Below are 43,820 nucleotides of genomic sequence, written 5' to 3' on the forward strand. Positions count from 1 at the left end.
CCTGGTATGACTCGACGGCGCGCTTCCACGCGTCCGGTCGCGCCGGCGGTTCCCCGTCCCACATCGGCACCGTCTCCAGAATGCGCGCACCCAGTTCCGCGCCCCACGCCACGCTGTCCCTGATGCGGTCGAGCACGTCGCGGCGAACCTTTGGGTCGGCATCGGCGATCCCTGGGTGCCAGTCCATCATGGAGTGTATCTCCATGCCGCAGTCCGCGGCGATGTCGCGTAGCCGCGCGACGGGCAGCTCGACCTCCGTCTTGCGCCGCATCTCGACGCGGCGATACCCGATGTCGGCGAGCCTGGGCAAGCTTACGTCTTCACTGCCGAGGTAGTTGCTGAGGATGCTCAGTTTCATTGCTCTGCCCTCGTCTTCTTGGCCCCTGCTCTTCGCGTGGGCCTCGCCGAGCGTCGGCCGGAAGCCGTCCCTCTGAGCCGCGCTCTCGCCCCGGCCTCGCGCAGCTCCGTGACCAGCGCCGCCGCCTGCTCGACGGCGTAGTCCATCTGCTCCGGCTTGTGCAGCGGCGAGATGGGCAGGTTGACCTGCTCCTCGAACCACACCCGCTCGACGACCGGGCACTCGCCGAAGCGGTGCCCCTGCGCGCGCATGTACCCCGTGAGATGGCACGGGAAGAAACGGTTGTTGATGCGCACGCCGCGCGCCTCCAGACCGCGAATCAGGTCGTCGTGGTTGACGCCCGTCTCGGATTGGCTGATGAAGAACGGGTAGAGGTGATAGATCGAGAGGCGTTCCGGCGACACCGGCTGTACGCGAACGCCTTCGATCTGCGTCAGGCCTTCGGAGTACCGTCGGGCGAGCTCGCGCCGCATCCCGTTCATACGGTCGAGCTTGCGCAGTTGCACCCGGCCGACGGCCGCCTCCGCGCCGGTCATGGGGATGTTCATGCCGACGTAGTTGACCTCAGGCCAGTCGTGGGTGTACGCGTCGCCGGAATGGTCGCTGTACGTCGGCTCGGGCTGCGCATACCGCCCGATGCGGTTCGTCCGTCGCTTGACGCGCCTGCCCCCGAAGCCGCGCCCGCGCATGTCGCGCAGGCGTTCGGCGTATTTCCCGTCGCCGGTCGTGATCATTCCGCCGCGGCCCAGCGTGGTCATGTTCTTGAGCGAGCCGAAGGAGAAGCACGTCACGTCGGCGATGGAGCCGATCTTCCGCCCGTTGTATTCCGCCCCGGACGCATGCGCGGCGTCCTCTACGACCGGCAGCTTATGCCTGCGCGCGATCTTCATGATGGGATCCATGTCACACGGCAACCCGCCGTAGTGCATAACGTAGATCGCCTTTGTCTTCGCCGTGATCTGCGCCTCGATGGTTGCGGGGTCAATGCACAGCGTCTCGGGTTCAATGTCCCCGAAGCGCACCGTCACCTGGCGCGCGAGGAACGGGAGCATCGTCGCCTGGAACGTTTGAGGTGTGCACACGACCTCGTCGCCGCGGCCGATGTCGAGGGCCTCCGTCGCCATGTGCAAAGCAGTGGTCCCGGACACCGTCCCCACGGCGTGCTTGGCGCCGGTGTATTCGCAGAATTCCTTCTCGAACTCGCGCAGGATCCAGCCTCCCTCGTAGCTGTCCTGCTGAAGGGCCAAAGCGATCGCTTCCATCTCCTCGAAGTCGTAGAGCGCGCCCAGCCCGTACTCGGGTACGATCATCGCAATCCTAACCTCCGGGTGTTGCCGCCCGGCGCACAGCGGGGGCGGCGGACAGGACCAAGAAGTTACGCCAGACATGCCCGCTCACCTCTAGCCCACCGGCCGCGCGAGCGCCGCAGTGGAGGTGCCCGGTCCTCTCCCGAAGAAGACTAAGGGCGGCCATGCTCGATGATGGATGTTATAAGTGAATGCCCGACGCACAGAGCGCTGCGCCCGGCTGAGCCTGCGAGGACGGGCGCGCGGCCAGGTGCCGGTATGGCTGCCGGCGCTGATCGGGCTGGCGGCGGTGGCGGCGGTGCTTCTATGGATGGGGCTTGCGGCCGTGGGCGGTCCCGCCGGCCAGTCGAACGACGGGCGCATCGAGATCACCTACTGGGCACGCCACACCGGGCACGAGTACGAGGCCGACCGCGCGCTGGCTGAGGAGTACAACCGCAGCCAGGACAGAGTCCGCGTCCGCCCTCTCCCCATCGGCTACAACCTCGAGAAGATCGTCACCGGCATCGTCACCGGCACCCCGCCCGATGTCATGACGATCTCCGATGACATGCTGCTCGAACTCGCGTGGCAAGGGGCTTTCATGCCACTCGAGGAACTCCTTGCCGAGCGCGGGATACGGCAGCAGGACTACTTCGCCTCGTGCTGGCGGGCGGGACACGTCAACGGCCGTCTCTATGCTTTGGCCGTCACCTCAGATTCTTATCTCCTGCTCTATAACAAGGGCGCGTTTCGCGAAGCGGGGCTCGATCCGGAGCGCCCGCCGCGCACGCTCGCTGAACTCGACGACTATGCCGACCGGCTGACGAAGTACGGGCCCAACGGCGAAATCGAGCGCATGGGGTTCGTGCCGTGGATCATGTGGGACCACAGCACGATGTACGGTTGGCTGTTCGGCGGCGAGTGGTACGATGCCGCATCCCGCCGCGTCACTCCTACTCACCCCGCGATTCTTCGCTCCTTCGAGTGGCAGCGCAAGTACGCCCGCAAGTACGACATCAACAAGATCATGAGCTTTCAGCAGGGCTTCGGGTCGTACTTCAGCGCGATGAGCCCGTTCTACGCGGGCAAGGTAGCGATGATCGTGGAGGGCGAGTGGCAGGTCACCTTCACTAAGAAGTACGCGCCCAAGCTCGACTGGGGTGCAACGCCGGTGCCGCCTCCGCCCGGCGGCAGGATCGCCTCCAGCGGCGGCATGGTGCTGTTCGCGATTCCCGTCGGCTCGCGCCGTCCCGAGGCCGCCGCCGACTACATCGCCTGGTATCACACCGCGCGGCGTCGCGGCACGACTCCCCTGAGCGATTTCAACTACGCCATCCACAATATCCCGACGCGCCGCGAGGCCGCCGCCGAGCAGCGCTTCATGGGCGACCCCAAGTTCCGCCCGTTTGTGGAGCTGTTCCTCAACGACCAGGTGCACAACAATCCGCCGCTACCGAACATCATGCTCTACACCGACGAGATAGACGTGGCTCGCGAGCAGATCATCCGATTCCAGAAGGAGCCGCTGGATGCCATGCGCGACGTGCAGGCGAAAGTGCAGCGCGAACTCGACCGCGCGCTGACCTATCTGAGGAATCCATTGCGGTGACCGCACTCGCTCGACGCAATCTCAGAAACGGGCTTCTTTTCGCCTCGCCGTTTATCGTCGGCCTGGCAGTCTTTACCATCTACCCGGTGGTCGCGTCCATCTACCTCAGCTTCTGTCGCTACACCATCCTCCGTCCGCCGCAGTGGGTGGGCCTGGACAACTACGGCCTGCTGTTCACCGAGGACCCGCTGTTCTGGAAGTCACTCTACAACACGCTGTACTACACCGCGCTCGCGTTGCCGCTCGGGCTGGTGCTTGCCCTGGTGCTGGCGACGCTGCTCAACATGAAGCTCAGGGGCATGGCGCTCTATCGCACGCTCTACTTCCTGCCCACCATCGTGCCGACCGTCGCGGTGGCGATTCTCTGGCTGTGGGTCCTCAATCCCGAGTACGGCGTGCTTAAGGCGGGGCTGGCCGTGCTCCACGTCCCGAGCCCGGGGTGGCTGGCGGACCCGCAATGGAGCAAGCCCGGGCTCGTGGTGATGGGGCTGTGGGGCGTCGGCGGCACGATGGTCATCTTCCTCGCGGGGCTTGCCGGCATACCGCAGCAGTTCTACGAGGCTGCTGCGATTGACGGCGCCGGCAGGTGGTCCCAGTTCCGCCACGTCACCCTGCCCATGATCACGCCGACGATATACTTCAACCTCGTGATCGGCCTCATCGCCTCATTCCAGTACTTCACCCAGGTCTACATCATGACCAACGGCGGGCCGACGCATTCGACCCTGTTCTATGCGCTCTACCTCTACCAGAATGCGTTCCGCTACCTGCGCATGGGATACGCGTCGGCGATGGCGTGGCTGCTGTTCCTGGTCATCCTCGCGGCCACGCTGTTCATCCATCGCACCAGCGCGCGGTGGGTGTACTACGAGGGAGGGGAGGCGCTGTGAGCGCGGCGACTGCGATAGCCGCGCGGCGCTTGCGGCGCCTCGGGGGCCTGACCCTCGCGCACGCCGCGCTCATCGTGTGCAGCAGCGCCTTCCTCGTCCCGTTTGCCTGGCTCGTCTCCACTTCGCTCAAGTCGGACCCGCAGATCTTCGTGTTCCCTCCGCTGTGGATGCCCCGGCCGGCGCTGTGGCGCAATTACATCGAGGCCCTGCGATACATCCACTTCGTAACGTACCTGCGCAACACGACCTACGTCTGCACCCTGGTGGTCGTCGGTACCGCGCTGTCAAGCAGTCTCGTCGCGTACAGCTTCAGTCGGCTCCGCTGGCCAGGGCGGGACCTGCTGTTCCTGGTCGCGCTGGCGACGATGATGGTGCCATTCCAGGTGACGCTCATCCCGCTCGTCATTCTGTTCGAGAGGCTCGGGTGGATCGGGTCGTTCCGTCCCCTGTGGGTGCCGGCGTTTCTCGGCAGTGCCTTCTTCATCTTCTTGCTGCGCCAGTTCTTCCTGACCATCCCCCAGGAGCTTTCAGATGCCGCCCGCATTGACGGCGCCAGCGAATTCGACATCTACTGGCGCGTCATACTGCCGCTCGCCAAGCCGGCATTGGCTACCGTCGTCCTGTTCGCGTTTATCGGGAGTTGGAACGATTTCCTGGGCCCGCTGATCTACCTTAGCGACGAGTCGAACTACACGCTCGCGCTCGGCCTCCAGCAGTTCCAGAGCCAGCACGGGAGCGAATGGGCCTATCTCATGGCGGTCTCCACCGTCATCACCTTGCCTGTCATACTCCTGTTCTTCTTCACGCAGCGAACGTTCATTCGCGGTATCGCGCTCACTGGCCTCAAGGGATAAGTCCTCGGTGGCATGGGCAAGGCCGTTTACGCTCGTCGAGGGCCTCGGAGTGCGCTCCGGGCCTGGCACGTATCTTGCTGCATTTCCCCATACGCCGGCCCTTCTCAACGCTGACTGCCGCACAATCCAAGCCGCGAGGGGAACGAACGATGCTCCGAGGGCACACCAGGGCGGTCGTCTCACTCGCCGCGCTGGGGCTGGTGACGGCGGCAGTCTCGCACAGCGCTCTGACGCGGCGTGACACTCCCAGGAATATCATCCTCATCGGATGGGATGGCGTCCAGCGCGATCACCTCAAGCAGATGATCGCACGCCGCGAAGTGCCAAACCTGATGGCGCTTGTCGTCAACGGCAAACTCGTCGCCATTGACATTGCGCGGACGACGGACACCAAGGCCGGCTGGACGCAGATCCTCACCGGCTACGAGCCCGAAGTCACCGGCGTCTTCAACAACCGGCGCTTCCGGCCCATACCGCTGGGCTATACCGTATTCGAGCGCCTGGAAGAGTCCTTCGGCCCGGAGAATATCTACACGGCGGCCATCATCGGAAAGCTTCACAACCTCGGCGGCGCCGGCCCAAGCAAGGTGCCCGCCGACGAGCCAGAGCCCGAAGCCGGGCAGGAAGACCGCCGCTGGATGCGGCCGCGCCCGGGAACGCCGATCCCCGCCGAGCCGTTCTACCTCGTGAAGAAGAACCTCGACCTCTATCAGGAGGGACTGGGGGATGCCGACAGCGTTGGCGCTCGCGCGTTGCAGGTGCTCGACAAGCACGGCCGGGAGCGCTTCTTCCTGTTCGTGCACTTCGAGGAACCGGACAAGCAGGGGCACATCTACGGCGAGAACTCCCCGGAGTATACGGATGGAGTGAAGCAAGCCGACAAGTGGCTGGGCAAGATCCTCGCCAAGCTGCGCGGGCTGGGCATTCGCGACGAGACCATGGTGTACGTGACGTCGGATCACGGCTTCGACGAAGGATTCAGGTTCCACTTCGACGCCCCGTACACGTTTCTCGCCGCGGACGACCGGGCGGTGATGCGCCGCGGCCTCCGCGAAGATATCGCGCCGACTATCCTATGGCGCTTCGGCGTGGAGCCGTCGAGTATTGATCCACCGCTCGCCGGCCACCCCCTGCAGCAGCCCTACACTCCGCCGACCTGGTAGACTCCGCCGACTCCGAATCGGCCTCACACCGAACGGCGTTCTGCCCCAGCGCGTCGGGCGCGATCCATATCTTACGGGCGAAACGCTTCCCCTGGGGATCCCTTACGTTGATCGGTGTGCGAGTGCCTGTCCAACAAGCGCCCGAGACCGACGAGACGGGATGTCTGCGGGGCGCGGCGGCATAGACGCCCACTTTTTTCGGCGCGCGCGAAACCAATCACCCCGCTGCGGCGTCACTCCTTAAGCGAGTGACGCCAATCGAGTGCGCCGTCGGCCGCTTGCTTGGCACGCTCGCAGACGTCTTCACCTCAGGAGGTCGGCATGTCACGAAGGACTGCGGCTGTTCTAATCATCGCAACGGTGTTCGCGCTCCTGACGTTGTCCCCGTACGCCTTGCCCGCGGCGCAGCAGACACCCAAGAACATCATCCTCATCGGCTGGGACGGGCTCCAGCGAAATCACCTCAAGGAGATCATCGCGCGTGATGAGGTCCCCAATCTGATGGCGCTCGCCGAGAAGGGCAACCTGGTGGCAATAGATACCACCCGCCGGACGGATACCAAGGCGGGCTGGGCGCAGATCCTCACCGGTTACGAGCCCGAGGTCACCGGCGTCTTCGGCAACAACAGATTCCAGCCCATCCCCGTGGGCCTGACCGTATTCGAGCGTCTGGAGGACCACTTCGGTGCCGAGAACATCTACACCGCTGCGGCCATCGGCAAGCTGCATCACGTCGGCTCGGCGCCGCCGGGAGGACGGCCGGTCGGGCCGACCGGCGCGGCGCGGCCCAGGCAGCGCCAGCAGGCGCGGGCGGCGCAGCGCGCGCGACAACCCGGCGGCCGTCTGCCGGGTGAGCCGTACTACCTGACCAAGGACAACATGGACTTGTTTCAGGAGGGCCTCGGCCCCGCCGATAACGTCGGCGCGCGCGCGTTGGAGGAACTTGAAACACACGGCCGTGACCGCTGCTTCATGTTCATCCACTTCGCCGAGCCTGACCACCCCGGCCATGCGCACGGCGAGAACTCCCAGCAGTATACCGACTCCGTCAAGCACAACGACGAGTGGCTCGGCAGGATCGTCGCGAAGCTGGAGGAGTTGGGCGTGCGCGACGAAACGCTGATCTACGTTACCGCCGACCACGGGTTTGATGAGGATCGGTCGAGTCACAGCGACGCGCCGTACGTGTTCCTTGCCACCGACGACCCGCTGGTGATGCGGCGCGGCCTGCGCGAGGACATCACGCCTACGATCCTGTGGCGCTTCGGCGTGGACCTATCGGCTATCACCCCCGAACTCGACGGCCACCCGCTCCAGCAAGCGTATCAGCCGCCGATATGGTAAGGGCGCCGCGCGAAGCCATGTAGCGCGGCCGACCCCGCCGTGGTTCGCCTTGGACGCGCGGCGGCGGAGGAGTCCACCGCGCTCACGGGCAGAGTGTTGAATCGCATCAAAGGAATGATCGGGCCGCACCGCGTACTGCTTATAGAGCAGCCGGTGCGGCCTCGCTTCTGACGCTTCGCAGCGGCCGCGACTTCGTAGGAGGTGAGCGTTATGGATCTGTTCGAAGCCATCGAGAAGCGCGCTTCCGTCCGCAACTTGCAGCCGGTGGACATCACTGACGCCGACCTCAACCGCATCCTCGACGCAGGGCGCAGGGCGCCGTCGGGCTACAACCGCCAGCCCTTCGAGCTCATCGTCATCCGCGAGCCGGGGTCGCTCGCCAAGCTCGCGGAATCGCAGGCCTGCATCGGCGATGTGAATACGGCAATCGCGGTCGTCGCCGACCCGGACATGTCGAAATACTGGCTCGAGGACCTTTCCGCCGCGACCGAGAACATGCTGCTCGCCATTACCGCGCTCGGGTATGCCACAGTGTGGGTCGAGGGGCGCATCCTGCCCAACGAGCACGAACTCAAGCACATGCTCGGGGTGCCGGAGAAGCTTCGCCTCATGGTCGTCCTGCCCGTCGGCAAGGCGCTCGGCATGGCCAAGCAGGCCGACAAGCGCCCGCTCGAGGAGGTCGTCCACTACGAGCACTATGGCAGCCGCGGGTAGAGGCGCCGTGTCGGCATAAGGCAGGTGCCGGAGGCGGGGCCCGTCGGCGCAGCGGCGGAGCCCGGGCGTGTCATTCCAAGCGCAGCGAGGAATCTCGGTCGCGATCGGAGCTGAAAGGCGAGGCCCATATGCCACTCGCGGATGTGACGCAAATCGCTTTCGAGACTCTCGCCGATCCCGATACCGGCGTCGATGTCACCCGTGTGAGCGACGACCACGGCGACACCATATTCCCGTACTTCACGCAGGTGCTGTTCACCGACGACGGTGAGGACCTGCTCGTGAGCAGCAACCGTACGGGGACGTGGCAAGCTTACCTGCTCTGCGTATCTACCGGCGAGTTGCGGCAGCTCACGGACGAGCCCGAAGGCATCCGCGCGCACGGCTCCACGGTGCTCCCGACGAAAGGGGCGGTCGCGTTTCTCACCGGCAACGTGCTCAAGCGCGTCAACCTCGACGGCTCCGGCACGCGGACGCTCTACGAGGCGCCGCAAGGCTTCAGCCCCTCCATCCTCGCGCCGTCCGCCGATGGCGCGTCGGTGACTTTTGCGTACAGCGAGGGGCTCGCACTCTCCACCGAAACCGGCCGCATCTACTCCACGATGGCTGAGCGCCTCTACCGCCGCCCGGCGAGCGTCGTTATGCGCGTGGACACGGAATCGGGAGCGGCGGCGGCGCTGTGGGGCGAGCGCGAATGGATCAGCCACGTCAACGTCAGCCCGGCGGACGGCGATATCGTCGTCTTCTGCCACGAAGGCTCATGGCACCTCGTCCAGCGCATGTGGACACTGCGCGCGAGCACCGGCAAGGTGTGGCCGCTCGTCGAGCAGAGGAGGCTGCTCGAACGCTCCGGGCACGAGTTCTTCACGCGCAGCGGGCGCGTCGTGACGCAGTACTCCTGGCGTTTCCACGCGAGCGCCAAGGACTGGGTACCGCTCGATGTCTTCGTCAACCCCGATGGGAGCGCGCCGCAGGCGTTTCGCTACCTCCACGGCCGGCCTTCGCACGTCCAAGTTGCTGGCGACGAGGCCCTCGGCGTCGGCGACTGCGCGTTCCCGTCCGCGGGCTTCGCCGACGGTCGCAGCTACATGGGGCTCATCCGTTATGAGGACGAGCGGGCCGTCATGACCGCGCTGTGCCGCCACGACTCGTCATGGCTCACCCAGCATTCCCATCCACATCCGATCTTCAGCCCGGACGACCGCTGGGTCTACTTCAACACCGACCGCGGTGGGCGCTGCAACATCTACCGCGCGCCGGTGCCATCGCCCTGAATCTTTCGTTCACGGCGTCACGGTGAGCGGCAGGGCGACGCCTGTGCCGCGCCTCGGTCTGTGTTCCTAAGGGACTCTCGCGGCACTCCGGACGGCACGGAGCCGAGTTACCACCTGGAAGGGCGGGCGACCCGTGTGCAGTGTGAGAGGAGACCCCGTCTGGTAGCAGCACGGTCGGCGAATCCAGCGCCTTAGTCGAATGACCAGAAGAGCCAGCCCTGGGGCAGCAGGCAGATCGGATAGGTCGGCCGCTCGTCCGGGATGATCTCGTCAATCGGGCGCGCGCGGCCGTATTCGGAGTAGTCCTGGTTGCTGCGGTACAGCAGCTCCTGGAGCGCCGCGAACTCGATGCTCCTTACCCTCAGCTCGAAGCCGTCGTCGGACGTCGCGTACTCGACAACGCGGTATTCGGCGGTGCCTGTGTCGGGAATCCTCGCGAGATACTTCGGCACGAGCGCATCCATGGTCGCGGGGTATTCCCCCGTCGCCTCTCGGTACGCACCCAAGGCCGTGATGAGGGGCTGCATGCGCTGCGGGATCAGCGCAATACGGCGAAGATAGACGCGCTGCGTCCACTGGCCGAGATGGCCGAAGGTCACGTACAAGGCGGCTGTCACGGCGATCCAGACGACGAGCGACTGGAGACGGTGACCGCGCCAGGCAACTGCCGCGACGGCTACGATAACGAAAGCCGCAAGGTATCCTAGAAGGAGCGGCACCCCGAGCACCCAGATGTTGGCCTGGAAGGCGTCCAGGCCGCGTATCGGTCGCGACAGGGGCAGTAGAGCGCTCGACGTGACGGCAATTGGAAGTGCCAACAGGGCGGCCGCCGCTGCAGCGAACGCGATGATCCATCGGCGGCGAAGCATCGTCTCCAGCCTATGCGACAGTATCGCCGCTCCGCCCCCGTCCCGTCGGCAGCCAAGTGACGACCCATTGGTGCAGTGCCGCATCGCGGTTGTCTCCCTGCCGCCCGCTCGCCCCTGATAGAGTACCGCGAAGCACGACCCCTGACAAGCCCAGCGGGAGCGCCTACCGTTGCTCGGCCAGACGGAGCGCCCCTACCGCAGCCCTCCCGACGGGAACAGCGCATGCCCCCGCAGGCCGGTCATGGCGTCAACCACGAGCCACAATGCCACCCCCGCGAACTCGCCCACGACAAGCCCGATGAAAAACGGCCGGATGCGCCGGTACACGGACAGCGTCGAATACCGCGTGATGAGTGAACTCACCGCCCAGCCGATGAAGAACGACGCCGCGATCTGCTCCAGCGCCGGGCTCCACCCCATCAAGTATCCCACCGGGCTCAGCCGCCACCACAGGAACCTGCGATGCAGTTGCACCAGCGCCAGCATCACCGCCGCCCCGACGAAGTTCCACCACACGAAGTACCAGTTCGGGTCGCGCTGCGTCTCCCAGCGGTTCTTCAGGCGGTCGTAGTTCCACACCGGAATGTGCCGCGCGCTCATGTCCCACAGACTGATCGCTCCGTGACGATAGAAGATCGTAAGCCCCACTACATAAGAAACAACGACAGCCGCGACAACGCCGAGCATGATCGGCCCGCACAAACGAAGGATGGACATGCGCTCGCTGCCCGCGATCTTCAGGGCATCGGTGATGAAAGGCATGGTGATGGTGCGCCGGTCGTTGATGAAGATCGCCTGATGCAGGTAAATGACGAACGACGTCGGCGCGCCGAGCGCAGTCATCCCGAGCGGGTAAGCGAGCATATCTCCGGGCAGAAACTCCGCCGACCACGCGGCGAAGAAGACACCGGCCTGCGCCACGAGCCGCGCGATGACGAACGCGATCGTGAGGTAGAGCACGATCGCGGCCAGCGCGTAGCCCGATTTCATCCCCGCCGCCACACACCACACCCACATCAGCGCCAACCCGACGGCGAGGCCGTACACTCCCCAGCGCACCTCCCGCTGTTCCTGCGGCGTGTCCTCCTTCGTTTGCCTGTGCAGCAGCGCTGGGCCAACGCGCCGCCCGACCTCCCACAGCATCAGAAATGCCATGAGGTAGAACGCGCCGACCTGCTGCCCGCGGGAGAAAAGCTGCATGCTCCACATCTGGGTAACCGAGCCGGCCTCCACGCCGTAGGACCCGATGGCGTAGAGCTGAATCTTGCTGATGATCCAGAACAGCCAGATGCTCAACCCCACCTCGGCGCTGAGGAGAAAGCCGATGCCGACAGCGGAGGGATAGAAGTGCAGCCCGGTGCCTTCGAGGTTGAGCATCGGCAGGCGGGTGGCGCCGCGCACGAGAGGCACATCGGTGATATGGATCGTGGGCAGCGCGGGGAGATACTGCTGCCCGCCGAGGATGACATGGAATCCCAGCGCCGCGAAAAAGCCGATCCACAGCGTACGCGACTGAAGTGTCCGCGTCAGCCCGTGCGGTGTCTCCTCGCCGGCAACCAACTCCAGCGGCACCTGCGCGAGCGGATAGGTCAGGCGTTCATCCTGCACCCACCGCTTGCGGACGACGAGCGCCAGCGCCATGCTCGTGCCGACGAAGAGGATGAAGAACAGGCCCCACGCCACCATCGGCGCGAGCCACTCGCGCCACGGAATCCCGCGCCCCTCCGGCAGGCCCTCGAAGAAGTGCGTGACCGTCTCCGGATTGTGCGGCGCCAGCCACGGCTTCATGTACGGCATCAGCAGCAGGAGCCACTCGTTTTCCGGCGTCGCGTAGTAGTACCCTCCCGCCGGCACGGTGAGCACGTATGCCAGGAACGCACGCGCGGGGACCGCCGACGCGACGAGCATCATGACGTAAATGAGCAGCAGCTCGCCACGCGATAGGCCCCAGCGCTCGCGAAGACGAACCAGCGCGCGGTTGACGACGACTACGAGGAGCAGGAAGACCACCATCACCCCTGCCGGCAGGTGGTTGGCGGCGATCTCGCTGCCCTGCATCACGAGTAAGGTGTAGGGCGTGGCGATGCTGAGGAAGATCACGCAGCCCAGGCCGAGCAGGACGGCCCGCGCGGTGAGGATTCGCCTGGGGGCGGCACCCGAGCCGTCAATCGGCGCGTCGCCTGGTCCCACAGAAACCGCCTCTCGTTCTTGCTCCTGCTTCACCCTGACTGATGTCCGGCGAACACGCCGCGGTCATGCTGCTCGATACAGTCGCGCCGGGATGTCCCGCCGCCACTCTTCGGCATTCGCGTTCCCGCGACCTACACGGAACCGGCGCCGTTCATCCGTTTTTCGCCCGTCGCGATTGGCCAAATTGCGAGCGGAGGGTATAATATGATGCCGTTGACCCAGGCGTGGCGCGCGGCAATTCGGGCGTCGCGCCTGTCCGAGGCGAGCACGACATGACAGAACATCGCCGCCGCAGTGTGGTTAAGGCCGTTAGCTGGCGCATACTTGCGACCATTACAACCATGGGCGTCGTTTACGGGTTCACCGGACGCCTCGATCTGTCCCTCGGCGTGGGCGCCGTCGAAGTCGTAGTGAAGATGCTGCTGTACTATGCCCACGAGCGCCTGTGGGGACGTGTCACCTGGGGCCGGCCCAGTCACCCGCTGGCCGCGCTGCCGGTCACGAAGCAGTTGACCTCCGAGGATATGGACGAGATTCGTCGTCGGCTCGAAGAGTTGGGGTACTTGTAAGTCCTGGCCGCGAACCGGCCGGCCGGCGGGGCGCCTGCGGTGACGAGAAGCTCCGCCCGTGCGTGCGCTGTTGGCCTCACGCGCCGGCGCAGGTGTCGCGCGACGGGCTTTGACGTGTAACCATGAACGCAGACTTCAGGGCCGTAGAAGGAGGAACACCGATGCGTGAAGCGCCAACCGCGAAAGCTTCGGGATGCAGCCGCCGCCAATTCCTCAGACGCGCCTCCGCAGGTACGCTGGGGTTACTGCTCGGGCCTTCAGTCCTGAGTCGGTCGAGCCAGGCTTCCGCCGCCGGGAAGCCGGACGCGCCCTTCCTCGCCATTCAAACCCATGCCCACGACTACTTCCTTGAGGGCGCGGAAACGGTATGCCGGAACGTAGTGGAGCGCGGCGGCTTCAATCAAATGCTCTTCGCCGCGACGTACGTCCGGGAAGGCAAATGGACGAATCACCAGCCCGGCAATGACTACACCGTCGAGGCGGGCCTTTATTTCGCCCCGGACCCCAAGCTGTACCGGGACAGCGGAGTCGCTCCCCGCCGTGCGCCGAGTGCAGGCATGGAGAGCTACAACGCCCTGGCGGAAGTGTCCAAGGCCGCGCGCAAGGTCGGCGTCGGAGCCTATGCCTGGATATCCGACTACGACCAGCGGCTAGTCGCGGCGGATTACCCGGAGCTGCGGGTAGTCGGGCCCGACGGCAAGCCGGCCGATAGCGAGTGGTTCTGCCCGAACAACCCGCGGGCGCGCGCCTACGTCGTGGCACTGTACGAGGACGTCGCGCGCAACTACGACGTGGACGGCTTCTTCATGGACCGCATCCGCTACAGCTCTCCGACTGCCGTGTGCTACTGCAAGTGGTGCCGCGAGGCGATGGAGCGCAGCGGACTGGACGCGGAGCGCGTCATGAGCACCATGCGGCGCATCGCGGGTCAGCCGGCAGGAACGATGACGCTGATGATCGGCGCCAGCTTCGACAATATCTTCGAGAACGACGATGTCGTCGAAGTCGCGCAGTGGATGCGCTTCCGCCAGCAGACGGTTGCCGACCATGTGGCGCAGGTGCGTCGCCTGGTGGCCGACTTGCGGCCGGAATGGAAGGTCGGGCTCGACCTCATCGGCCCGATCGGGGCGCCTTCAATGGGGCAGGACTACAGCACGCTCGCCGCCCACTGCGAGTGGCTCAAGCCGATGCTGTACCATCACTCGACGGCGCGCGGCGTGCGGCAGTGGGTCGAGGGGATGGCGCAGATGCGCGGCATGACCCCCGACAAGGCCTACGACCAAGCGCGAGCGCTGTTCTTGCTGCAGGGCACTGAGATGCCGCAGACCTGGGACGAGTTCCGCGAAGCCGGCATGCCCGCAAGCTGGGTGTCAGCCCAGACCAAGTACTGCCAGGGCGTCGTCGGGGACAAGGCGGAGGTCTATCCCGGCATCCAGGGCTGGGAGCCCGCGACGACGGACGAGATTCGCGCCATGCTCAACGCGGCGTTCGACGCCGGCGCCCCCGGTATCACCACCTACTGCTACTCGAACATGGTGTGGGAGAAGTTCGACGTATTCCGCGAGGTGTTCAAGGAGCGCTTCGGCTAGGGCCCGCCGTCGAGCAGCGCGCAGTAGCGGTCGTACGCCTCGTCCCAGCCGTCGGGTGAGCCAGGCTCGTACGTTGTTGTCGGGAAGCTCGCCGCAACGATCGCGCGTGCCTCCGCCAGTGATCCGACCTCACCGACCGCGATGGCCTGAATCATGATGTTGCCGATGGCGGTCGCCTCCACCGGCCCCGTCATCACCGGCCGCTCCAGGGCGTCGGCGGCAAGCTGACTGAGCAGCGTGTTCTGTGTCCCGCCGCCGACGATATGCACGCGCGCGATGCGCCGCCCCAGCATTTCCTCCAGCCGCTCCAGCACCCAGCGGTACTTCAGCGCGAGGCTTTCGAGGATGCAGCGGATCACCGCCCCGACGTCGTCCGGTTCGGGCTGCCCGGTTTCGCGGCAGAACTCTCCGATCCGGGCCGGCATGTCGCCGGGGTGCAGGAACGAGGGGTGGTCCGGCTCGACGATGGAAACCAGGGATTCGGCGTCGGCCGCCAGGGACGTCAGTTCGTCGTAGCTCAGCGCCCGTCCCTCGCGCTCCCACGTGCGCCGGCTCTCCTGCACCAGCCACAGCCCGCCGATGTTCTTCAGGAACCTGTACGTCCCCGCGACGCCTCCCTCATTCGTGAAGTTGTACCGCAGCGCGGCGTCGTTGATGACCGGCGCGGCAACCTCTACGCCCATGAGCGACCACGTGCCCGAGCTGATGTAGCACCAGTCGTCGCCGTTCGCCGGCACGGCGGCCACCGCCGAGCCGGTATCGTGGCTTGCCGGGGCGATGACGGGCGCCTGTGTCTCCGTCTCTTCCGCGACGGACTTCGCGAGCGGACCCAGCACCGTGCCGGGCTGGATGAGCGGCGGGAGGATGTCCGTCGGGATGCCCATCTTCTCCAACATGCCGCGTGCCCAGTCGCCGGCCCGCGGATCGTAACACTGCGATGTTGTGGCGATGGTGAACTCGCCGACCGCCTCGCCCGTCAGCCAGTAATGGAACAAGTCGGGCATCATGAGCAGGCGGTGCGCGGCGCCCAGCGCCGGGGACTTCGCGCGCGCCGTCGCGAGCAACTGGTACAGCGTGTTGATCTCCATGAACTGAATGCCGGTACGTGCGAAGATCTCCTCACGCGGGACGAGCTTGAAGGCATGCTGAGACATTCCGGTGGTGCGGGCATCGCGGTAGTGATACGGGTTGCCGAGAAGCTCGCCGTCGCTGCCGATCAGGCCATAGTCAACGCCCCACGTATCAACGCCGATGCCGTCGAGCGCGCCGCCGGCCGCGCTCTGGGCGATGATATCCTTGGTGTGCTGATGGATGCTTGAGGCGTCCCAGTGGAGAGCGCCGAGGAGGTTCACCGGACCGTTGCGGAAACGACCGACTTGCTCCAACGCCAGCTTGCCGTTGGCGAGCGTACCGATGACGCCCCGGCCGCTTTCCGCGCCCAGGTCGAGGGCCAGGAAACGCTTGCCCGCGCCAGAGGATTCGCTCTGTCTCACCTTGCACCGACCTCGCTTCTCAGACACGCGCGCTAACCGGCGGCCCCGCCGGCCTAGGTTTCGGCACGCGGTGTGTCCGCGCCTGCAAGCGCATTCGGACGCCGGACGCTGCGACCACGGAGAAACGCGGCGGGGCGCTTCGAGATATCGAAGCGCCCCTATGGTAAAGCCCCGATGGGGCGTCACAGCGCGGCAGGTTGGGCAGATGCAGTGCGGCGCGACACAGCTCAGGCGCCAACCAGGCTTATCTTCTGCTGGTTGGTGCGCTTGTCCGCGTACATCGCGGCGTCAGCGGCGGCAATCAACGCGTGCAGGTCCTCCGCCTCGTCGGGGAACGTGGCGACGCCGATGCTGACTCGCAGCCGGACCGCTTGGTTGTTGCGGAAACGCGGCCGGTGATCGCGTACCGCGGCCTGAATACGGTCGGCAATGACGCGCGCTTGATCGTGCCCGGTCGCGGGAAGGACGACGAAGAACTCGTCGCCCGCGTGACGCGCTACGACGTCGTACTCGCGCACCGCGTGCTGGAATATGCGCCCCAACTCGCACAGCGTCTGATCGCCGGCCTGGTGGCCGAAGGTATCGTTGATGGACTTGAAATCATCTACGTCGAGGCCGAGCAGCGAGAGCGGCTGCTCCTGCCTGCGCGCGCGGCTCATCTCCTGCTCCAGCAGCATGTACAGGCAGCGCGCGTTGGGCAGACCCGTCAGATTATCGGTGAGCGCTGACTCCTTGGTACGCTCGAACTCGCGCGCGTTTTCAACCGCCAACGAGGCCTGGCGCGCGACAATGCTCAGCAAGCGCTGGTGGTCCTCGGTAAAGACCTGCTTCTGCGTGTGGTAGAGGCTGATAACGCCGATAATCTCGCGCTCGTGAGTCAGAGGCACCGCAAGCACGGACTCGAGATCCCCGCCGCTCGGCCCCGGGCGCGCCCACTCCAGGTCGGTCCCCGGATCGTCGCCGCGCATGGGCAGCCCGCTGCCGGCAACCTTGCCGCTGACGCCCTCACCGACAGGAATTGTCATGCCGACGAGTTCGTTCTCGCGCAAGCCTTGGGCGAACTCGGCGCGGATTGCCGTGCGCGCCTCGTCGAGCAGGAAAACGATGCACGTCGAGTAATCCACGACTTTCTTCGTCTTGCTCGCAATCAGGTTGAGCGTTTCCTGAACATTGAGCGTGGCGCTCATGGTCTGAGCGACATCGTAGAGCGCGAACAGCTCTTGCTGCGCGCTCGCGATGTCGTCATGGATCGAGTCCGGGGCGACCACCCGTGCTGCGCGCCGCGCGGCCTCGACGCCGATGTATATCGGTTCCAGGCCGCCGGCCCGGGCGATGCTGACGAAGGCGGCGACCACCTCGGGGTCGAACTCAGTGCCCGCGCGCGCCTCGACGTGGGCGAGCGCATCGTCCGGGGGCATCGCCTCGCGATAGGGCCGCGGGGACACCAAGGCGTCATACACGTTGGCGACGGACAGTATGCGCGCGCCAAGGGATATCTCCACGCCCTGCTGGCCGTCCGGATAACCGCTGCCGTCGAAGCACTCGTGGTGGTGCTCCACGATGGGCAACACGTTATGGGGGAACTTGATCGGCTCCAGAATGCGCTTGCCCACCCGGGTGTGACTCTGTACCTTGCGCTCTTCCTCTTCGGTCAAACGCTCGGGCTTGTTCAGGATGTGCTCGGGAACTGCGAGCTTGCCGATGTCGTGGAGCAGGGCGGCGATGCGGATCGCCTCGATCTCGGAGTCGTCCACTCCCATCTCCCGAGCGGTGGCAAGGGCAGCTTGCTGCACGCGCTCGAGATGGCCCTGGCTCATGCGATCCTTGGAGTTGATGGCAACGGCCAACGTGCGGATAATCGAATTACTGAGGTCCTCGATATTCCGCCTGCGGTCGAGCGCGCGCTCGATGCGCTCGACGTACAACTCGCGGAGGCAGTGAAGCAGGAACAACAGCGCGAGCAACGCCATCGCAGCGAAGAGGAGCAGCTCGGGAATGGTCAACTCCGGCATCACCAGCCAGGATGATGCCTGCAACACGAGCGTTGTAATGCAGGCGGCAAGTACAATAGCACGCACCACCCAGTCCGTGCGGTTGCGCCGGAAACTGAGCCACAAATCGTTGCCGCCTGCCGAAAGGCGCAGGGCATGGTCGTTCATATGTCACATGAATCTTCCATATTTGAGCGTGCATTCTCAGGGCCGCCGAGGCACAACGGGAGCCCACTCATCCCCTGCGGCGACCGGTGGCTACGACGTTTGACAGGCGCAGCAGGCCCGACTATAATTGCGCCGCGCGATATCGCGCGTAAGGAGTGCCATGTCACCCCACGGCGAGGCGAACGGTCTTCGGGTGAGCTACTCGGGTGTGCGCGGCATCTACGGGGAGTCGCTGACCACGCTCGTTGCCGCTCGTTTCGCCGAGGCGTTCGCACGACTGGCGACCAGATACCGCCCCAAACCGACCGTCATCATCGGCCGCGACACGCGGCCGTCAGGCGAAGAACTGCTGCCGGCGGTCATCGCGGGGCTCACGCGTCTGCCGTGTTCTCTGATAGACGTCGGCGTCGTGCCCAGCCCCACCGTGCAGGTCGCGATGGCCGAGTTGGGTGCGCAGGCAGCCATCATCGTCACCGCCAGCCACAACCCTCCGGAGTGGAATGGCTTCAAGTTCCTCATTGGGCCGCACAATATCGTTCTCAACGGGGAGCAGACGCGGGAGTTGTTCCAGTTGTCCCGGGATGCATCGCGCGAGATGGAGTCCCCCCAGTCGAGCGCGGCGCCCAGCAGGAACCGGGAGGCCCTCGATGCGCATCTGCGGCGCGTCCTCGACCAGGTTGACGTGGAGGCCATCAAGCGCCGCCGCTTCAAAGTAGCGGTTGATTCCTGTCTCGGCGCAGGGGAGGAAGTGACGGCCTCGCTGGCGGACGCGCTTGGTTGCACTGTCGTGCCCGTGCGCGTGGAGCGGAATTCGGAACCTGTCGCCGCTCACCTCGGCGCGCTGCGAGCGTACGTCGTCGAGAACGAGTGCGACATCGGCGTCGCGCAGGATCTCGATGCCGATCGCCTCGCACTCGTCACTGAGACAGGCGAGGCGATCGGTGAGGAGTGCACACTCGCCTTCGCGGTTGACCACCTGCTTCGGCGCTTCGGCGGGGCCGCACCTGTCGTGGTCAGAAACAGTTCGACCAGCCGTATGATTGATGACTTGTGTGCGGCCCACGGGGCGGAGCTGCGCGAAGTCAGGGTGGGGGAGGTCAACCTGTCGCAGGCCATGATCGAATTGACGGAGCAAGGGCGCACGGTATTCGGTGGGGAGGGCAACGGCGGCGTAATCTACCCGCCGGTGTGTTTTGGGCGAGACAGCCTCATCGGCATCGCGCTGATCCTCGAGTACGCCGCGCGAGCGGGCCGGCCCCTCTCCGAACTCCATGCGGCGCTCCCTCAATACCACATCATCAAGCGCAAGCTCGAAGGCCTGGACGGGCACCGCTTGGACGAGGCGCTGGCGCGAGTCAAGCGACTGTTTGCTGCGGAAACGCTCTCTGAGTTTGATGGCCTCAAGTTCACTTTCTCCGATGGCGCGTGGTGCCAGGTGCGCCCGTCGAATACCGAGCCTATAGTCCGAGTCATCGCCGAGGCGCGCTCGCCCGCGACCGCCGAGCAGTTGTACCGCCAGGTCGAGAGCGAGGTCGCCCCGTTGCTGCACAGATAGCCGGCTATCCTCATCACGCCGTGCGGTACACCCGCAGATGGGAAATCGAGCACCGCTAGTGGATCAGTCCGTAAGTGCAGCGCCCCGTGTTGACCCTGGTCGTCCCCCGGCAACCCCTGTACCGGACGGGCCGTGCGACGCGCAGCATCTGGATCCCGCCGCGCCGTGGCGCCGTTTCGCCGCGTCGGTCCTCGACACAGCGGTACTGCTCTTGTGGAGCGCCTTCATCTTCCTCGTTGCCGTCGCGCTTGCTCCTGAGTCTGCTGCCGGCCTGCCGCTGCCGTTCATCGGAATGGCGTCCGCTGTCCTCTATCTGACCATCGGATGGGCGATCTGGGGCATGACACTCGGCAAGTGGGCGCTCGGCATTCGTGTGGTCACCGCCGATGGAAGCCGCCTGTCGTGGGGACGCGCTGCCGCACGCACGGCCGCCTTCCTAGTGGCGTCGGCGCCGCTGAAAGCCGGGCTCGCCGCCATTCTGTGGGATCGCGGGCGGCGCGGGTGGCACGACCACATCGCGGCGACGATGGTGGTCGCAACTCGAACGGCGCATAACCGGCGTGCCGCGCGTGCCTTCCACCCCGAGGCCGACAGCCACCGCAGCGAAGCCGACGTCGCCGGACCTACGTCCGCGCTTCTCCCTGGCCGCCCGTCGCGGCACAGCCGCCTGCTTGCCTGCGGCATGGGCTTCGCCTACCTCCTGCTTGCGCTTGCGCTCACGATGCCCCTCGCATTGCACTTCTCGACGCACATTCCTGGCGCTCCAGTGGAGGGTCTCGAGCAAGACGGCTATATGTTCCTTTGGGACTACTGGTGGGTGAAGACGTCGCTCGGAGACCCCGATCTGCATGTGATGTCCACTCGCTACCTGTTCTGGCCGCAGGAAGTCAGCCTACGCTATCACACCCTCGTACTGCTGCACTCAACTGGCGCAGCAGCGCTGCAAAACGCATTGCACCTGGTGCAGACATACAATGTGTTGCTCATCCTCGCGCTTGGCGCGAGCGCGTGGAGCGCGTTTCTGTTGTGCCGCTATGTCACCGGCAGCACGGCGGCGGGCGCCATCGCCGGGCTCGCGTTCGGCTTCTGCCCATTCATGACGACGCACGCACTGGCACATCAGAACCTGATCGCCGCCGAATGGCTGGCGCCGTTCGCGTATTGCGCGCTGCGCGCCCTGGAAGAGCGTCGGGCGCGCTACCTCATCGGTGCAGGCATCTCGTGGGCGCTCATCGGACTGTGCGAGTGGTACTACTTCCTATACGCGGCCATGCTGCTCGCCATCTTGGTCGCAGCCGGGATCGCGCGTTATCCACGCCGTTGGGCGGGAGCGGCGGCCATCGCGCTCGGCGTAGTCACTCTGGGCGTGGCGTTGCTGTCCCCCCTGCTCGTGCCAATGCTGGTCGAGCGCGCGCAGGGGGCGTACATGCAGCAACCGCTGGGGCGCGGCGCGGCGCTCGGCGGGCAGCCGGGGCTGTACCTCACACCTGCCTTCACGCACCCGCTGCTCGGGCGGGCGGGCGGCCGCATACTGCGCGCGCTCGGATACAGCCGCGCCGAGGCCACTGTCTACCTTGGCCTCGTCGTGCTCGCGCTGGCGCTGACCGGACTTGCTTTCCGCAGCCGACGCCTAATGCCGTGGACTGCCGGTGCCGCATTCTTCCTCGTCCTCGCTCTTGGCCCCCACCTGCGCCTCGGCGACCGCACGCAGTTCAACGCCCTGACGCTCCTGTTGGTCGGCGGTGCACCGGGCAATGGGCTTGATCTCCCGGTCACCGCAGGGCTGTCCTCGCGACTGGCGATGGAACTCGTCGGCGGCGGCGGTTTCCTCACGGCCCAGGAGCGTATCGCTTTGCCGTACCTCTGGCTGTGGAAGTACGTGCCGATCACCAAGCTTGCGGCGGTTCCCACGCGGGCCGTCCTGCCCGCCATGCTGTGCCTCGCCGTGATGGCGGCGGCCGGGCTGGCGGCGGTGCTCGAGGGCCGCAAACCGCGGAGCCGCCTGCTCATCGCAGGCGCAGCGGGGGCGCTCGTGCTCTTCGAGTTCATGCCGGCGCCATATCCACTGAGAGACGTGCGGGCTCCGTCGTTCTATCAGAGACTCGCCCAGCACCGAGGCATGTTTGCCGTCGCCGAAGTACCGCTGTTCGGCGATTGCATGATCGCCATGTACTACCAGACCGTCCATCACAAGCCGATCCTCGCGGGTCATGTATCGCGTCTGCCGCCACACGCGCTGGATTTCGTACGCGGGAACGCCCTGCTCAGCGACCTGCAGCCGGAGCGCCCCGCACCACCCGGCGAGCCGGTGCTGCGGCTCACCCGCGCCGGGGTGCTCGCGGAGGACTTGGGAGAGCTGCGGGCGATATACGGTCCTGCGCTGGCGGAAGCGCGGGAAGCAGGCGTCGGCCTCATCGTGGCTCACGAGAACATGCTCACGCCGCGCGACGTCAGGGCGCTTGATCGTGTTCTTTGCGACGCGCTTGACGTCCAGCGCAGGCAGCATCCGGGCGAAATCATTGCATACCACGTCGGGACAGCGTCGCTGCCGCGCCGGCAATGACCAAACGACTCAACTGGCACCGCCGGTAGGGCGCCGTTCGGCTCGACTCGGTTCGGATCGCCTGCCGGGACCTCGTCGGAAATCCGGGCCGGTCGAGGCCCTCGACCGGTCCGGCTCACGGTGTCGTGGCAGCGCCGATCTACTGCGGCTGAAGGTTGAAATTCACGTACGTCGTCGCGCCGCCGGCGACGGGGATGTCCTTCCTGGTCTGCCCGAGATAACCGCTCTTGCTTGCCCCGACGACGTACGTCGCAGGCGGCAGGTCGCTGTCCATCTCGTAGATCCCCCACGGGGCGGTCGTCGTCGCCGTCGCCCACATGACGCCGCCGCTCCGCGCGACCACCGTCGCGCCCACAATCGGCGTCCCCGACACGCCATCCTTGACTTGCCCCCTGAGCTTGCCGGAGCGCTCGAGGCTGAAGTTGACGAACGTGGTGGACCCGGACGTGATGCCGACGCCGAACTTGTACTGGCGCACGTACCCCGTCTTGGATGCACGCACGAGATATGAGCCAGTTGCGAGATCCTGGTTGATCTCGTAGATCCCGTACGGCGGCTGGCTCGTGCCGCTCGTCCAGACGGCGCCGTAGTCGAACACGTCAACCGTCGCGCCCGCCAGCGGCGCATCCGCGGTCGCGTCGCGCACCTGGCCCTTCAACGTGCCCGAGACCTCGAGCGCGAAGTTGACGAACGTGGTCACGCCGGCGGTCACGGTGATGTTCCACTTGGTCTGGCGTACGTACCCCGACTTGGCGGCAGCCACCTTGTATAGGCCCGGCGGCAGGTTCGCCGCGATCTCGTATATGCCGCTGGCGTCTGTCGTCGCCACGCCCTTTACCTCGTCGTCCACGTAGGCCGTCACAGTGGCCCCCGCGATGGTGGTCGTCGTGCCCGCCACGCGCACCTGCCCTTTGAGCGCGCCGGATTGGTCGAGGAAGAAGTTGCAGTAGCTCGTGCTGCCCTCAGTGACGCCGATGCCGGCTTTGGTCTGGCTCACATACCCGGCCTTGCTCGCCTTGACGACGTAGCTCCCGGTCGGCAGGTCCCTGGCGAGCGTATAGACTCCGTTGGGACCCGTCCACGCGGTGGCCTTGAGCGCACCGCCGAGATACGCCTCGACCTGCGCGCCGTTTATCGGGGTACTCGCGGCCTTGGCCTTGACCTGGCCCATGAGCGTCCCCGACGCGCTCAGGTTGAAGTTGCAGTAACTGGTGGCACCCTCGGTAACGAAGATGCTGATCTTGGTCTGGCTTAGGAAACCGTCCCCGCTTGCGACGACTGTATAGTTGCCCTCCCGCAGCTTCTGCGTGATCTCGTAAATGCCGTTGGCGGCGGTCGTCCCCGAGGCGACCGGAGTCGTGCCGAGGTACGCCGTGACCTCCGCGCCGACGATGTTAGTCGTGGTGCCGGCAATGCGCACCTGGCCTTTCAGCTCACCCGTCGGGCTGAGGCCGAAGTTCTGTTCCACGGTCTCGCCGGGAGTAAGCGTCACGCCGTCGTAGGCGAACGTATCGTAGTAGCGCTTGCTCGCGACGATGGTGTAGCTGCCTGCCGGGAGGTTGGTGTCGATGCGGTAGGTCGCCCATTCGTCTGTATACGCACTGCCCCTGACAACGCCGCCCAACTTGGCTTCGACCAACGTGCCTGGCAAAGGCGTAACCAGAGCCCGGCCCTGCGCACTCATGATGCCATCAGGGTCAGCGATGACCCAGCCCGTGATGATCGCCGACTGGCTCAGCGCGAAGTTCTGCGTGTTTGTCTGGTCGGCGACCACGGTAACACTGCTGCGGGTCGTCTTGATATAGCCCGGCGCTGAGACAATCATTGAGTATGTGCCGGGCTGCAGCGCAACGCTGTAAGCGCCGGTCGCATCGGTCGTATCGGAGCCCAAAGCGATGGCGCCGGACATCGCTTCAACCAACGCGCCGGCCACCGGCGTGCCCGCGCCGGCGACGGTCACCGTACCGGCGATCGTGCCCCCGGGTTGGGCGGTGACGCTCAGCGTGCCCGATGTGGGCAGCCGCGCCTCCAGCATATTCCAGTCCAGCGCGCCGAAGTAGAACGAATGCCCGCCGCTGCTGAGCGTGGTTTCGTAGGAGTATGCGTTGCCGTCCGTGAAGTCCCCGTCACCTTCATCCGCAGGCGCCATGGGCCGCGGCCAGCCGTCGATCACCACGTACACGTCATTGGGACCTGTGTCGTCCGCCGACGTGTAGGTCACGCTGAACGTGAAGACCTGCCCGCCGATGCCGCCGCTTACCGGGTCCACTGCCGCGGCGCTGAGCGTCGGCGCCGAATGACTTGGTGTTAGCTCGATATCAACGCTGCTTTGGCCGGGCGGGAAGGGGATCATCACCGGCCCGGCGCCGGCCTCGTACATCCAGTTGTACGCGTAGCCGTTGAAAGTGCCGGCCGGCACGTGAACCGCGTAATAGCCCTGTCCGTCCGTCGTGGTGTAGAAACCGCCGACATACGTGCCGCCGGTTTCCTCGAGGTAGAGCTCGGTCCACGGCATGCCGGTGCTCGTTCCGGTGAAGGTCACGCGACCGCTTACAGTGTACGGGCACGACTGCATGCTGAAATCCCTGCGCTGGTCGCCGGGCACCGTGACTAGCGCGACATCCGTCATCAGCAGCGTATAGTGGCCACCCTCGTCAAAGGGTGCGACGTAGTACGTACCGCCCGGCAGCCAGAGTTCGTAGCGTCCCGCGCCGTTGACTGGAATCTCGAACTGCTCCGTGCCCTGGGTGGGAAGCTTCGCCCACACCCATGCATCGGGCGGGACGACCCCTCCGGGCCCCGTGACAATGCCGTAAACGCGGTTGGCATACCGCGGCAGGCTGAAATTCACCGTCACGTCGCTCGACCCGACGGTAACAAGCTTGCCCGTGGGCCTGCCATAGGGCCCATGCGCCTCCACCCACGTCCCCACATTCCAGTCTCCCGGGAAGACGCGCAGGCTGTAGTTGCCCGCGATGTCGGTGAAAGCCGCGACCTGCTCGCCGGTGGACGTGTCCCAGGTCTCCACGAGCGCGCCGGGGACGGGGCGGCTCGTATCGCCCTCCGTCACCGTGCCGGCGATGTCCGGCCCGGAGCCCACATGCATGGTGAAGTTCAGCCCCGTCTTCGCCTCGCCCGCGCTGAGGTCAATCCAGTCCAACACGGGCACCCCGCGCAGGCTGCGGGAGAACGCGCCCTCGATGTTGGGCAACGCGCCGATTGCGTGTTGCCCCGGTTGCAGGAAGAGCGCGTAGTTGCCCGCGGCGTTCGTGAAATACATCGCGGCTGGCTCGCCTTCCGTGATCGCCGCAACTGCGACCCCGGCGGCCGGCGTGCCGTCATCGTAGAGCACCGTACCCGAGACCGATTGGGCGGGATGGGTGTAGTTCAGCGAGAAGCCGTGGCCGACGGTGGTGCCGTCCTGATCCACGGCCTGCACGACCACCGATCCGCCGACCCGGATCGGAAGATACTCCGTGACTTGCAGGACACCGCTCGCGGGCTCTTCATCCGTCCAACTGCCGTCGCGGACGCTGCTGATGCCCACGAGCACAGGCTCCCCCGCCTCCAGTTGGCCGCTGGAGTCCAGGTCGGAGCCCAGCACAAAGCGCACGCGCGCCCCGGTGCTCGTGTCGCAGCGCATGGTGATGTTGCGCGGAGTGTTGATCGTTCCGCTGGTTGCGCCGTTGACCGTCATCCACGTTACCGCATTGGCGGGCAACGCGGCGACCGCCAGAGTGATGGCGACGACTGCGATGGCGGCTGATCTCATCTGAATCACTCCCGTGGACATGTGCTGACCGAACCGGCGAGCCGATACTTGGCCGCGCCAGGTTGATTCCACGCACGAGAGGGTGTTCCTCCCGATCTCACTGGGATGGGGCTCAGGGCTGACAGCGGCGGAAGGAACGGATGGTGGCGAAGATGGGTGTGAAGCCTGGAGGGGCAGGCCGCCCCGGGGTCGCCGACGGCGGACCTCACTGCTCCAGCTGAACCGGCTTGATGCGCCCCTCGATACGCGGCGCGAGTGGCTTGGTGGCGACGGCAAAGGCGGTCAGCGCCTGCGCGAGCGTGACTTCTGTGTGCTCACTCGGGGCCGAGTTAAACACGCGGAAGTATCCCAGGGCTCCTCGGGCAAGCGACCGGGGCATGGCGACGCGGTACGTCTTGTCCTGCGCCAGCGCTGCGTTCGTCTGCACTGCGACGAGACCGCGAAGCCTCGCGCCGGGTGACGCGGTCTGGTCGAACGATAGCCGGAGCCGCGAAACGTGAAGGAACCCCTTGTTGGGGTGGGGGAGCAGCGCCAATGACCGCTCCAGCGCATCCTGAATACGCGCCGCGTCCAGTCGCACCACGCTGATCGGCTCGTCGGGGAACACGAGCATCGCGCGCAGCGCCTCCACAGTCACATCGCCGGGCGGGACGGTGACCGGCTGCAGGGCGCTCGCCTGGATGAAGGCGAAGTCGGCCGTGGTCGCCGCGCGCACGGCGTCGGCCACCAGGTTGCCGAGGTTGGTCTCCGCTACCGCGTTCTTCGTGCCATCGAGCGGCACCGTCAAGCGCGCGGTCTCCTGCGACCACGCGCCTCCCTGCGCCCCGATGAGCGCGACGCAGGCCGCGAAGCTAACCAGCGCTTTTCTTATCATCTCTGTCATGTCGGCCGCCTGCCCGGTGCTCCAGGTACGCGCGAATGAACTGGTCAACGTCGCCCTCGAGCACTGCTTCAGCGTTACCTGTCTGATACCCAGTTCGGTGATCCTTCACCATGACGTAGGGCTGCAAAACGTACGAGCGAATCTGGTTGCCCCAGGCGATCTCGCTCGGCTCCCCGCGCATCTCGGCGAGCTTGCGTTCCTGCTCCTCGATCTTGCGCTCCAGGAGCCGCGCCTTGAGCACCTTCATCGCGTTGACCCGGTTCTGGTGCTGCGACCGCTCGTTCTGCGATTGGACGACGATCCCTGTCGGGACGTGCGTGATGCGCACTGCGGAGTCCGTCTTGTTGACGTGCTGCCCGCCGGCGCCGGTCGCGCGAAACGTGTCGACGCGCAGATCGTCGGGGTTGATCTCCACTTCCTCCTCGCGCTCGACCTCGGGGATGACGTCCACGGACGCGAAGGACGTGTGGCGCCGATGGGCCGCGTCGAAGGGCGACAGCCGCACCAGGCGGTGCACCCCACGCTCGGCCTTGAGATAGCCGTACGCGTGCGGGCCGGAGATCACCGCGGTCATGCTGCGGCTCCCCGCCGACTCGCCCGGCGTGCGGTCTATCATCTCCACGGAATAACCTCGATCCTCCGCCCAACGGAAGTACATGCGCGTGAGCATGTCCACCCAGTCGCACGACTCGGTGCCGCCGGCGCCCGCGTTAATCGATATGATGGCGTTGCTGCGGTCGTACTCGCCCGACAGCAGCGCCGCTGTCTCCATCTCGCGCAGACGCCCGCGCAACTCCTCGAGTGCCTGCTCGGCCTCGCGTGCGGCGGCCGCGTCCTTCTCCTCCTGTGCGAGTTCGGCGAGCACTTGCACGTCCTCCCCGCGCCGCGTCAGGTCGTCCCACGGCGCGAGTTCCTGCTTGCGCCGCGAGATCTCAGAGAGAAGCTTCTGCGCCTCCTCGGGATTCTGCCACAGGTCGGGATCGCTGCTCTTGTTCTCCAACTCCGCCAGTTCGCGCCGTCGCTGATCGAGGTCAAAGACCGTCTCGCAGCTCTTCGAGGCGCCGCATCAGGCCGCGGGCGGCTTCGATCAGTTCCTGGGTCGTCATAAGGTGGTCTCCTGTTGGTGCACGATTGGCAGCGGCGATCGCTCCTCCGAATGACTCGGCCTGGCCGGTACGGAGGCCGCTACGCCTTGTTCAGGCAGCACTTCTTGTACTTCTTGCCGCTGCCGCACGGACACGGATCGTTGCGGCCGACTTTCTTCTTGACGCGCTCCGGTTGCCGCTGTTGAGGCTCCTCGTCGCCGCCGTGGCTGGCGTGCATGTGCTGGAACGGCGACGGCTGCGGGCGCACGCGCTCCTTGACGACCTCGACGCGGAAGAGCAGCTTGACGATCTCCTCCTGCATCGTCGCCTGCAGCGCTTCCCACTCCGTGTACGCCTCCTTCTGGAACGCCACCAGCGGGTCCACGCCGGCGTACCCGCGCAGCCCGATGCCCTCCTCGAGGAAATCCATGGAGTCGAGGTGGTCAATCCACTTGGTGTCTATCGTGCGCAGGGTGATCATCCGCTCCAAGTCGCGCACGACCTCCGGCGTGAGTTGTCGCTCGCGGTCCTCATAGGCCTGCACGGCAAGCTCTTGGATCCGCTCCACGATATCGCGCGGCGGGATTTCGCGCAGATCCTCAGGACGCATGTAGAAGTGGATGGGGAAGATCTCGTACAGCGACTGGTGAAGCATGTCGAGGTCCCAGTCGCCGGGATGGACCTCGGAACTGGCGTGCTCCCCCACTCGACTCTCGACGAGCGCGCTCAGGGAAGCGAGGATGCTTTCGCGCAGATCGGCGCCCGCCAGCACCTTGCGCCGCTGCCGGTAAATGACCTCGCGCTGGAGGTTCTTGACGTCGTCGTACTTCAGCAGGTGCTGGCGCATGGAGAAGTTGTGGATCTCGACCTTGTGCTGGGCGTTCTCGATCGTGCGACTGACAATGCGGGATGCGAGCGGCGCGCACTCCTCCCACCCGCCGAGCAGGAAGTCGAGACGCTCCGGCGCGAACAGGCGCATCAGTTCGTCTTCGAGCGACACGTAGAAACGTGACGAGCCGGGGTCGCCCTGACGGCCCGAGCGCCCGCGCAGCTGATTGTCAATGCGCCGGCTCTCGTGCCGCTCGGTGCCGAGAATGTGAAGCCCGCCCGACTCGAGCACCCGCTGCCGGTCGTCCTCGCAGATCTGCTTGGACTCGGCGAGCGCGCGCTGCCACTCCTCCTGCGGAATCTCCTCGGCCGCGTCGCCGTCCGGATCCGAGCCGCGCTCGCGGAGCAGGTCGGCCGCCACCTTCTCCCGACTGCCGCCGAGCAAGATGTCCACGCCCCGCCCGGCCATGTTGGTGGCGATGGTCACCGTGCCCGACCGTCCCGCCTGGGCGATGATCTGCGCCTCCATTTCGTGATACTTCGCGTTGAGCACCTGGTGGGGGATGCCTTGCTGCAACACGGCACGCAGGTCGTAGGTGTGTCCATCGAGGCCGATGATGCCGGCCAGGGCGCGCACGTTGTCCTCGTCGCACGGGTCGGGTGGGATGCCGAACGCCTGGCACAACGCCGGCAGCCGCGCGACCCGCACGTCCTCGAGCTTCTCGTAGGTGATGAGGTCGGCGATGCGGCGTATCTCTCCGCCCAAGTCCTGGCCCGCTTCGAGCTTCTCGATCGCGCCGGCGAGCGCCGCCTCCGTCGCGGCGACCCGCTTGAGTCGGTGCTCGATTTGCTTCATCTCCTCCGGCGGCGTCGGGCGGGACGGGTTGAGCTCGAACATCTCCACCGCTTCTTGCAGGCGCGCCCGCTCGCGCTCGACGCCATTGAGACGCTCCCGCAGGGCCGCGCGCAGCTCCCGGCTCTGCGACTCATCCAGCTTCGGCGTATCGAGCAGCTTATCGTGGAGCAGCATCAGGCGCGCGAAGAGCTGGAGATTCTCCGCGCTCAATCGCTGGCCGAGGTGCTCCGAGACCTCAATCGAACGCGTCCCCACCAGCACCGGCTGCCCGCGGCTGTGCAACTGCAGGATCTCCCCGGTGATGCCGCGGAACTTCGCCTCTTCAGTCTTGTGAACGACATCCGGATTGTCCGCGCGGATCATCGGCTTGTTGGTCGGGATAACCACCACCGGCAGGCCGTAGATCTTGGCGAACTCCTGCTCCTCCGTCTTGGCCGTGCCGGTCATGCCCGCCAGCTTGTCATACATGCGGAAGTAGTTCTGGATGCTCACCGTAGCCAAGGTCTGGCTCTCGCGCTCGATCTTGACGCCTTCCTTGGCCTCGATCGCCTGGTGCAACCCCTCGGCGTAGCGTCGGCCGAACATCAGGCGCCCGGTGAACTCGTCTACCAGGATGACCTGCCCCTCGCGCACGACGTAATCAACATCGAGCTTATAGCAGGCGTGGGCGCGGATCGCCGCGTTCACGTGCTGGAAGATATGCACGTTCTCCGGGTCCGACAGGTTCTGGATGTTGAGCAGCCCCTCGACTTTGCGCACTCCCTCGTCGGTGAGCGTCGCCGTCTTCGCTTTCTCGTCCACCACATAGTCCTGCTCGCGAGCGAGACGGCGCACGATGCCGTCAACACGCTTGTACAGCGCCGTCGGCTTCTGGCCGGGGCCGGAAATGATGAGCGGCGTGCGCGCTTCGTCAATCAGCAGGCTGTCCACCTCGTCCACAATGGCATAGGTGTGCCCGCGCTGCACGACCAGCTCGAGGGTCGTGCGCATGTTGTCGCGCAGGTAGTCAAAGCCGAACTCGGTGTTCGTTCCGTAGGTGATGTCGGCCTGGTACGCCTCCTTGCGCGTCTGCTCGTCCATGTCATGCTGGACGAGACCGACGGTCAGGCCGAGGAACTCATACACCGGGCCCATCCACTCCCGGTCGCGCTTGGCCAGGTAGTCGTTGTGGGTCGCGAGGTGCGTGCCCTTGCCGGTGAGCGCGTTGAGGTAAATGGGCAGCGTCGCTACCAGCGTCTTGCCCTCGCCCGTCTTCATCTCGGCGATCTTGCCTTCGTGGAGAACCATGCCGCCGATGAGCTGGACGTCGAAGTGGCGCATCCCGATCGTGCGCACCGCCGCTTCGCGCACCACCGCGAAGGCCTCGACGAGCAAGTCGTCGAGCGTCTCGCCGTCCGCCACACGCTGCTTGAACTCATCTGTCTTGGCGCGCAGCTTGGCATCGGAGAGCTGCTGGATCTGCGGCTCCAGCGCCGTGATGCGCCGCGCCATCGGCCACATCCGCCGCAGATCGCGCCGCGTTATGTCGAACAGGCTGGTGAAAACCGATTGCATTTCTGTAGTGGGCCGCGCGAGTGCGCACGCACGCCGACGCGCGGCTCAATCGAGCGTTCGAAGCAGAAACGGCGTCCTCTCACGAGGTGCCGACTGACGCCAACTGCATCCATTTGAATTATAGCAGAATTGCAGAGTCTCCGCTATTGGAGAAGCAGCCGAGACTCCTCTGGAACGGAGTCGGTGAGCGTGATTCCCGGATCTACGGGACCCGCGTTCACACACCAACTCCGCCAGTGCCCGTTGTCAGGGAGGTATCGGCCTGCCGATGATGTCTGCGCGAGTGCTTGCTGCACCGGGCGACCCTCCTGCGCCGCACCTGCTGGATACCGGTCTGCCACATCTCCAACTCGCGGCGCTTTACTTTTGACGCCGCCCAGGTATAATTGGTTTTGTGTTGCCTGCTGCGGCGACGCCCTCCCGCTTCCCCGGAGTATCCGTTGTGGCCGACGAGGAGACAACGCATCTAACCGATCACGACGCGACGGCTGTGCGCCGGATCCGCAGGGCGACGCCGCAGGGCGCCGAGGAAATCGAAGACGCGCTCGCGGTGGAGCGCCGGCTGCGCTTCACGCTCAACGGTCGTGAGGTGGCGGCCGTGATGTGTTCGCCCGGCCACGAGGACGAACTCGGGGTCGGGCTCGCGTTGACACAGGGGCTCATCCGCAGCGCAGCCGACCTGCTGTCCGTGGGGCTGCGCGGCGATGCCGAGAAGGGCGACGCGGTCCGCATCGTCGTGCCCGTTGAGCTGTCGCTCAGCGTCGCGGGCCGCGTGACCGCCCGCGGCACGGCGGGCGGTGTGGTGCAACTCGAGGAGGAGTTGCCGGTGCTGGAGGGCGATGGGCCGAGCGTGACCAGCAAGGCGCTGCTGCGCATGGCGCAAGGACTCTCGGCAGGCCAGACGATATACGCGCGAACCGGCGGCACCCACGGCGCGGGCGTATTCACAGCGGACGGCGGGCTCATAGCGCTTCGCGAGGACGTGGGTCGCCACAATGCCGTGGATAAAGCGATCGGCCACTGTCTCCTGGCGGGGGAGTCGCTGGCGGACAAAGTGCTGGTCATTTCCGGCAGGGCGAGCCGCGAGATGGTAACCAAGGCCGCGCGCGGGGGCGTGCCCATTCTCGCTTCCGTGTCGGCAGCCACCGATGCGGGAGTGGACGTCGCGGAGCGGTGCAGACTCACCCTGGTCGGGTTTCTTCGCGATGAGCGGATGAACGTCTACACATGCCCGCACAGGATCGCGGCTGCTGATCGGTGAGTCGGCCGCTTGGTCTCGCATCTCCGCGCCGCGATGATGGTCACGGGAGAAAGGTGCCATGCCGCGAGGAAAAGGGGAGCCCGACCCGAACATAGTCGTGCCCGACGACGTAGCCGCCATGATAGAGAAACGCGGCGGCGAAGCCATAACCTGCGCCGAGTGTTTTGAGATCGCCGAGCGCACGGGAGCCGCACGCCGCGTCGTGGGCGAGGCCGCAAACCGAGCCGGCGTGCGCATTGTGCGCTGTCAGCTCGGGTGCTTTGATTGAGCGCGGGACCCGTCATGCCGGGCGAAGCGCGGAATCCTGCCGGCGTCCCAGCAGGAGGCAACAGCCCCTGCTTCGCTTGGCATGACAGTTGAGTGACGAATGACGTCGACTGACTCCAGTAAGCCGCCGATTCTCGATTCCTTCAACCGCGCGTTCCGCTACCTGCGTGTATCGGTCACCGACCGCTGCAATCTCCGGTGCCGCTACTGCATGCCGCCCGAGGGCATACGCCTGCTGCGGCACGAGGACATACTGACCTACGAGGAGATCGCGGCGGTGGTGCGCGCGGCGGTCGGCCTTGGCGTCACCAGCGTCCGCATCACCGGCGGGGAGCCTCTGGTGCGGCGCGACCTGGCCGGCCTCGTCGCTCTGCTGCGCGACATCGAGGGGCCGGCAGACATCAGCCTAACCACCAACGGCGCGTTGCTCGCCGGTGCCGCGGCGCCCTTGGCGCGAGCGGGTATCAACCGCGTCAACGTCAGCATAGACAGCCTCGATCCAACTGAATACGCGGCAATCACGCGCGGCGGCGACCTGGGCGCCGCGTTGGCGGGCCTGAATGCAGCGCTCGAAGCCGGGTTGAGCCCGGTCAAGGTCAACGCCGTGATGCTCGGCCGCAGTGGAGGAGAGGAACTGCGCGACTGGATGGCCTCATTCCTCGACTTGGCTCGAAGGCTCCCGTTACACGTGCGTTTCATCGAACTCATGCCGATGATTGAGGGTGCACCGTCGGCATGCGGCGGCCCTGCGGCCGCAGATGTGATCACGGCTCTGGGGGCGACGCCCGCCGGGAACGTCGTGGCCGGAGCAGGGCCGGCCCGCTATTGGCAGCTCGACGGCGCACCCGGGTCGGTGGGCCTAATCGCGCCGCTCAGCGAGCCATTTTGCGACCGCTGTAACCGCCTGCGGCTGACCGCCCGCGGCGAAATACGCAAGTGCCTCTTCTCTGCGCCTGACATTGACCTCATGCCCGTGCTGCGCCCGCGGATTGAGCCCCATGCCATAGGACAAGCCCTGTGCCGGGCGTGGGTAACCAAGCCGCAAGGCGGCGAACGCCTCCCATCCGGCGACGTCGTCCGCGCCAGCATGTGCCAGATCGGCGGGTAGCGCGTCGTGGCAGGCACCTCCGGCGTCAGCCATATCGCCCCCGACCTTGCCGAGCGCCCTACCGAGCCGGCCGCGGCGTACCCGCACACCCGCTGGAACTTCACCGTCATCGTCACTGATGCCAGCGCGTTCATGACGGGCCTCGCCTTCGCCAGCCCGATGATCGTCATCCCCTTGCTCGTGGAGCGCCTTACTGGCTCGACCGTGCTCGTCGGCCTCGTCATCGCGCTCCAAATGGCAGGGTGGGTGCTGCCACAGCTTCCGGTCGCCAGCGCGGTAGAGCATCGGCCGCGCAAGAAGCCGTTCATGCTGAAGGTGTGTTTGCTGGGACGACTGCCCGTTGTGCTCATCCCGTTCGCGCTCGTGGTACTCGCGGGCCGCCCACACCTCGTGCTCGCGGTTCTTCTCGCCGTGCACTTCCTGTTCTTCCTGAGCGACGGCATGACGGGGGTGCCGTGGACCGATATCGGTGCCAAAACCATCCCCCCACGCCTGCGCGGGCGCTTCTTCGGGACAATGCAGCTCGTTGCTGGCACTCTTTCCGTGCTCGCCGGCGTCGCGGTGCGCCGCATCCTCGATGACCCGCGGCTGCCGTATCCCAGAGATTATGCGCTGCTGTTCACCATCCAGTTCGCCCTGATCATGGTGTCGTGGGTATTCCTGGCGCTGATCCGGGAGCCGGTGCGGCCGGTACGCGCCGAGCGCCGCGGCCTGCGGCGGATGCTGCGCGATGCGCCGGGGCTGCTCGCCGGCAATCCGCAATTCCTGCGGCTCATCATGGTCATGGCGCTCGTCGGCGTCGGCTCCCTGGCGGTACCGTTCTATGCGGTCTACGCAACTGAGAAGCTCGGGGTGGCGGAGGCGATGGCGGGGTTCTTCATATCAGCGCAGATGGCGGGCGGCATCGTTTCCAGCATGGTGTGGGGACTGCTGTCGGATCGGCGCGGCAGCAAGCGGGTCGTCCAGGGCACTACGATCTGCAGTCTCGGCACGCCTCTCGTCGCCCTGCTCGTGCCGCTCGTACTGGCGCGGCACACTCCGGGCGCGCTGGCCTACGGCTACGCCCTGACCTTCTTCCTGCTCGGCGCGACATTCAACGGAACGTGGATCGGGCCGACGAACTTCGTGCTCGAACTCGTGGGGGACGAAGAACGGCCGTCGTACGTCGCGCTGCTCTACGCCATGAGCGCGCCGCTCGTGCTGCTTCCGATCATCGGGGGCTGGCTGATTCGGGTGACGTCCTACCAGGTCGTCTTCGTCATCGCCGCTCTGTGCGGAGCCATCGCGGTCGGCGCGACCGCGTGGCTGCGCGAACCGCGGGATGCGGCACGCCGCGAGACCTCCGCCGCTTGACCATGCGGCTCAGGCCTGAATCGAGTTCCCCGCGCGTGCCGACTCTCGGCGCGAGAGTCTGACCTGCAGTCGCAGCACCGTCTCCGTCGCGTCAGTCACCTTGAAACGGTCGTCAATCCGCCAGCCGACGACCCAGGCGATGTCGCCCCCGGCGGTGACCAGGGGCAATCGCTCGCGCTCGCTCTGCGGAACTTTCTCGTTGACGAAGAAATCGTGCAGCTTCATGGAGCCGTCCATGCCGAGCGGGACGAAGCGATCTCCCTTGCGCCACGTGCGCAGCATCAAGGGCTGGGGCGTATTCGCATGATCGAGCTGCGCCGCGCTCGGCGGCTCGTCTGCCGCCGGAGCCGTTTCCCCTCGCGGGACGATTTCGGCGGTCATGGTGATCCCCAGCGGCGCGACGTCCGTCGCGCCCGGCACCGCCAGCACGAATTCGCCCACGGGTTCGGCCGCTTCGGGTTCGCCGATGCGCAGAGTCAGCTTGCCGTACCCGCGCTCGATCGTCAGATTACGGGGCAGATGTACCCGGCCACCGGTTTTGCCGTCGTTCACCAGCCGCAGCGCCGCCTCGACGTGATTGTGCCCCAAGTCCGTCGTATCCCCAAGCAGCAGGCGCATCGCCTCGCGCAGGACGCGCCGCTGAACCGGAACGGCGGCACGCGAAACCGAGGCGAGCCGGACCGCGACGGCGTTGGCCTCGCGTTCGACGACGCCGCGCTCGAGAATCGCCGCGCCCTGCTCGCGGAGCCAGGCGGCTTCCTCCGCCGCAAGCTCCGACAGACGCAAGATGGCCCCCTTGACGCCGGGCTGGAAGTCCTCCAGCGCCGGGAGCAGCGTCGATCGAATCCGGTTGCGGAAGAAGGATGGGTCGCGGTTGGACAGGTCGTCGCGGCACGGCAGTTCGCGCTCGGCGATGTAGTCCTCGATCTGCAGGCGCGTCACGTCAAACAGGGGGCGGATGAAAGGGTCGGCCTTCGGCCGTATGCCTGCCAAACCGTCCACGCCGGTGCCGCGCAGAATGCGCATGAGGACGGTCTCGACGCGATCGTCCGCGTGATGGCCGAGCGCGATCCGCTGAGCTTGAGCCGATTCCGCGGCGCGCAGCAGAAACTCGCGCCGCGCGTTGCGCGCCGCGAGTTCAAGCGAGGACTTGTCCTCGGCGGCCAGGGCGCGCACGTCGGCGGATTCCACGGTGACCGACAGCCCCATCTCCTCCGCCAGCTCGCGGACGAAATCGGCTTCCTCCTCCGCCTCGGCCCGGAGCATGTGGTTGAGGTGCGCAACGTGCAGTGTGAGTTGGTATTCCGCCCGCAGCTGGCTCAATAGGTCGAGCAGCGCCACGGAATCCGGCCCGCCCGAGACCGCGACGAGTACACGGTCTCCGCGCTCGACCATGTGGTGGTCATCTATGGTCTTCCTGACGACGTCCAAGAGCATCCTGCGGTCCCCTTGGCGGCCTTGGATGGAGCCGCGCGGTCTATCCGAGCAGACGCTCTATGAGGTGATGACCTTCCTCCACGAGTACGCCGCTGTCGGTGGCGAGGGCCTCGGTAAACCGATCCGCCGAGTCCGGGGCGATGCCCGTGCCCGCGAGCAGGAACGGCACCGGGTCTTTGCTGTGCGTCCGTACGGCGATGGGCGTCGCGTGGTCCGGGACAATGAGGACGCGGGACTCCTTGAAGCGCCCGAGCGCGGCGGCAACCTGCCCGACGACTTCGCGATCGAACTGCTCCAGCGCCCAGACCTTCTTCTCGACGTCGCCCTGGTGGCTGGCTTCGTCTGATGCCTCGACGTGGACCAGCACGAAACCGTAGCGCTCGAGAGCTGCAACTGCCGCGCGCCCCTTGGCGTCGAAGTCGGTGTCGAGGTTACCGGTGGCGCCCGGGATTTCAGGGGCGCTCAGACCGGCCGCCTTGGCGATGCCGCGCACCAGATCCACCGCGGCCACCGCGAAACCAGGCACGCCCCAGCGCAGCGCGAAGGCCGGCAGGCGCATCAGCCGCCCTTGCCCCCACGGCCAGATCATGTTCGCGGGGTGCTTGCCCGCATCGCGCAAGCGCTGGTTGACCTCCAACCCGTTCAGCAGCTCGTGCGAGTCGTGAATCAACTGGATCAGCCGTTCCGCGCCGTCGCCTTCGGGCAGGTGCTTCTCGATGGGCTGGCCCATGATGTCGTGGGGCGGCGTCATGTGCGCATCGGCGGGGCCGTCGCGCCACACCAGCAGATGGCGATAGCTGATCCCCGGAAAGAAGCAGAGCTCCGGGGTGCCCAGCTCGTCCGACACCGTCTCCATGAGCTGGTGTGCGAGCGGCGTCTCGATTTCGCCCGCGCTGTAGTCCAGCATCGTCATGTCGTCGCCGCACGTCACCAAGTTGCAGCGAAACGCGACATCCGCCGGCCCCAGGTCCACACCCATGCTCACGGCCTCAAGCGGGCCCCGCCCGGTGTAGTAGCGGCGCGGATCGTAGCCGAGCAGCGACAAACAGGCAACATCGCTTCCCGGCACGTCAATCTCGGGCGGCACGGTTCGCACCAGCCCAACCTGGCCCTGCGCCGCGAGCGCGTCCATCTCCGGCATTTCCGCCGCTGCCAGGGGCGTGCGCCCATCGAGTTCATCGCGCGGCTCGTCCGCCGCGCCGTCAGGAATGAGGAGAACGTATCTCATGTGATGATGTCTCTGGCGGCCCTGCGTGACACACCGATGCCGCCGGCGTGCCGCCTTCCGGCGAAAGCAGGTCCGTTACCCCCTTTCTAGACGATTGAAGGCACGGAGTGAGCGAGATCAGGAACGACTCCTTGAGATTGGAGAGAAAGCCGGCATGGCACGACCTCTCGCTCTGCGCCCACGCCCTGGAGCGGCCCAGTTCCTTGCGACGTCGGACCGTTCCATCGTGGCTTACCCAATCTCGGCGGCCGATCATGTCCATCCACACGGCCAAGGCTGAAATGCCGGGCTTGCGTCGCAAAAGCAACCGGCGTCAGCATGGGGACACTCCCCCCCTTTGAGCGTACATACGAGGCACGCCACCGCGGCACGCCCTGTTGCGTCCATGCGTTCGCGGCTCTGAATGAAGTCCCCTCAGCTCACGTCAAGTGCCTCGCCGACCAAGCGGCGATAGGCCTCAAGATACTTCTCGCGCGTGCGGGCGACGACCTCCGGCGGCAGCTCAGGGGCCGGCGGCTCCTTGTCCCACTTGACCGTCTCAAGGTAGTCCCGCACGTACTGTTTGTCGAAACTGTCCTGACCGACGCCGGGACGATAGCCCTGCACGTCCCAGAAGCGAGAGGAGTCCGGCGTCAGCACTTCGTCAATCAGCACGATCTCACCGCCGCTCGCGACGCCGAACTCGAACTTGGTGTCGGCCACTATAATGCCGCGCTCGCGCGCATAATCGGCGGCGAACCGGTAAATCGCAACACTGCGGTCGCGCAGTTCGCGGAACGCATCCTCGCCGACGATGTCAGCGGCCTGTGACGCCGTGATGTTCTCGTCGTGGCCGGACTGTGCCTTCGTGGTCGGCGTGAATATCGGCTCCGGGAGCTGCTGCGACTCCTGAAGCCCCGCGGCGAGGGCTATGCCGCAGATGCTCCCTTTCTCCCGATACTCCTTCCACCCCGCGCTGCCGAGCACTGCGTACCCGCGCACGACGCACTCGACGGGCAGCACGCTCGTCTTCCTGACGAGCATGCTGCGCCCCGCCAGTTGGTCGCGGCAACTGGGCAGCGGGTCGGGATACCGCGCGACGTCCGTCTCCAGGACGTGGTGAGGAGTGATGTCGCCGAGCTTGTGACACCAGAACAGCGACAGGCCGGTCAGCACCCTACCCTTGTCGGGAATGCCGTTGGGCATGACGACGTCGAACGCGGATATCCGGTCGGTGGCGACGATCAGCAGGTGCTCGCCTAGATCGTAGATGTCGCGCACCTTGCCGCGGTTGAATAGCGGCACCTCGGGCAGGTTGGTGTGCAGCAGGGCTTGATTCCCCATGGTCTACGCTACCTGTGTAGGCTCCTGCGTCAGTTGCAGAGCGTCCGCGACGGCCTCGGTGTGCGCCGGCATCCTCAGCGGCTCCTCGGCGACCGCGATCGCTCGGTCCGGATCCTTCAGCCCGTGCCCCGTGAGCACGCATACCACCCGCGCGTCGGCTGCGGCGCCGTCGAAATACCCGCTCGCCGCGAGCTTCCGCACCCCGGCGACCGAAGCCGCGGACGCCGGCTCGACGAACAGCCCCTCCAGGTTGGCCAGCATCCGATAAGCCAGGATGATTTCGTCGTCGCTCACCGTGTCGATCACTCCGCCGGACTCGTCGCGGGCAGCCTCGGCCTGCTGCCAACTCGCCGGGTTGCCGATCCGGATCGCGGTTGCAATCGTCTCCGGCCGCTCGATCGGATGCCCGCACACGATGGGCGCCGCTCCCTCCGCCTGGAAACCGAGCATCTTCGGCACGCGCGGCACCCTGCCGAGCGCTTGGTATTCCTTATACCCCTTCCAGTACGCGGTAATGTTCCCTGCGTTGCCCACCGGCAATGCATGGTATTCCGGCGCGTCGCCGAGGGTATCGCATATCTCGTAGGCCCCGGTCTTCTGCCCCTCGATGCGATTGGGATTCAGCGAGTTGACCAATGTGATCGGGTAGCGCTCGGTGATTTCCCGCACCACCCGCAGGCATTCGTCGAAGTTGCCCTTCAGCTCCATCACCTGCGCGCCCTGGATCATGCTCTGCGCCAGCTTGCCCATCGCGATGTGACCCTCCGGGATCACCACGGCGCAGCGCATCCCGGCGCGCGCGGCGTAGGCCGCCGCGCTCGCCGCGGTGTTGCCGGTCGAAGCGCAGATCACCGCCTGCGAGCCCTCTTCCACCGCCTTGGAAATCGCGACCGTCATGCCCCGATCCTTGAACGACCCGGTGGGGTTGAGGCCCTCGTACTTGAGATAGAGCCGCAGCGGCAGGCCGATCCCCTCCGCCAGCCGCGGAGCCTCGATGAGCGGGGTATCGCCTTCCAGCAGCGTCACCACCGGCGTCGCATCCGTGACCGGAAGCAAATCCCGATAGCGCTCGATTACCCCGCGGTAGGACATGCGCTATCCTTCCTCCACGCGCACCCAGTTTGACACCTCGGCGACCTCGGGCAGAGCGGCGATACGTTCCAGCGACTGACGCACAGACCGTTCGACCGATTCGTGCGTCACCCACACGATCTCCGCCCCTTCGCCGCTCGCCGCTTTCTGCACCACCGACGCGAGGCTCACGCCCTCCTCGCCGAACACAGCCGCGATCTTGGCCAGGACGCCCGGGCGATCCAGGACCTGCATGCGGACGTAGTGCTTGGCGCGGACCTCGTCCATGGCCGTGATCGGCCGCGCCTCGAAGCACGTGCACGGCACGCGCCCCGTCGCGCCCGCGTTCAGGTTGCGCGCGATCTCGATGATGTCGCCGACAACCGCGGAGCCGGTCGGCCCTGCCCCGGCCCCCCGTCCGTAGAACATGAGTCTGCCCACCGCGCTGCCCTCGACGAAGATCGCGTTGAAGACGTCGCCTACCGCTGCCAATGGATGGGTTTGCGGCAGGAAGGCAGGATGCACCCGCAGCTCCACCGAGTCGCCGCGGTCGCGTCCGATGGCGAGGAGCTTGATGACGTACCCCAATTCGTGTGCATAGACCATGTCGGCGGGCGCGATGCGCGAGATGCCCTCGCGATAGATGTTGTCCACCGTTGCGCGGCTGTTGAAGGCGATGGAGGCGAGAATGGCGAGCTTGTTGGCGGCATCATTGCCCTCGATATCATCCGTCGGGTCGGGCTCCGCATAGCCGTTTTCCTGCGCCTGGGCGAGGGCCTGCTCGAAGTCCTGGCCCGCCGTCGCCATTTGCGTCAGGATGTAGTTCGTCGTGCCGTTGACGATGCCGATGACGCTGCGGATGCGGTTGGCCGCCAGGGATTGCTTGAGCGGCTGGATAATCGGGATACCGCCTCCGACCGCGCCCTCGAAGTAGATGTCCAGGCGGCGGCGGTCGGCTTCCTCGAGGATCTCGCGCCCGTGCTTGGCGATCAGTTCCTTGTTGGAGGTAACGACGCACTTGCCTGCGCGCAGCGCCGAGAGGATGAAGTCGAGCGCGGGGTCGGTGCCGCCGATGGTCTCGACGATGATGTCAATCGCGGGGTCTTCGATGATCGCGTGCGCGTCGGACGAGCGTTTGTCCCGAGGCACGTCAACCGGCCGCGGCCGCTCCCAGTCAATGTCGGCCACGCGGGTGACCTCCAGTGGCGAGCCGACCTTAAGGGCGATGGCGTCGGCGTTCGCCTCCAGCACCTGGTAGGCGCCGGCGCCCACGTTGCCGAATCCGAGAATGCCGATCCTGATCACGTCTCGGGCCATCGCCTGCGCCTCACTCAGCGGGCTCGACGATCATCAACACTTGCTCCGCCTCGACCAGTTCACCGTTCCCGACGGGGATAGCGACCACACGCCCTTCGACTTCGCTGTTGATCTCGTTGAAGACCTTCATCGCCTCGATCAGCCCGATGCTCTGACCCGGCTCGATCCAGTCGCCGACCTCGACGTAGGACGGCGCGTCGGGTGCGGGCGCGCGATAGAAGACGCCAACCAAGGGAGCGCGGATCTCCACCACACGGTCGCGGGGGGGTACGACCGCCTTCGCCTCGCGCCTCGCGCCTCTAGGCGGAACGCCGCGGCGCACGCGCACTGCACCATCGGCGCTCTCCACGCGCAATTCGGACAGGCGATGCTCCGACGCCAGCCTGACGAGCGCGCGAAGCTGTTCGAGTATTTCCTCGTCCAACGCTACTCTGCGCAGCAAGTTTCGATGGGAAGACCGGACGTCGCCGGCGCCGAATCCCGCTGCGAGCCCTGCCTTCCGCAGCGCCGCTCGGACCTCGCTCGCGGGCCCTCTCCTGGCGCCCCTGCGGCCGGAGCGGCAACCGGACGATGAGGTGCGCGCGGCAACTTACGGACCGGCGCAGGGTGCTCCTCGCCGGCGCGCCGGCACTGCGTGGCCTGACGGCCGCACGGCGCATGTCGACGACGGAATCACGTCAATACGAGGCCCGAGAGGCTGCCTTCAGGCGCTTCTTGCGAGCGCGCTTCTCGCGGGCCCGCTTTGCCTCCTCTGCGTTGCGACGGCGGTCGTGCGCTTCTCTGTCGACCGCTTGTTCGATTTCCCGCTCGAAGCTGCGGAACTTATGCAGGTCGCAACTCGCCTTGAGCTTATCCAGATCTAGCGTCGTCGGCAAGATGATGGCTCCTTGGCTCTAGGAATAAGAGCACGGCCAACGCCGTGCTCCATCACCGCTGCGATTATATCAGCGCGCTCCCGCCGCTGTCAAGGAGTACACACCCGTGCCGCTCTGGAGTGCGGCGCTTCAGCGCCGCTTTCCGCCTGGCTTCGTCCTGCCTCTGGCCTTGACATCCGGTTGCCGGAGTGGTACAAATTCGACGGCTCAGCCGTGATGGCACGCTGAGCGCGGGGGAATACCGCACGTGGCGCCCTGCCGCCGAGAGGCCGCAATCATACCGCCGCAGGCTCATCCTGCGGGCGAGCGGACCTCCGCCCGCCCACCGGCCCGCGCGCTCTTCGCGCCTGCGGGCATCCTTCGCTTCTTCGCCCTCCGCGCCCACGGAGATTCAGACGTGCGCGTCACCGATCGCACAGCGCGAAATAGGTGGCTGTCCCCATCCTTTCGGGGAACAGGTGACGTCCCCATTTTCGTCGAGATCATTCAATCCGGCTTCCGAGTTGCGGAGATCTGAAGCATGTCTGCCACGCCCGTCGACGGCGAGGAGTTCTGCACCAAACCACCATGGCTCGCTCTGTGGGCTGTTTATCTGAACGCTGCCATGAGTTACGGCGTAGGCGGGCTGATGCTCATATCCTGGGTGTTCTTCATCGGACTCATGGTGTGGGGGCTCGCCACTAGGTCTCTGTCGCTCGCGCTGTTTGGCCACTATTTCGGCGACGTGGAGCTAGTACTTGGATTGGCGGCGGTGCCCGTACTTGCAATATTTATGCTTAGAACCGGATGGCTCTCCCTAAGGGCCATCCGGTTAGGCCGAGAGCTCTCATTGAAAGTTGGTGCTGTTGCGATCCACGTAAGGGACAGGCGCGGAAACCAATATGAAATTGGCATGAAGCAGATTGAGCGGCTGGAGGTTAGAAAGTCCTTCTGGCTTGGAACGCGCACTTACATCTGGCTCGCCTCCGGCGAACGGCATCGTCTGCCTCAGCGAGTCCGGGATCACAATTTGCTCATTGAGAAGATCGCAAAAGGTGCGGGGTTGACCAGACGCTATCAGCCGGGGCGATCAGACGTGTACTCGAGGGATACCGAATATGAGCCCGAAGGGTAATCAGGC

33 protein-coding genes are annotated in these 43,820 nt (G+C 66.0%); 16 read left to right on the forward strand and 17 right to left on the reverse strand.

Annotated features, from left to right (window positions below):
- The coding region (locus tag JSV65_04355) for a hypothetical protein (protein ID UCH35588.1) at nt 1–358 on the reverse strand (358 nt) is incomplete at its 3' end.
- Nucleotides 355–1,668, reverse strand: a complete 1,314-nt coding sequence (locus JSV65_04360; protein ID UCH35589.1) for a DegT/DnrJ/EryC1/StrS family aminotransferase — start codon at nt 1,666–1,668, stop codon at nt 355–357. The genes JSV65_04355 and JSV65_04360, both read right to left, overlap by 4 nt.
- 184 nt (nt 1,669–1,852) lie before the next feature.
- Here JSV65_04360 and JSV65_04365 point away from each other — a divergent pair, with 184 nt between their 5' ends.
- The 7 genes from JSV65_04365 to JSV65_04395 all read left to right on the forward strand — a co-directional run bounded on the left by JSV65_04365 (nt 1,853) and on the right by JSV65_04395 (nt 9,495).
- The gene (locus JSV65_04365; protein ID UCH35590.1) at nt 1,853–3,256 is read left to right on the forward strand and encodes an ABC transporter substrate-binding protein; all 1,404 of its coding nucleotides are present in this window, start codon (nt 1,853–1,855) and stop codon (nt 3,254–3,256) included.
- A complete protein-coding gene (locus JSV65_04370; protein ID UCH36699.1) occupies nt 3,247–4,146 on the forward strand; it encodes a sugar ABC transporter permease in 900 nt (299 codons plus the stop codon). The genes JSV65_04365 and JSV65_04370 overlap by 10 nt, the downstream gene beginning before the upstream one ends.
- A complete protein-coding gene (locus JSV65_04375) occupies nt 4,143–5,000 on the forward strand; it encodes a carbohydrate ABC transporter permease (protein UCH35591.1) in 858 nt (285 codons plus the stop codon). The genes JSV65_04370 and JSV65_04375 overlap by 4 nt, the downstream gene beginning before the upstream one ends.
- Before the next feature lie 149 nt (nt 5,001–5,149).
- On the forward strand, nt 5,150–6,163 hold the full coding sequence (locus JSV65_04380; protein UCH35592.1) for an alkaline phosphatase family protein: 1,014 nt from the start codon (nt 5,150–5,152) through the stop codon (nt 6,161–6,163).
- A gap of 321 nt (nt 6,164–6,484) precedes the next feature.
- The gene (locus tag JSV65_04385) at nt 6,485–7,507 is read left to right on the forward strand and encodes an alkaline phosphatase family protein (protein ID UCH35593.1); all 1,023 of its coding nucleotides are present in this window, start codon (nt 6,485–6,487) and stop codon (nt 7,505–7,507) included.
- A gap of 210 nt (nt 7,508–7,717) precedes the next feature.
- Nucleotides 7,718–8,221: a nitroreductase family protein gene (locus tag JSV65_04390; protein UCH35594.1), complete on the forward strand. Its 504-nt coding sequence runs from the start codon at nt 7,718–7,720 to the stop codon at nt 8,219–8,221.
- 128 nt (nt 8,222–8,349) lie between these two features.
- Nucleotides 8,350–9,495, forward strand: a complete 1,146-nt coding sequence (locus tag JSV65_04395; GenBank protein ID UCH35595.1) for a PD40 domain-containing protein — start codon at nt 8,350–8,352, stop codon at nt 9,493–9,495.
- Between the two features lie 191 nt (nt 9,496–9,686).
- On the opposite strand, the gene JSV65_04400 is transcribed toward JSV65_04395, so the two are convergent.
- Both JSV65_04400 and JSV65_04405 read right to left on the reverse strand, forming a co-directional pair.
- Nucleotides 9,687–10,313 (reverse strand): hypothetical protein, encoded by a 627-nt coding sequence (locus JSV65_04400; protein ID UCH35596.1) that lies wholly within the window; start codon nt 10,311–10,313, stop codon nt 9,687–9,689.
- A gap of 243 nt (nt 10,314–10,556) precedes the next feature.
- On the reverse strand, nt 10,557–12,554 hold the full coding sequence (locus JSV65_04405; GenBank protein ID UCH35597.1) for a hypothetical protein: 1,998 nt from the start codon (nt 12,552–12,554) through the stop codon (nt 10,557–10,559).
- A 272-nt stretch (nt 12,555–12,826) separates the two neighbouring features.
- Between JSV65_04405 and JSV65_04410 the strand changes: the two genes are divergently transcribed.
- Complete coding sequence (locus JSV65_04410) at nt 12,827–13,123, forward strand: DUF2061 domain-containing protein (protein ID UCH35598.1); 297 nt, start codon at nt 12,827–12,829, stop codon at nt 13,121–13,123.
- 161 nt (nt 13,124–13,284) lie between these two features.
- A complete protein-coding gene (locus tag JSV65_04415) occupies nt 13,285–14,712 on the forward strand; it encodes a twin-arginine translocation signal domain-containing protein (protein UCH35599.1) in 1,428 nt (475 codons plus the stop codon).
- On the opposite strand, the gene JSV65_04420 is transcribed toward JSV65_04415, so the two are convergent.
- Together JSV65_04420 and JSV65_04425 are read right to left on the reverse strand one after the other, a co-directional pair.
- Nucleotides 14,709–16,205 (reverse strand): rhamnulokinase, encoded by a 1,497-nt coding sequence (locus JSV65_04420; GenBank protein ID UCH35600.1) that lies wholly within the window; start codon nt 16,203–16,205, stop codon nt 14,709–14,711. The two genes, JSV65_04415 and JSV65_04420, sit on opposite strands and share 4 nt — an antisense overlap.
- A gap of 227 nt (nt 16,206–16,432) precedes the next feature.
- Nucleotides 16,433–18,364, reverse strand: a complete 1,932-nt coding sequence (locus JSV65_04425; protein UCH35601.1) for a diguanylate cyclase — start codon at nt 18,362–18,364, stop codon at nt 16,433–16,435.
- Between the two features lie 160 nt (nt 18,365–18,524).
- Here JSV65_04425 and JSV65_04430 point away from each other — a divergent pair, with 160 nt between their 5' ends.
- Entirely contained in the window at nt 18,525–19,919 is a 1,395-nt protein-coding gene (locus JSV65_04430; GenBank protein UCH35602.1) for a phosphoglucosamine mutase, read from the forward strand.
- Nucleotides 19,920–19,977: 58 nt separating this feature from the next.
- The gene (locus JSV65_04435) at nt 19,978–22,482 is read left to right on the forward strand and encodes an RDD family protein (GenBank protein UCH35603.1); all 2,505 of its coding nucleotides are present in this window, start codon (nt 19,978–19,980) and stop codon (nt 22,480–22,482) included.
- Between the two features lie 139 nt (nt 22,483–22,621).
- Here JSV65_04435 and JSV65_04440 read toward each other — a convergent pair whose 3' ends face one another.
- The 4 genes from JSV65_04440 to secA form a co-directional block, all read right to left on the reverse strand.
- Entirely contained in the window at nt 22,622–26,254 is a 3,633-nt protein-coding gene (locus JSV65_04440; GenBank protein ID UCH35604.1) for a carboxypeptidase regulatory-like domain-containing protein, read from the reverse strand.
- Nucleotides 26,255–26,459: 205 nt separating this feature from the next.
- Complete coding sequence (locus JSV65_04445; GenBank protein ID UCH35605.1) at nt 26,460–27,137, reverse strand: 5'-nucleotidase C-terminal domain-containing protein; 678 nt, start codon at nt 27,135–27,137, stop codon at nt 26,460–26,462.
- Nucleotides 27,106–28,243, reverse strand: a protein-coding gene (prfB, locus tag JSV65_04450) for a peptide chain release factor 2 (protein UCH35606.1) whose coding sequence is annotated in 2 segments (ribosomal slippage) — nt 27,106–28,170 and nt 28,172–28,243 — 1,137 coding nt in all. Because the reading frame shifts where the segments join, the coding sequence is not laid out codon by codon here. Before prfB ends, JSV65_04445 begins: the two co-directional genes overlap by 32 nt.
- Nucleotides 28,244–28,322: 79 nt before the next feature.
- Entirely contained in the window at nt 28,323–31,460 is a 3,138-nt protein-coding gene (gene secA / locus JSV65_04455) for a preprotein translocase subunit SecA (GenBank protein UCH35607.1), read from the reverse strand.
- Between the two features lie 442 nt (nt 31,461–31,902).
- Here secA and fdhD point away from each other — a divergent pair, with 442 nt between their 5' ends.
- The 4 genes from fdhD (at nt 31,903) to JSV65_04475 (ending at nt 35,449) form a co-directional block, all read left to right on the forward strand.
- Nucleotides 31,903–32,721 carry a formate dehydrogenase accessory sulfurtransferase FdhD gene (gene fdhD, locus JSV65_04460; protein ID UCH35608.1) on the forward strand — a complete coding sequence of 273 codons (819 nt, stop codon included), beginning with the start codon at nt 31,903–31,905 and terminating at the stop codon, nt 32,719–32,721.
- A 58-nt stretch (nt 32,722–32,779) separates the two neighbouring features.
- On the forward strand, nt 32,780–32,989 hold the full coding sequence (locus JSV65_04465; protein ID UCH35609.1) for a hypothetical protein: 210 nt from the start codon (nt 32,780–32,782) through the stop codon (nt 32,987–32,989).
- A gap of 99 nt (nt 32,990–33,088) precedes the next feature.
- On the forward strand, nt 33,089–34,096 hold the full coding sequence (gene moaA, locus JSV65_04470; protein UCH35610.1) for a GTP 3',8-cyclase MoaA: 1,008 nt from the start codon (nt 33,089–33,091) through the stop codon (nt 34,094–34,096).
- 6 nt (nt 34,097–34,102) lie between these two features.
- Nucleotides 34,103–35,449: an MFS transporter gene (locus JSV65_04475; GenBank protein UCH35611.1), complete on the forward strand. Its 1,347-nt coding sequence runs from the start codon at nt 34,103–34,105 to the stop codon at nt 35,447–35,449.
- 9 nt (nt 35,450–35,458) lie between these two features.
- Here JSV65_04475 and tilS read toward each other — a convergent pair whose 3' ends face one another.
- The 7 genes from tilS to JSV65_04510 form a co-directional block, all read right to left on the reverse strand.
- Nucleotides 35,459–36,886: a tRNA lysidine(34) synthetase TilS gene (gene tilS / locus JSV65_04480; protein ID UCH35612.1), complete on the reverse strand. Its 1,428-nt coding sequence runs from the start codon at nt 36,884–36,886 to the stop codon at nt 35,459–35,461.
- 40 nt (nt 36,887–36,926) lie between these two features.
- A complete protein-coding gene (locus tag JSV65_04485) occupies nt 36,927–38,114 on the reverse strand; it encodes a cofactor-independent phosphoglycerate mutase (GenBank protein ID UCH35613.1) in 1,188 nt (395 codons plus the stop codon).
- A gap of 414 nt (nt 38,115–38,528) precedes the next feature.
- A complete protein-coding gene (locus tag JSV65_04490; GenBank protein ID UCH35614.1) occupies nt 38,529–39,437 on the reverse strand; it encodes a phosphoribosylaminoimidazolesuccinocarboxamide synthase in 909 nt (302 codons plus the stop codon).
- 3 nt (nt 39,438–39,440) lie between these two features.
- Nucleotides 39,441–40,529: a threonine synthase gene (locus JSV65_04495; protein UCH35615.1), complete on the reverse strand. Its 1,089-nt coding sequence runs from the start codon at nt 40,527–40,529 to the stop codon at nt 39,441–39,443.
- A gap of 3 nt (nt 40,530–40,532) precedes the next feature.
- Nucleotides 40,533–41,825: a homoserine dehydrogenase gene (locus tag JSV65_04500; GenBank protein ID UCH35616.1), complete on the reverse strand. Its 1,293-nt coding sequence runs from the start codon at nt 41,823–41,825 to the stop codon at nt 40,533–40,535.
- A 10-nt stretch (nt 41,826–41,835) separates the two neighbouring features.
- Nucleotides 41,836–42,237 (reverse strand): biotin carboxyl carrier domain-containing protein, encoded by a 402-nt coding sequence (locus JSV65_04505; GenBank protein ID UCH36700.1) that lies wholly within the window; start codon nt 42,235–42,237, stop codon nt 41,836–41,838.
- A 265-nt stretch (nt 42,238–42,502) separates the two neighbouring features.
- Nucleotides 42,503–42,700 (reverse strand): hypothetical protein, encoded by a 198-nt coding sequence (locus JSV65_04510; GenBank protein ID UCH35617.1) that lies wholly within the window; start codon nt 42,698–42,700, stop codon nt 42,503–42,505.
- A gap of 520 nt (nt 42,701–43,220) precedes the next feature.
- On the opposite strand from JSV65_04510, the gene JSV65_04515 reads away from it, so the two are divergent.
- Entirely contained in the window at nt 43,221–43,814 is a 594-nt protein-coding gene (locus tag JSV65_04515) for a hypothetical protein (protein ID UCH35618.1), read from the forward strand.
- The last annotated feature ends 6 nt before the right edge of the window (nt 43,815–43,820 follow it).

It is taken from the genome of Armatimonadota bacterium (assembly GCA_020354555.1).
Classification (GTDB): Bacteria; Armatimonadota; Hebobacteria.

Excerpts from the sequence above, each read along its gene's own strand:
- JSV65_04360 (UCH35589.1), bottom strand. The coding sequence starts at position 1,668 with ATGATCGTACCCGAGTACGGGCTGGGCGCGCTCTACGACTTCGAGGAG.
- JSV65_04380 (UCH35592.1), top strand. The coding sequence starts at position 5,150 with ATGCTCCGAGGGCACACCAGGGCGGTCGTCTCACTCGCCGCGCTGGGG.
- JSV65_04385 (UCH35593.1), top strand. The coding sequence starts at position 6,485 with ATGTCACGAAGGACTGCGGCTGTTCTAATCATCGCAACGGTGTTCGCG.
- JSV65_04390 (UCH35594.1), top strand. The coding sequence starts at position 7,718 with ATGGATCTGTTCGAAGCCATCGAGAAGCGCGCTTCCGTCCGCAACTTG.
- JSV65_04395 (UCH35595.1), top strand. The coding sequence starts at position 8,350 with ATGCCACTCGCGGATGTGACGCAAATCGCTTTCGAGACTCTCGCCGAT.
- JSV65_04410 (UCH35598.1), top strand. The coding sequence starts at position 12,827 with ATGACAGAACATCGCCGCCGCAGTGTGGTTAAGGCCGTTAGCTGGCGC.
- JSV65_04415 (UCH35599.1), top strand. The coding sequence starts at position 13,285 with ATGCGTGAAGCGCCAACCGCGAAAGCTTCGGGATGCAGCCGCCGCCAA.
- JSV65_04425 (UCH35601.1), bottom strand. The coding sequence starts at position 18,364 with ATGAACGACCATGCCCTGCGCCTTTCGGCAGGCGGCAACGATTTGTGG.
- JSV65_04430 (UCH35602.1), top strand. The coding sequence starts at position 18,525 with ATGTCACCCCACGGCGAGGCGAACGGTCTTCGGGTGAGCTACTCGGGT.
- JSV65_04440 (UCH35604.1), bottom strand. The coding sequence starts at position 26,254 with ATGAGATCAGCCGCCATCGCAGTCGTCGCCATCACTCTGGCGGTCGCC.
- JSV65_04445 (UCH35605.1), bottom strand. The coding sequence starts at position 27,137 with ATGACAGAGATGATAAGAAAAGCGCTGGTTAGCTTCGCGGCCTGCGTC.
- secA (UCH35607.1), bottom strand. The coding sequence starts at position 31,460 with ATGCAATCGGTTTTCACCAGCCTGTTCGACATAACGCGGCGCGATCTG.
- JSV65_04465 (UCH35609.1), top strand. The coding sequence starts at position 32,780 with ATGCCGCGAGGAAAAGGGGAGCCCGACCCGAACATAGTCGTGCCCGAC.
- moaA (UCH35610.1), top strand. The coding sequence starts at position 33,089 with ATGACGTCGACTGACTCCAGTAAGCCGCCGATTCTCGATTCCTTCAAC.
- tilS (UCH35612.1), bottom strand. The coding sequence starts at position 36,886 with ATGCTCTTGGACGTCGTCAGGAAGACCATAGATGACCACCACATGGTC.
- JSV65_04485 (UCH35613.1), bottom strand. The coding sequence starts at position 38,114 with ATGAGATACGTTCTCCTCATTCCTGACGGCGCGGCGGACGAGCCGCGC.
- JSV65_04490 (UCH35614.1), bottom strand. The coding sequence starts at position 39,437 with ATGGGGAATCAAGCCCTGCTGCACACCAACCTGCCCGAGGTGCCGCTA.
- JSV65_04495 (UCH35615.1), bottom strand. The coding sequence starts at position 40,529 with ATGTCCTACCGCGGGGTAATCGAGCGCTATCGGGATTTGCTTCCGGTC.
- JSV65_04500 (UCH35616.1), bottom strand. The coding sequence starts at position 41,825 with ATGGCCCGAGACGTGATCAGGATCGGCATTCTCGGATTCGGCAACGTG.
- JSV65_04515 (UCH35618.1), top strand. The coding sequence starts at position 43,221 with ATGTCTGCCACGCCCGTCGACGGCGAGGAGTTCTGCACCAAACCACCA.